Annotated in this window: 52 protein-coding genes (1 of these 52 only partly in view); 31 read left to right on the top strand and 21 right to left on the bottom strand. The window is 69.2% G+C overall.

Annotation, left to right across the window (positions count from 1 at the left end; all coding sequences use genetic code 11):
* Both AC1D2O_RS22250 and AC1D2O_RS22245 read left to right on the top strand, forming a co-directional pair.
* Positions 1-419, top strand: the 3' portion of a protein-coding gene (locus AC1D2O_RS22250) for a hypothetical protein (RefSeq protein ID WP_478086479.1). Its footprint begins 61 nt before the window's first position; 419 of the gene's 480 nt are visible here — the last part of the coding sequence; its start codon lies beyond the left edge, outside the window; its stop codon occupies positions 417-419.
* A gap of 36 nt (positions 420-455) precedes the next feature.
* On the top strand, positions 456-920 hold the full coding sequence (locus AC1D2O_RS22245) for a CopD family protein (protein WP_478086478.1): 465 nt from the start codon (positions 456-458) through the stop codon (positions 918-920).
* A gap of 23 nt (positions 921-943) precedes the next feature.
* On the opposite strand, the gene AC1D2O_RS22240 is transcribed toward AC1D2O_RS22245, so the two are convergent.
* From AC1D2O_RS22240 to AC1D2O_RS22225, 4 genes are all read right to left on the bottom strand, one after another.
* The gene (locus AC1D2O_RS22240) at positions 944-1,834 is read right to left on the bottom strand and encodes a LysR family transcriptional regulator (protein WP_478086476.1); all 891 of its coding nucleotides are present in this window, start codon (positions 1,832-1,834) and stop codon (positions 944-946) included.
* A gap of 240 nt (positions 1,835-2,074) precedes the next feature.
* Positions 2,075-3,745 carry an alpha,alpha-trehalase TreF gene (gene treF, locus AC1D2O_RS22235; protein WP_478086474.1) on the bottom strand — a complete coding sequence of 557 codons (1,671 nt, stop codon included), beginning with the start codon at positions 3,743-3,745 and terminating at the stop codon, positions 2,075-2,077.
* A complete protein-coding gene (locus AC1D2O_RS22230) occupies positions 3,742-4,989 on the bottom strand; it encodes a CaiB/BaiF CoA transferase family protein (protein WP_478086473.1) in 1,248 nt (415 codons plus the stop codon). Before AC1D2O_RS22230 ends, treF begins: the two co-directional genes overlap by 4 nt.
* The gene (locus AC1D2O_RS22225; protein WP_478086471.1) at positions 4,989-6,185 is read right to left on the bottom strand and encodes an acyl-CoA dehydrogenase; all 1,197 of its coding nucleotides are present in this window, start codon (positions 6,183-6,185) and stop codon (positions 4,989-4,991) included. Before AC1D2O_RS22225 ends, AC1D2O_RS22230 begins: the two co-directional genes overlap by 1 nt.
* A gap of 173 nt (positions 6,186-6,358) precedes the next feature.
* Here AC1D2O_RS22225 and AC1D2O_RS22220 point away from each other — a divergent pair, with 173 nt between their 5' ends.
* Complete coding sequence (locus AC1D2O_RS22220; RefSeq protein ID WP_478086469.1) at positions 6,359-7,300, top strand: LysR family transcriptional regulator; 942 nt, start codon at positions 6,359-6,361, stop codon at positions 7,298-7,300.
* Positions 7,301-7,328: 28 nt separating this feature from the next.
* On the top strand, positions 7,329-7,697 hold the full coding sequence (locus tag AC1D2O_RS22215; protein ID WP_478086467.1) for a hypothetical protein: 369 nt from the start codon (positions 7,329-7,331) through the stop codon (positions 7,695-7,697).
* A 15-nt stretch (positions 7,698-7,712) separates the two neighbouring features.
* On the opposite strand, the gene AC1D2O_RS22210 is transcribed toward AC1D2O_RS22215, so the two are convergent.
* Positions 7,713-8,942 (bottom strand): CynX/NimT family MFS transporter, encoded by a 1,230-nt coding sequence (locus tag AC1D2O_RS22210; RefSeq protein ID WP_478086466.1) that lies wholly within the window; start codon positions 8,940-8,942, stop codon positions 7,713-7,715.
* Between the two features lie 130 nt (positions 8,943-9,072).
* Between AC1D2O_RS22210 and AC1D2O_RS22205 the strand changes: the two genes are divergently transcribed.
* The gene (locus tag AC1D2O_RS22205) at positions 9,073-9,651 is read left to right on the top strand and encodes a hypothetical protein (protein ID WP_478086464.1); all 579 of its coding nucleotides are present in this window, start codon (positions 9,073-9,075) and stop codon (positions 9,649-9,651) included.
* Here the strand turns inward: AC1D2O_RS22205 and AC1D2O_RS22200 are convergent.
* Positions 9,648-10,295, bottom strand: a complete 648-nt coding sequence (locus AC1D2O_RS22200; protein ID WP_478086462.1) for a hypothetical protein — start codon at positions 10,293-10,295, stop codon at positions 9,648-9,650. The genes AC1D2O_RS22205 and AC1D2O_RS22200 overlap by 4 nt on opposite strands.
* Before the next feature lie 86 nt (positions 10,296-10,381).
* On the opposite strand from AC1D2O_RS22200, the gene AC1D2O_RS22195 reads away from it, so the two are divergent.
* The 6 genes from AC1D2O_RS22195 (at position 10,382) to AC1D2O_RS22170 (ending at position 15,455) form a co-directional block, all read left to right on the top strand.
* Entirely contained in the window at positions 10,382-11,284 is a 903-nt protein-coding gene (locus tag AC1D2O_RS22195; RefSeq protein ID WP_478086461.1) for a LysR family transcriptional regulator, read from the top strand.
* 124 nt (positions 11,285-11,408) lie between these two features.
* Positions 11,409-12,824 (top strand): nucleobase:cation symporter-2 family protein, encoded by a 1,416-nt coding sequence (locus tag AC1D2O_RS22190; RefSeq protein WP_478086460.1) that lies wholly within the window; start codon positions 11,409-11,411, stop codon positions 12,822-12,824.
* Between the two features lies 1 nt (position 12,825).
* Entirely contained in the window at positions 12,826-14,244 is a 1,419-nt protein-coding gene (locus AC1D2O_RS22185; protein WP_478086458.1) for an 8-oxoguanine deaminase, read from the top strand.
* 66 nt (positions 14,245-14,310) lie between these two features.
* Entirely contained in the window at positions 14,311-14,580 is a 270-nt protein-coding gene (locus AC1D2O_RS22180; RefSeq protein WP_478086457.1) for a hypothetical protein, read from the top strand.
* A 130-nt stretch (positions 14,581-14,710) separates the two neighbouring features.
* Positions 14,711-14,992: a hypothetical protein gene (locus AC1D2O_RS22175; RefSeq protein WP_478086456.1), complete on the top strand. Its 282-nt coding sequence runs from the start codon at positions 14,711-14,713 to the stop codon at positions 14,990-14,992.
* A gap of 64 nt (positions 14,993-15,056) precedes the next feature.
* A complete protein-coding gene (locus tag AC1D2O_RS22170) occupies positions 15,057-15,455 on the top strand; it encodes a phage holin family protein (protein WP_478086454.1) in 399 nt (132 codons plus the stop codon).
* Between the two features lie 249 nt (positions 15,456-15,704).
* On the opposite strand, the gene AC1D2O_RS22165 is transcribed toward AC1D2O_RS22170, so the two are convergent.
* The gene (locus AC1D2O_RS22165) at positions 15,705-17,729 is read right to left on the bottom strand and encodes an acetoacetate--CoA ligase (protein WP_478087935.1); all 2,025 of its coding nucleotides are present in this window, start codon (positions 17,727-17,729) and stop codon (positions 15,705-15,707) included.
* A gap of 111 nt (positions 17,730-17,840) precedes the next feature.
* On the opposite strand from AC1D2O_RS22165, the gene AC1D2O_RS22160 reads away from it, so the two are divergent.
* Both AC1D2O_RS22160 and AC1D2O_RS22155 read left to right on the top strand, forming a co-directional pair.
* Positions 17,841-17,999, top strand: coding sequence for a hypothetical protein (locus AC1D2O_RS22160; RefSeq protein WP_478157920.1), 159 nt, complete (start codon positions 17,841-17,843; stop codon positions 17,997-17,999).
* Between the two features lie 19 nt (positions 18,000-18,018).
* On the top strand, positions 18,019-19,644 hold the full coding sequence (locus tag AC1D2O_RS22155; protein ID WP_478157919.1) for a mechanosensitive ion channel family protein: 1,626 nt from the start codon (positions 18,019-18,021) through the stop codon (positions 19,642-19,644).
* A 21-nt stretch (positions 19,645-19,665) separates the two neighbouring features.
* Here AC1D2O_RS22155 and AC1D2O_RS22150 read toward each other — a convergent pair whose 3' ends face one another.
* Together AC1D2O_RS22150 and AC1D2O_RS22145 are read right to left on the bottom strand one after the other, a co-directional pair.
* Positions 19,666-21,963: a DUF6351 family protein gene (locus AC1D2O_RS22150; protein ID WP_478087931.1), complete on the bottom strand. Its 2,298-nt coding sequence runs from the start codon at positions 21,961-21,963 to the stop codon at positions 19,666-19,668.
* Positions 21,964-21,992: 29 nt separating this feature from the next.
* On the bottom strand, positions 21,993-24,221 hold the full coding sequence (locus AC1D2O_RS22145) for a DUF6351 family protein (RefSeq protein ID WP_478157918.1): 2,229 nt from the start codon (positions 24,219-24,221) through the stop codon (positions 21,993-21,995).
* A gap of 265 nt (positions 24,222-24,486) precedes the next feature.
* Between AC1D2O_RS22145 and AC1D2O_RS22140 the strand changes: the two genes are divergently transcribed.
* Positions 24,487-25,572, top strand: coding sequence for a PAS domain-containing sensor histidine kinase (locus AC1D2O_RS22140; protein ID WP_478087927.1), 1,086 nt, complete (start codon positions 24,487-24,489; stop codon positions 25,570-25,572).
* On the top strand, positions 25,569-26,204 hold the full coding sequence (locus AC1D2O_RS22135; protein WP_478087925.1) for a response regulator: 636 nt from the start codon (positions 25,569-25,571) through the stop codon (positions 26,202-26,204). The genes AC1D2O_RS22140 and AC1D2O_RS22135 overlap by 4 nt, the downstream gene beginning before the upstream one ends.
* 34 nt (positions 26,205-26,238) lie before the next feature.
* Here AC1D2O_RS22135 and AC1D2O_RS22130 read toward each other — a convergent pair whose 3' ends face one another.
* The 5 genes from AC1D2O_RS22130 to AC1D2O_RS22110 all read right to left on the bottom strand — a co-directional run bounded on the left by AC1D2O_RS22130 (position 26,239) and on the right by AC1D2O_RS22110 (position 32,426).
* Positions 26,239-26,676, bottom strand: coding sequence for a MaoC family dehydratase (locus AC1D2O_RS22130; RefSeq protein WP_478087923.1), 438 nt, complete (start codon positions 26,674-26,676; stop codon positions 26,239-26,241).
* Between the two features lie 75 nt (positions 26,677-26,751).
* Positions 26,752-28,032 carry a benzoyl-CoA 2,3-epoxidase subunit BoxA gene (gene boxA, locus AC1D2O_RS22125; RefSeq protein WP_478157917.1) on the bottom strand — a complete coding sequence of 427 codons (1,281 nt, stop codon included), beginning with the start codon at positions 28,030-28,032 and terminating at the stop codon, positions 26,752-26,754.
* Between the two features lie 187 nt (positions 28,033-28,219).
* A complete protein-coding gene (gene boxB / locus AC1D2O_RS22120; RefSeq protein WP_478087919.1) occupies positions 28,220-29,647 on the bottom strand; it encodes a benzoyl-CoA 2,3-epoxidase subunit BoxB in 1,428 nt (475 codons plus the stop codon).
* Between the two features lie 38 nt (positions 29,648-29,685).
* Positions 29,686-31,356: a 2,3-epoxybenzoyl-CoA dihydrolase gene (gene boxC / locus AC1D2O_RS22115; protein ID WP_478087918.1), complete on the bottom strand. Its 1,671-nt coding sequence runs from the start codon at positions 31,354-31,356 to the stop codon at positions 29,686-29,688.
* A gap of 137 nt (positions 31,357-31,493) precedes the next feature.
* On the bottom strand, positions 31,494-32,426 hold the full coding sequence (locus AC1D2O_RS22110) for a helix-turn-helix transcriptional regulator (protein WP_478157916.1): 933 nt from the start codon (positions 32,424-32,426) through the stop codon (positions 31,494-31,496).
* 165 nt (positions 32,427-32,591) lie between these two features.
* On the opposite strand from AC1D2O_RS22110, the gene AC1D2O_RS22105 reads away from it, so the two are divergent.
* The 9 genes from AC1D2O_RS22105 to AC1D2O_RS22065 all read left to right on the top strand — a co-directional run bounded on the left by AC1D2O_RS22105 (position 32,592) and on the right by AC1D2O_RS22065 (position 42,075).
* Positions 32,592-33,056 carry a 4-hydroxylaminobenzoate lyase gene (locus tag AC1D2O_RS22105; RefSeq protein ID WP_478087915.1) on the top strand — a complete coding sequence of 155 codons (465 nt, stop codon included), beginning with the start codon at positions 32,592-32,594 and terminating at the stop codon, positions 33,054-33,056.
* 121 nt (positions 33,057-33,177) lie between these two features.
* Positions 33,178-34,758 carry a 3,4-dehydroadipyl-CoA semialdehyde dehydrogenase gene (locus AC1D2O_RS22100; protein ID WP_478087913.1) on the top strand — a complete coding sequence of 527 codons (1,581 nt, stop codon included), beginning with the start codon at positions 33,178-33,180 and terminating at the stop codon, positions 34,756-34,758.
* Positions 34,755-36,302: a benzoate-CoA ligase family protein gene (locus AC1D2O_RS22095; RefSeq protein ID WP_478087912.1), complete on the top strand. Its 1,548-nt coding sequence runs from the start codon at positions 34,755-34,757 to the stop codon at positions 36,300-36,302. The genes AC1D2O_RS22100 and AC1D2O_RS22095 overlap by 4 nt, the downstream gene beginning before the upstream one ends.
* A 79-nt stretch (positions 36,303-36,381) precedes the next feature.
* Positions 36,382-37,182 (top strand): alpha/beta fold hydrolase, encoded by an 801-nt coding sequence (locus tag AC1D2O_RS22090; protein ID WP_478157915.1) that lies wholly within the window; start codon positions 36,382-36,384, stop codon positions 37,180-37,182.
* A gap of 101 nt (positions 37,183-37,283) precedes the next feature.
* Positions 37,284-38,450, top strand: coding sequence for an ABC transporter substrate-binding protein (locus AC1D2O_RS22085; protein ID WP_478157914.1), 1,167 nt, complete (start codon positions 37,284-37,286; stop codon positions 38,448-38,450).
* Between the two features lie 143 nt (positions 38,451-38,593).
* Positions 38,594-39,466 (top strand): branched-chain amino acid ABC transporter permease, encoded by an 873-nt coding sequence (locus AC1D2O_RS22080; RefSeq protein ID WP_478088220.1) that lies wholly within the window; start codon positions 38,594-38,596, stop codon positions 39,464-39,466.
* The gene (locus AC1D2O_RS22075; RefSeq protein WP_478157913.1) at positions 39,466-40,422 is read left to right on the top strand and encodes a branched-chain amino acid ABC transporter permease; all 957 of its coding nucleotides are present in this window, start codon (positions 39,466-39,468) and stop codon (positions 40,420-40,422) included. The genes AC1D2O_RS22080 and AC1D2O_RS22075 overlap by 1 nt, the downstream gene beginning before the upstream one ends.
* Before the next feature lie 55 nt (positions 40,423-40,477).
* Complete coding sequence (locus AC1D2O_RS22070) at positions 40,478-41,224, top strand: ABC transporter ATP-binding protein (RefSeq protein ID WP_478088224.1); 747 nt, start codon at positions 40,478-40,480, stop codon at positions 41,222-41,224.
* A 149-nt stretch (positions 41,225-41,373) separates the two neighbouring features.
* The gene (locus tag AC1D2O_RS22065; RefSeq protein WP_478088226.1) at positions 41,374-42,075 is read left to right on the top strand and encodes an ABC transporter ATP-binding protein; all 702 of its coding nucleotides are present in this window, start codon (positions 41,374-41,376) and stop codon (positions 42,073-42,075) included.
* Positions 42,076-42,112: 37 nt separating this feature from the next.
* Here the strand turns inward: AC1D2O_RS22065 and AC1D2O_RS22060 are convergent, their stop codons facing one another.
* Both AC1D2O_RS22060 and AC1D2O_RS22055 read right to left on the bottom strand, forming a co-directional pair.
* Positions 42,113-42,469 carry a DUF2845 domain-containing protein gene (locus AC1D2O_RS22060; protein ID WP_478157912.1) on the bottom strand — a complete coding sequence of 119 codons (357 nt, stop codon included), beginning with the start codon at positions 42,467-42,469 and terminating at the stop codon, positions 42,113-42,115.
* A gap of 69 nt (positions 42,470-42,538) precedes the next feature.
* On the bottom strand, positions 42,539-43,861 hold the full coding sequence (locus tag AC1D2O_RS22055) for a helix-turn-helix transcriptional regulator (protein ID WP_478157911.1): 1,323 nt from the start codon (positions 43,859-43,861) through the stop codon (positions 42,539-42,541).
* 46 nt (positions 43,862-43,907) lie between these two features.
* Between AC1D2O_RS22055 and AC1D2O_RS22050 the strand changes: the two genes are divergently transcribed.
* Positions 43,908-44,873, top strand: coding sequence for a SphA family protein (locus AC1D2O_RS22050; protein WP_478088232.1), 966 nt, complete (start codon positions 43,908-43,910; stop codon positions 44,871-44,873).
* Positions 44,874-44,892: 19 nt separating this feature from the next.
* Here AC1D2O_RS22050 and AC1D2O_RS22045 read toward each other — a convergent pair whose 3' ends face one another.
* Entirely contained in the window at positions 44,893-45,612 is a 720-nt protein-coding gene (locus AC1D2O_RS22045) for a Crp/Fnr family transcriptional regulator (RefSeq protein WP_478088234.1), read from the bottom strand.
* A gap of 103 nt (positions 45,613-45,715) precedes the next feature.
* Here AC1D2O_RS22045 and AC1D2O_RS22040 point away from each other — a divergent pair, with 103 nt between their 5' ends.
* Genes AC1D2O_RS22040 through AC1D2O_RS22030 form a run of 3 tightly spaced genes read left to right on the top strand, consistent with a single transcriptional unit; the run spans position 45,716 to position 49,427 of the window.
* The gene (locus AC1D2O_RS22040; protein WP_478088236.1) at positions 45,716-46,636 is read left to right on the top strand and encodes a beta-keto acid cleavage family enzyme; all 921 of its coding nucleotides are present in this window, start codon (positions 45,716-45,718) and stop codon (positions 46,634-46,636) included.
* Between the two features lie 17 nt (positions 46,637-46,653).
* Entirely contained in the window at positions 46,654-47,604 is a 951-nt protein-coding gene (locus AC1D2O_RS22035; RefSeq protein ID WP_478157910.1) for a 3-hydroxyacyl-CoA dehydrogenase NAD-binding domain-containing protein, read from the top strand.
* The gene (locus AC1D2O_RS22030; RefSeq protein ID WP_478088241.1) at positions 47,601-49,427 is read left to right on the top strand and encodes a feruloyl-CoA synthase; all 1,827 of its coding nucleotides are present in this window, start codon (positions 47,601-47,603) and stop codon (positions 49,425-49,427) included. Before AC1D2O_RS22035 ends, AC1D2O_RS22030 begins: the two co-directional genes overlap by 4 nt.
* Positions 49,428-49,470: 43 nt before the next feature.
* Here AC1D2O_RS22030 and AC1D2O_RS22025 read toward each other — a convergent pair whose 3' ends face one another.
* On the bottom strand, positions 49,471-50,310 hold the full coding sequence (locus AC1D2O_RS22025; protein WP_478088243.1) for a class III extradiol dioxygenase family protein: 840 nt from the start codon (positions 50,308-50,310) through the stop codon (positions 49,471-49,473).
* Positions 50,311-50,313: 3 nt separating this feature from the next.
* Complete coding sequence (locus tag AC1D2O_RS22020) at positions 50,314-50,667, bottom strand: protocatechuate 4,5-dioxygenase subunit alpha (protein ID WP_478088245.1); 354 nt, start codon at positions 50,665-50,667, stop codon at positions 50,314-50,316.
* A 133-nt stretch (positions 50,668-50,800) separates the two neighbouring features.
* Between AC1D2O_RS22020 and AC1D2O_RS22015 the strand changes: the two genes are divergently transcribed.
* The gene (locus AC1D2O_RS22015) at positions 50,801-51,727 is read left to right on the top strand and encodes a LysR family transcriptional regulator (protein ID WP_478088247.1); all 927 of its coding nucleotides are present in this window, start codon (positions 50,801-50,803) and stop codon (positions 51,725-51,727) included.
* A gap of 33 nt (positions 51,728-51,760) precedes the next feature.
* Here the strand turns inward: AC1D2O_RS22015 and AC1D2O_RS22010 are convergent, their stop codons facing one another.
* On the bottom strand, positions 51,761-52,294 hold the full coding sequence (locus AC1D2O_RS22010; protein WP_478088249.1) for a DUF4136 domain-containing protein: 534 nt from the start codon (positions 52,292-52,294) through the stop codon (positions 51,761-51,763).
* A gap of 84 nt (positions 52,295-52,378) precedes the next feature.
* Positions 52,379-53,020: a response regulator transcription factor gene (locus AC1D2O_RS22005; protein ID WP_478088251.1), complete on the bottom strand. Its 642-nt coding sequence runs from the start codon at positions 53,018-53,020 to the stop codon at positions 52,379-52,381.
* Positions 53,021-53,233: 213 nt separating this feature from the next.
* Between AC1D2O_RS22005 and AC1D2O_RS22000 the strand changes: the two genes are divergently transcribed.
* Both AC1D2O_RS22000 and AC1D2O_RS21995 read left to right on the top strand, forming a co-directional pair.
* Positions 53,234-53,689, top strand: coding sequence for an FHA domain-containing protein (locus AC1D2O_RS22000; RefSeq protein WP_478088253.1), 456 nt, complete (start codon positions 53,234-53,236; stop codon positions 53,687-53,689).
* A gap of 139 nt (positions 53,690-53,828) precedes the next feature.
* The coding region (locus AC1D2O_RS21995; protein ID WP_478157909.1) for a methyl-accepting chemotaxis protein at positions 53,829-55,041 on the top strand (1,213 nt) is incomplete at its 3' end.

The following is a 55,041-nucleotide window of genomic DNA, read 5'->3' as shown; positions in this document are numbered from 1 at the left end:
GGACCGCGCGCGTGATCAAGAACGAAGACGACGACGGCTGGGCCGTGGCGATGACGCGCCACGGCGATCCGGAGCCCGCGCTGGTCGGTCCCTGGACCATGGGCCGCGACAAGAAGAATCCCAAGCCGCTCGATGCGCCGGCCTTTCACACGCTGGTGAAGACCGCCAACGAAGTGCTGCGCCGCCATGAGCAGCAGCTGCATGCGCGACTCAACAAGAGCGTCAGCGTCGGTGCGGGATCGGAACGCATCCGCGTGTCGCTGCAGATCGTGCCCGACGAGGACAATCCGCACGCGATGCTGCGGGCGCACGACGAATCCGGCAGCGAGCTCGCCGAGCTGCGCGTGAAACCGGACTTCAAGCTCAACGCCGCCAGCGCCGAGGCCTGGATCGACAGCGGCTTCCAGAAGCCGCGCTGAAGACAAGGGCATCGGCGTTCTCGTCTACGCTTGGCCATGCACTTCCTTCCTGCCCTCCTGCTGTTCCTCCACCTGCTCGCCGCCGCCTTCTGGGTCGGCGGCATGGCCGTGATGCATTTCGCGGTACGGCCTTCGGCGGTGGCGACGCTCGAACCGCCGCTGCGCCTGCCGTTCATGGCAGCCACGCTGACACGCTTCTTCGTCGGCGTGTCGTCCGCCATCGGCGTGCTGCTCGCGAGCGGCCTGCTGCTGGTCTGGCAGGCGGGCGGTTTTGCGCGCGTGCACTGGAGCGTGCACGCGATGTTCGCGGTCGGACTGGCGATGATGGCCTTGTTCCTGCACCTGCGCTTCGCGCCCTTTCCGCGGCTCGTGCGCGCGGTGGCGGCGCGCGAATGGCCGGTGGCGGCCGCGAACCTCAATCTGATCCGCAAGCTGGTCGGCGTGAACCTGATGCTGGGCGTGGCGGTGTTCGCGCTGGCGGTGGTCGGCCGGGCGCTGTGAAACGCGCCCTGCGGGGGGCACGCCTAGCGCTGGCTGAACGTCGCGAGAATCTGCAGCACGCTCTCGGTGGCGCCGTCGAGTGCCGCGCGCGGCCGATGGGCGATGCCCAGCCGGCGTGTCAGCGCCGGCCGCAGCGGCAGCATCCGCATGCGTTCGTCGAGCGGGTTGTCGCTGGCCGGCAGCACCGGAAGCACGGCGGCGCCGTAACCGGCGGCCACCAGGCTGCGCATCGCAGCGTCGTAGTTGAGTTCGATGCGGGGCCGCGGCGCCTCGCCCGCCGCCGCGAACCACTCGGTCGTGAGCCGATACATGTGGGTGCTGGTGTCGTTGGCGATCAGCGGCTGCTGGGCCAGCCATTTCGGCGTCGCGCGCTGCGGCGACTTCCACTTGCGCGGCACGAAGGCCATCATCGGCTGGTCGCGCCAGCGCGTCACCACCAGGTCGCGCAACGGCGGCTGCGGCATCGCCACCAGGCCGATGTCGATCGTGCCCATGGCGAGCCGGGCCATCGCCTCGTTCGAGCCCAGGATGCTGACCTCGACATCGATGCCCGCATGACGCTCCTCGAGCGCTTCGAGCACCTGCGGCAGCAGGTCGACCACCACGCCGGTGGACGTGCCCAGGCGCACCCGTCCGGTCCGCCCCTCGGCCTGGCGCCGCACCGCGGCCACCGCCTCGTCGGCATCGCGCAGCAGCTGGCGGGCGCGTTCGACCAGCACGGCGCCGGCGGCGGTCGGCGTGATCCGGCGGCTGCCCCGCACCACCAGCCGGGCGCCCAGGCGGGATTCGAGTTCGCTGATGTGCAGGCTGACCGTGGGTTGCGCGAGGTGCAGGGCCCGGGCCGCGGCCGAGAAGCTGCCGAGGTCGGCGATGGCCACCAGGGTGCGCAGTTGGTCGAGGTTGAGTTGCCGCATCAGGAAAGCTGATTGGAGGTGACAGGATTCTCAACTTCCACAATAGCACGCGGGCTTGCAAGATGGCTTCCTATTCAAGGAGCCACGCCATGCCGTCGATCCGGTCCGCCTTCGTCACCCGCCTGTTCGACGGGGTTCGCGCGCTGCGCCGCTGCTGGCTGGACCAGCGCCAGCTCCGCTCGATGAGCGAGCTCGAGCTGCGCGACCTGGGCGTGGGCCGCAGCGAGATCCCCTGGTTGCTCAGCGATGCTGCGGCACCGCCGCGTGCGCCACGCAGCCATGCGCGGTGTGCTGCGGATGCTCGGCCAGCAATGCGGCCGTGACGCCGTTGGTCCAGCCGAAGCCGTCCTGCAGCGGGTACTCGCCGCCGGCGCCGCCTGCGGTGTCGTCGCGCTCGACGCGCCGCAGGGCGTACTTCTCGACCAGCTTGCCTTCGCGCTCGTAGAGCGCGGCAACGGTCGCGAGCCAGCGCCTGGCGATGGTGCGCGACAGCGCCTCGTGGCCGTAGTCGGCCAGCCCCCGGACCGCCATCCACTGCAGCGCCGCCCAGCCATTGGGGCGGTCCCACTGCTGGTCGCTGCCGCACTCGGTGGTCGACAGCCCACCATGCGCCAGCAGCCGCTTTGACAAGGTCTCGGCCAGCGCCTCGGCCTGGGCAGCGGTCGCGACGCCGACGAACAGTGGCACCACGCTGGCGGCGGTCAGGCAGCTGCGGCGCACGCCCTGGCGCCAGTCGTGGTCGAAGAAGGCCCCCTGCCGCGGGTCCCAGAAGAGCTCGCCGATCGCGGCCCGGCGCGCCTCGGCTTGCTGCGAACAGGCCCGCGCGGCGGCGGCGTCGCCGGCCTGCGCGCTCACGGTGGCGAGCGTGCATTCGAGCTTGTGCAGAAAGGCGTTCAGGTCGACCGGCAGGATGTCGGTGATGCACAGCGTGGCCAGCGAGGCGGCCGTGGCGGCGCGCACGTGGGCGCAGGGCTGCCCGTCGCTCGGCGGCGATGGCTCGCGCATCCAGCGGGTGCTGAAGTCCCAGCCCGACTCGCAGGCCGCGCGGATCTCACGGTAGATCAGGGCCGGCTCGCGATCGCAGGCCTGTGCCGTGGCCGCGTCTTCGATCCACGACTCCTCGCGCGGCGTGTCGCGCTCGGCCCAATAGCGATTGAGCAGGGCGCCGCCGGGCAGCCGCACCACGTGCCGGCTCGCTTCGCCCGGCGCCAGGCCCTCGCTGCCGGCCATCCACCACGCATGCTCGCGCCGCAGCTGCGGCAGGAAGTCGCGCGCGTCGACCGCGCCCTGCTGCTGCGCGAGTTCGACCATCAGCGCAAACACGGGGGGCTGCGAGCGACCCAGGTAGTAGCTGCGCGTGCCGTTCGGCACATGGCCATAGGTGTCGATCAGATAGGCGAAATTCTCGACCATGTCGCGCACCAGCGGCCGATGCCGCTCGCCTGGCAGGCCCAGCAACGTGAAGTAGGAATCCCAGTAGTAGAGCTCGCGGAAGCGTCCGCCCGGCACCAGGTACGGATGGGGCAGCTGCAGCAGCGAGGAGTGCGGCGGATGCGCCTGGGGATGCCGCGTCAGCACCGGCCACAGGTCGTCGATGTGCGCCGCGATCGGCTGTCCCGGAACCGACACGTAGTCGCTAGGCGCCGGCTCGACCAGCTCGAAGCTCGCCTGCACGAAGGCCGCGAGATCGAAGCCGGGTTCGCCGCACTGCGCCCTGTAGGCCGCCAGGATGGCTTGCGGCTCGGCGCGTGGCGCGCAATCGACGAAGGTCTTGCTGTCGGTGAAGACGCGCCCCGACTGGACCGCGACGAAAAGCTCCTGGTAGCGGTCGGCCGGCGTCAGCGTGTCGGGCGCGGGCGCAGCCGCGGCGCGCGTCGAGCGCTCCGCGGTGGAAGCGCCCGGCGCGGTCACACCACGCCCGCCGCCCGCAGCGCTGTGCGCCTGGCTTCGTCGATGCCGAACTCGGCCAGCACCTCGTCGGTGTGCTGACCGAGCGCGGGTGGCGCCCGGCGCAGCACCGGGGGCGTGGCCTGCAGCCGCAGCGGGCTGGCCACGCCGACGATCTGCGCGATGCCGTCGCCGGCGTCGCGCGGCAGGCTCACGGCCAGGCCGCGCGCCTTGACCTGGTCGTCCTCGAAGGCCTGGGCGATGTCGTTGATCGGGCCGCAGGGCACGGCCTTGTCCTCGAGCAGCGCGATCCAATCGGCCGTGCTGCGCGTGCGGGTCACGGCCTCCATCTGCGGGATCAGCACCTCGCGGTGCTTGACGCGCAGCGTGTTGGTGGCGAAGCGCGGATCGGCGGCCCACTCCGGATGGCCGGCGGCTTCGCAGAAGCGCGCGAACTGGCCGTTGTTGCCGATCGCCAGCAGCATCGCGCCGTCGGCTGTGCGGAAGTCCTGGTAGGGCGCCAGGCTCGGATGGCTGTTGCCCTGGCGCTGCGGCGCCACGCCGGTATTGAGGAAGGCGCTGGCCTGATTGGCCAGGATCGCCATGCCGACGTCGAGCAGCGCCATGTCGATGTGCTGGCCCTCTCCGGTGCGGTGCCGGACCTCGATCGCGGCCAGGATCGCGGTGCTCGCATAGACGCCGGTGAAGAGGTCGGTCAGCGCGACGCCGACCCGCAGCGGCCCGCCGCCGGGCGCCTCGTCGGGCCGGCCGGTGATGCTCATCATGCCGGTGGTGGCCTGGATCATCAGGTCGTAGCCGGCCCGCATGGCATGCGGGCCGTCGTGGCCGAAGCCGGTGACGCTGCAGTAGATGAGGCGCGGATTGGCGGCGCGCAGGCTCTCATGGTCGAGGCCGTACTGCTTGAGGCCGCCGGTCTTGAAGTTCTCGACCAGGATGTCGCTCTCGGCCGCCATGCGCTTGAGCAGCGCCTGGCCGTCGGGCGAGGCCATGTCGATCGTGACCGAGCGCTTGTTGCGGTTGCAGGCCGTGAAGTAGGTGGCCTGGTGGGTGTCCTGGCCGTCCGCATCCTTGAGGAAGGGCGGACCCCAGCTGCGCGTGTCGTCGCCGACGCCCGGCCGCTCGATCTTGATCACGTCGGCCCCCAGGTCCGCGAGGATCTGGGTGCACCACGGGCCCGCGAGCACGCGCGAAAGGTCCAGGACCTTGAGGCCCGCGAGGGCGCCCTGCGTGGCGGCGGCGGTGGTCATCAGTTTGCGAAGGCGGCGATGCCGGTCTGGGCGCGGCCGAGGATCAGCGCATGGATGTCGTGCGTGCCTTCGTAGGTGTTGACCACCTCGAGGTTGACCAGGTGGCGGGCCACGCCGAACTCGTCGCTGATGCCGTTGCCGCCCATCATGTCGCGGGCCAGCCGCGCGATGTCGAGCGCCTTGCCGCAGGAGTTGCGCTTCAGCAGCGAGGTGACTTCGACCGAGGCGGTGCCCTCGTCCTTCATGCGGCCCAGGCGCAGGCAGCCCTGCAGGCCCAGCGTGATCTCGGTCTGCATGTCGGCCAGCTTCTTCTGGATCAGCTGGTTGGCCGCGAGCGGGCGGCCGAACTGCTTGCGGTCGAGCGTGTACTGGCGGGCGCGGTGCCAGCAGTCCTCGGCGGCACCGAGCGCGCCCCACGAGATGCCGTAGCGGGCGCTGTTGAGGCAGGTGAACGGACCCTTCAGGCCCTGCACGTCGGGGAAGGCGTTTTCTTCGGGGCAGAACACGTTGTCCATCACGATCTCGCCGGTGATCGAGGCGCGCAGGCCGACCTTGCCGTGGATCGCCGGTGCGCTCAGGCCCTTCGCGCCCTTCTCGAGCACGAAGCCGCGGATCGGGCCGACCGTGCCGCTTTCGCTGACTTCCTTGGCCCAGACCACGAACACGTCGGCGATCGGGCTGTTGCTGATCCACATCTTGGCGCCGCTGAGCGAATAGCCGCCCGGCACCTTCTTGGCGCGCGTGACCATGCTGCCGGGGTCGGAGCCGTGGTCGGGCTCGGTCAGGCCGAAGCAGCCGATCCATTCGCCGGTGGCGAGCTTGGGCAGGTACTTCTGCTTCTGCGCCTCGGTGCCGAATTCGTTGATCGGCACCATCACGAGCGAGCTCTGCACGCTGGCCATCGAACGGTAGCCGGAATCGACGCGCTCGACTTCACGGGCGATCAGGCCGTAGCAGACGTAGTTGAGGCCGGGGCCGCCGTACTGCTCGGGAATGGTCGGGCCCAGCAGGCCCAGGGCGCCCATCTCGCGGAAGATCGCCGGGTCGGTCTCGCCGGTGCGGAAGCCCTCGATCACGCGCGGGGCGAGCCGTTCCTGGCAGTAGGCATTGGCGGCATCGCGCACCATGCGCTCGTCGTCGGTGAGTTGCTGGTCGAGCAGCAGGGGGTCGTCCCATTGAAAGGCGGCGTGGGCCATGTGAAGTCTCCGTTGAGGGGTGCTGAGGTTGGCCCCGATCGTAAGCTCGGCGCATAGCGAGCGCAAACGACGATTCCACACCCAGTTATGCGTTCTGGGAACTTCAAAGCACAATAGCTCGCAGGCTCGCCATAGAGGCAAATCCTCATCCAACTATGTAACACCCGCATACCATGCGCCGAAAGATCCCCTCCACCCAGGCCCTGATCTGCTTCGAGGCCGCCGCCCGCCATGAAAGCTACACGCGCGCCGCGCAGGAACTCGCCCTGACGCAGAGCGCGGTCTCGCGCCAGATCACCGCGCTCGAAGCCTTCCTGGGCATGGCGCTGTTCCGCCGCACCCGCCATGGGGTGGCGTTGACGCCGGCCGGCGCCGACTATGCGCGCCAGATCGCGCGCCAGCTCGACACCATGGAGCGCGACACGCTCGACGCCATGGCCCGCCAGGGCCTGGGCGGCTCGCTGCAACTGGCGGCGGTGCCGACCTTCGCGACCCGCTGGCTGATCCCGCGCCTGCCCGACTTCGCGGCGCGGCATCCCGACATCACGGTCCACATCGAGACCCGCACCCGCCCTTTCCTGTTCAACGAGACCGCCTTCGATGCCGCGCTCTACACCGGCACGCCCGCGCAGACCGCCAACTGGGCCGGCACGCGGTCGACCGCGCTGCTCAACGAGGACGTGCTGCCGGTCTGCAGCCCGGCCCTGATCGCGCCGCGCGGGCAGCTCTCGCCGGCCGCCGTCGCGCGGCTGCCACTGCTGCAGCAGAGCACCCGGCCCGAGGGCTGGCGCCAATGGTTCGACGCCCAGCGCGTCGAGGCGCCGGGCGCCCACAGCGGCCCGCGCTACGAGCTGTTCTCGATGCTCGCCACCGCCGCCGCCCACGGGCTGGGCGTGGCGCTGATGCCGCGCATGCTGATCGAGGCCGAACTGGCGCGGGGCGAACTGGTCGTGGCCTGCGACCGGCCGCTGCGCGGCGAGCGCAGCTACTTCCTGGTGACGCCGGCGGCGCAGGACGAGCGGCCCGCGCTCACGCTGTTTCGCGAGTGGCTGCTCGCGCAGGCGTCGAAGCCGGGGGCGACTGCGCCCGATGGGCCTTCGCCGGATCGCGGATGATCGCCGGTTGGAACCTTGCCGGAGGCACATGACGCTGGACTACCTGGAATTCGACTACAGCGAGGACACCGAGGGCGTCGGCGTCTTCGACGCGATGGCGAGCACCGGTGCGCAGCAGGTTCCGGCCGTGCACGCCGAGATCGTCCGAGTGCTGGAGTGGGCCCACGCCGGCTTCGGCGGACCCGGCGCTCCGGTGGGCGACGGGGGCGACTGGGACTACGACCTGCAGGGCATGCAGGAGATCAACCTGCCGGAGACGATCGAGTTCGACCCGGCGGCAGGACTGCTGCGGGTGCAGGCCGGGCCGGCGGGCGCGGCCCGCCATACGCTCAGCCTGTCGATCAGCGGCACGCCTGAATTCTGCGCCGCGTTCCGCCAGGCGTTCGACCTGGGCTAGGCGCCAGTCGACGCCTCAGGATCGAGCCGGCCCGGGGCGCACGAACATCCTTCGGCCTGCGCCCCATCCGCTCCACGCCATCCCGGCGGCGATGAGGACCATCAAGGCGGCCGACGATTCGAAGCTGCCGGTCCAGCCGCGCAGCAGGCCGGCGATGAGCGGGCCGGCGGCCGCGAGCACGTAGCCCCAGCCCTGCGCCATCGCCGAGAGCTGCGCGACCACGGTGTCGTCGGGTGAACGCATCACGATCAGGCTCAGCGCCAGCGCGAAGCAGCCACCCTGGCCGCAGCCCAGCAGCACGGCCCAGAACCAGCGCCCGCCCAGCGGCGCGAACAGGAAGGCCAGCATCGACACCAGGATGATCGCCGTGAGGCCTAGCGCCAGCCCGCGCTGGTCGCGGCAGCGCGCGGCGATCGATGGCGTGACCAGGCAGGTGGCGAGCTGTACGAGGATCGAGACGGCCAGCACATAGCCGGCGGTGGTGCTGTCGAGGCCGCGTTCGCGCAGCATCGGCGGCAGCCATCCCATCACGATGTACGCAAGCGACGATTGCAGGCCCATGAAGCAGGTCACCTGCCAGGCCAGCGCATTGCGCAGCAGGCCGCCCGGATGGATGCTGGCATGGGCCGGCCGCAGCCGTGCCGAAAGCGCCCGGGGCGCCCACAACAGCAGCACCAGCCCGGCCGGCACGGCCCACGAGGCCAGAGCCAGGGTCCACGAGCCGCCGAACAGACGCTCGAGCGGCACCGAGAAGGCGGCCGCGCTGGCGGCCCCGGCGCAGATGCCCAGCGTGTAGAGGCCGGTCATCATCGCGGCACGGCTGGCGAAGTCGCGCTTGACCAGTCCCGGCAGCAGCACATTGCCGACCGCAATGCCGGCGCCTGCCAGCGCCGACGAGAAGAACAGCATCGGCAGGCTGCCGGTTCCGCGCAGCACCGTGCCGATGCAGATCAGGAGCAGGGCGCCGAGCAGGGTGCGCTCCGGACCGAAGCGGCGCGCCAGCGCCGGTGCCGGTGCCGCGAACAGGCCCAGGCACAGCAGCGGCAGCGTCGTCAGCAGGCTGGCGCCCGAGGGCGTGAGGCCGGTGTCCCGCATGACCTCGGGCAGCAGCACCGACAGGCTGCCGAACACCGGCCGCAGGTTGAACGCGATGAGGATCAGGCTGAGACCCAGCAGCAGCTGGCGCGAAGCGGTGGGAGACGAGACGCCGGCGGGCGCTTCGGACGCCCGGACGGGAGAAAGCATGGGTGGTTGTTGTTGTGAGCGGCGAAAACGCCAGCGACTGTAGCCCGCACCGAGTAGCCGCGCGATCTGATGGGGCAAACACCGCGCTGTTCGACCGATTCGAATGGCGCCCCCGGCTCAACAATCAAGCATGAGCACCCACAGCCTGCGCGTTACAGGACCCGCCCTGGAAACCTGCGTCCTCGGCGGCCCGATGCTCGTGCATTACGGCGATCAACACCTCGGCACCCTGGATCCGGTGCCGGTGAGCCGTGGCGGCACCGAGATCCGCATCGAGCATTTCACGCCCTCCCGCACCGAAGAGGCCCAGCGCCTCCACGGCCTGAAGATCGGCCGGATGGTCCTGCTCGAGCTGATGGCGTTCATCGCCGAGCGCTTCTCGACCGTGACGCTGGTGCGGCTCTGCCTGAACCGGGACATCGAGAGCTACAGCGAAGGCATCACGCTCGCGGCCGAGCGCTCCGAATTGCTGCAGGCGATGGGCGCCAGCCACATCGTGATCACGCCCAAGCCGGACGCCGGGCGGATCGGGCATTTCGTGGTCGCCGCCGCCTGGGAATACAACCAGGCCAATCTGGCCGCGCTGGGGGCGACGCTCGAATCCGAGCGGACCGCCTACGGCGAACGTGAACGCCTGGCCGCGGCAAGAATCCGGCGCAAGCGCTGCTGGCTGTTGCCGCTGCGCCCACCGACGGCCCGCCGGCCCTAAGCGAGCTCGAGCTCGCGAAAGCAGGCCAGCATCGCGGTCACGCCGGGGGCCTTGAACGGACCCTCTCGCCAGTCCGGCGCCTCGTGGTCCATCTGGGTGCAGAGGTCCTCCCACGCCTGCGCGAGCGCGGCCCACTCCGCCACGCCGGGCTCGGCGACGCGCTGCGCCAGCAGCGGCAACGCGTGGCGCAGCGCCGGCACCTGCTCGATCAGGAGCCGGCAACGCCGGAATGCGCCCGCGTCGCGCGGCAGCGCCGGCGCCGCCTGCCGATAGTGGCGCGGCCGTACGCCGGTCAGCAGCACGAACAGCCCGAGGCTCGCGGGCCCCTGCTCGCCGGCCGCGAGCCAGCGCAACGAGTGCGGGTCCAGGCGCAGCGCAGCCCGGCCCAACTGGGCGCGCATGCGTTCGATGGCGGCGGGCGTCTCGCGCAGGCGCAGCCGCGCCAGCGCCGCGGGGCTGCCGATGACGGCGGTCGCGTCCAGCATGCGCGCCAGGCCGGCGTGCAGCAGCTCGGTGTCGTGGGCCTGCTTCATCAGCGCCAGGAATTCCGGCAGCGGCATGTGGCCATAGACCAACCTGCACCCTTCGCGCATCAGGATGCGGTAGCCCGGCTCGCCGGAATGAGGGTTGCTCGGTGTGTCCACCCCAAGCTATCGGCAGCGGCGCAGCACCTGAACAGGGGGCGTGCGAAAAAATACGGCACGCCGGCTCGTGCAGAATCCGCGCCACCATGCACGCCAAGGTCGTCCGCTATTTCGTCGAGGTGGTTCGCGCCGGCTCGATCCGCAAGGCCGCCGAGCAGCTGCACGTTGTGCCGACGGCGGTCAACCGGCAGATCCTCAATCTCGAGGAGGCGCTGGGGGCGCCGCTGTTCGATCGCATTCACAACTCGCTCAAGCTGACGCCGGTCGGGGAAATCGTGCTCGCGCATGCGCGCAGCACGCTGCGGGACTTCGACGCCGTGCGCCAGCGCATCGAGGAAGTGCGCGGCCTGCGCGACGGCGAGACGTCGCTGGCGACGATGGCGGGCCTGGCAGGCGCCTTCCTGCCGATGGTGGCGCAGCGCTTCCGTGCCGCCCATCCGGGCATCCGGCTGCGGCTGCTCGACCTGCCGATCGAAGCGGTCCTGCGAAGCGTGCGCGACGGCGACGCCGACCTCGGACTGGCCTATGACGTTCCCGAAAGCGCCGGTTTCCGAACCCTGTTCACGAGCGAATGGCCGATCGGCGCCGTCGTTCCGCCCGGCCATCCGCTGACCGCGCAAGCCACCACGGTGCTCTCGGAGTGCGTCGGCCACCCGCTGATCCTGCCCTCGCCCACGCTCTCGCTGCGCCCGATCCTGGACGGTGCATTCCGGCGCTCGGCGATCAGCGTCTCGCCGATCATCGAGACCACGTCGACCGCGCTGATGCGGCGACTAGTGGTTCAGGGCGCCGGCATCGCGCTGCTCAACCGGCTCGACATCGACGAGGAACGCCGTGCCGGCTCCCTGGTCTTCGTGCCGTTGCGCGACACCGGCCTGTCGCCTCAGACGCTCAAGCTCGTGACGCGCGCCGGCGGCGAGCCCGAGCCGGCCTCGGGCCTGCTGGCCGGGCAGATCATCCGCTGCCTCGACGGTCTGCTGGCACCCTGAGCGCAGCGCGGCCTGTCCACTTTTTGTGGACAACATGATCGAAACAATGACTTTGCGTGTGCACGTCCTCGCTGCCTAGACTGCGGCCGCATCCAGCCTCTCGACGCACCCAGAAAGGTCCCCTATGCCTGCCACGCCATCGACGACCCAAGCCCCCGACAGCGACGCGGTCGACCAGAAGATTCCCCTTCCCCGCTGCGCAGCGCTGAGCCTGCAGCACGTGCTCGTGATGTACGCCGGCACCATCGCCGTGCCGCTGATCGTCGGCAGCGCGCTGGGGCTGTCGAAGTCGGACATCGCCTTCCTGGTCAACGCCGACCTGCTCGCCGCCGGCATCGCCACCCTGGTGCAGGCACTGGGCGTCTGGTGCTTCGGCATCCGCCTGCCGGTCATGATGGGCGTGACCTTCGCGGCGGTCGGGCCGATGATCGCGATCGGCATCGATCCCTCGCTCGGCCTGCCGGCGATCTACGGCGCGACGATCGCGGCCGGCCTCTTCGGCATCGCGGTGGCCCCGCTGATGGGCCGGCTGCTCGGAGTCTTCCCACCGCTGGTGACCGGCACCGTGATCACGCTGATCGGGGTCTCGCTGATGGGCGTGGCGATCCACTGGGCCGCCGGCGGCCAGCCGACGCAGTCCACGGTCATCGACGGTGTTCCCCATGCGGCGGCCAACCCGGCCTACGGCGATCCGGCCGGCCTGGCGATCGCCGCCGTCGTGCTGGCCGTGGTGATCGTGCTCTCGCGCTTCGGCCGCGGCCTGGTGGCCAACATCTCGGTGCTGCTCGGGATCCTGGCCGGCGTCGTGCTGTCGCTGGCACTCGGCCGCATGCACTTCGACGGCCTCGAGGAGGCCGGCTGGCTGGCGATCACGACGCCTTTCCATTTCGGCCTGCCGCGCTTCGAGTTCGGCGCCATCGTCTCGATGTGCATCGTGATGCTGATCACGCTGGTCGAATCGACCGGCATGCTCCTGGCACTCGGCGCCATCACCGGGCGGCGGATCACGTCCGATGCGCTCACGCGCGGCCTGCGCGCCGACGGCCTGGGCACCGTGATCGGCGGCGTCTTCAATACCTTTCCCTACACCTCCTTTTCGCAGAATGTCGGGCTGGTGACCGTGACCGGCGTGCGCTCGCGCTACGTCGCCGCGCTGGCGGGCCTGTTCCTGATCACGCTCGCGCTGCTCCCGAAGGTGGCGCACATCGTGGCCTCGGTGCCCACCTTCGTGCTCGGGGGCGCGGGCATCGTGATGTTCGGCATGGTGGCGGCGACCGGGGTGCGCATCCTCGGATCGATCGACTACAGCCAGAATCGGCATGCGCTGCACGTGATCGCGATCTCGATCGGCCTCGGGCTGGTGCCGACGCTCTCGCCCAACTTCTTCCAGCACTTCCCGGCCTGGACCCATCCCTTCACGCACAGCGGTATCGTGCTCGGAACTTGCGTGGCGGTGCTGCTGAACCTCTTCTACAACGGCGTGCTGTCGAAGGAGCGCGCGCTGGCGCTCGCCGCCGGAACTTCACACGGAACCGAATGACATGAACACTTCCGCGACAGCCTCGCGCCCGCTGATCCTGCGCCACGCCGACGTGCTGGTCACCATGGACGCCGCCCGGCGCGAGATCCCCGACGGCGCGGTCGTGACCGAGGGCCCGGCGGTGGCCTGGGTGGGCGCCACGGCCGAACTGCCGGCGGTCTACGCCCAGGCGCTGGCCAGCGGCCGGGCCGAGGCGATCGACCTGCGCGGCCACGTCGTGATGCCCGGGCTGGTCAACACGCACCACCACATGTACCAAAGCCTCACGCGCGCGGTGCCCGAAGCGCAGGATGCCGAATTGTTCGGGTGGCTCACCAGCCTGTATCTGCTGTGGGCCCGCATCACGCCCGAAATGATCCGGGTCTCGACGCAGACCGCGATGGCCGAGTTGATGCTCTCCGGCTGCACCACGACCAGCGACCATCTCTACCTGTTTCCGAACGGCGCCCGGCTCGACGACTCGATCGAGGCCGCCGACGCGATGGGCATGCGCTTCCACGCCGCACGCGGCAGCATGAGCGTGGGCCGAAGCCTCGGCGGCCTGCCGCCCGACGAGGTGGTCGAGACCGAAGCCGCGATCCTGCGCGACAGCGAGCGCCTGATCGGCCGCTGGCACGACCCCTCGCGCCACGCGATGCGCCGCATCGTGCTGGCGCCCTGCTCCCCGTTCTCGGTCTCGCGCGACCTGATGCGGCTGTCGGCCGAGCTGGCGCGCGAGCGCGGCGTCTCGCTGCACACCCACCTGGCCGAGAACGACAACGACATCGCCTATTCGCGCGAGAAGTTCGGCATGACACCGGCGGAGTACGCCGAGGACCTGGGCTGGGTCGGCCGCGACGTCTGGCACGCCCACTGCGTCAAGCTCGACGAGGCCGGCATCGCCCTCTTCGGCCGCACCGGTACCGGCGTCGCCCATTGCCCGTGCTCGAACATGCGGCTGGCCTCGGGCATCGCGCCGATCGGCGCCATGCGGCGCGCCGGCGTGGCGGTGGGCCTGGGCGTCGACGGCAGCGCCTCGAACGACGGCGCCCACATGCTGGGCGAAGCGCGCCAGGCCATGCTGCTGCAGCGCGTGGGTTTCGGCCCGGCCGCGATGACCGCCCGGGAGGCGCTGGAGATCGCCACCCTCGGCGGCGCCCGCGTGCTCGGCCGCGACGACATCGGCTCGCTCGCGCCGGGCATGTCGGCCGACATCGTCGCGTTCGACCTGCGCGGGGTCGCGCACGCGGGCGCCGGCCACGACCCGGTGGCCGCACTGGTGTTCTGCCAGCCGGGCGCCGCGGCACTGAACGTGATCAACGGCCGCGTGCGGATCCGCGATGGGCGCTTTGCCGATCTGGAACTCGCCCCCCTGCTCGAGCGCCACCGCGAACTGGCCCGCACGCTGTACGACAGGGCACGCCACCCGCATGTGATCTGACGCCGGAACGCGGTGCCCGCGCAGGGGTATGCTGTCCTGGCCCCAAGCCCGGGGCCAGGAACCCCGATGGACGAACCAGACTGCCGCCTCGAACTCTCGCTGGCCCTGCCCGAAGGCTGGACCTTCAACCTCCAGTTCAAGCGCGGCGAAGACCAGTCCCACGGCGGCCTCGCGGAGCTCCACGAGAACGGCGTGCTGCGCTGCCGCATGCTGCTGTCCAACCTGGACAGCGACCGCAAGGTGGCGCTGGACCGCGTGGCGACGCGCGTGGAACTCTGGCTCGCCGAGTGGCAGTCCCGGGACCACAGCGGCAACTCGGACTTCGCCGACCTCTAAGGCGCCGCCGCCGATCGGACCTCGCTCACTCACCGTTTTCCGTGATAGCGCAACCGCGCGTCTCTTTGTATGGTCGAGGGTTCCGCTCCGGCGGACGGACCGACGAATGAAGTTATGGGAAAAGTGAGTCATGCAACCTGAGGTCGAGATCACGACACGCAAGGACGGCAATTTCAACGCGTACGTCGGCATCGGCGATGGCACCCGCCGCTACACGCGCGAAGGCCTGCCTTCGGTCGCCGAATGCCTGCAGGACGCGGCGGCGGCCCTGGGCGCCGAGTTCAGCTATGCGACCGTGATCTACGACCGCCTGCGCCTCGGCAGCTACCCGGTGGCCGTCATGGAACATCGTGCGTTCGAGGTCGCCGACGAATTGCTGACCAAGCTCTCGAACCGTCGCCATCGGGCCTGACGGCGCCGCCCGCAGCGGCCGCCGATATGATCGCGGCTCCATTCCCGAAACCGCGAGCCGCTACATGCTGAACTCCCTGGCGCCCTTCCTGCTGCACTGGGCCATCACCGCCCTTTCGCTCTGGGTGGCGAGCTACATCTTTCGCGGCATCACGTTCGAAAGCACCGGATCGCTGGTGATCTCCGCGCTGCTGCTGGGCTTCGCCAACGCCGTCGTCAAGCCGCTGCTGATCGTGCTGACCCTGCCGCTGACGCTGCTGACCTTCGGCCTGTTCCTGCTGGTGATCAACGCGCTGATGATCCTGCTGGTGTCGGCGCTGGTGCGCGGCTTCAAGGTCTCGGGTTTCTGGACCGCGATGTTCGCGAGCATCTTCATTGCGCTGCTGAGCGTCTTCCTCGGTGCATTGGTCGATACGAGCGGCCCGGACGCGATCCAGATGCCCTCGAGCGGCAACTGGCTCTGATTGTTGCTCGCCCCCAGGTTGCCCGGCACTTCGTGTCCGGGCGCCCACCCCCTACCGGGGGCGCAGTCAGCGGCCCGGCGAAGCCGGTTCCGCGACTGCCCACGAACAGGCGCGCTGCGCGCAGCCGAAGAACAAACACAGCGATGGCGACGGTGTTCCCCCGGCCGGCGCAGCCAGGCCCGTTGGTGAAACACCGCGGAACCGGCTTCGCCGGGCCGCTGGTGTTGCCCCCGGTAGGGGGTGGGAGGGCTACACGCAGTGAGCCCGACCTGGGGGCGAGCGTTGTTCCGCGAACGCGACGTACCAATCGAGGCTGGCCGGGTTGGCCATTGCCTCGCGGTTCACGACCCTCTCGATCGGCTGGCCCAGCAGCAGCTTCTTGATCGGCAGCTCCTGCTTCTTGCCCGACAGCGTGCGCGGGATCTCGGCCACCTGGAAGGTGTCGTCGGGCACGAAGCGCGGCGACAGCGAGGTGCGGATCGCGTGGTGGATCCGGCCGCGCAGGGCGTCGTCGAGCACCGCGCCCTCGCGCAGCACCACGAACAGCGGCATGTAGCTCTCGCGCCCCAGGTATTCGAGGTCGACCACCATCGAGTCGAGCACCTCGGGCAGGCCTTCGACCGCGTTGTAGATCTCGCTGGTGCCCATGCGCAGGCCCTGGCGGTTGATGGTGGCGTCGCTGCGGCCGTAGATGATGCAGCCGCCGTCCTCGCCGATCCGGATCCAGTCGCCGTGGCGCCAGACGCCGGGGTAGGTGTCGAAGTAGCTCGACAGATAGCGCGCGTTGCCTTCGTCGCCCCAGAAGCGCAGCGGCATCGACGGGATGGGCTGCGTGCAGACGAGCTCGCCGACCTCGCCGATCACGGGCTGGCCGGCCTCGTTCCAGGCGTCGACCGCGGCGCCTAGGAAGCGGCACTGCATCTGGCCCGGAACTTCGGGCAACTCGCGGTTGCCACCGACGAAGGCGCCGCAGAAATCCGTGCCGCCGGAAATGTTGTACCACCAGACCGTGGGCGCGCCGGCCGCCAGCAGCTGCGCTGTGCCCCAGCGCTGCACCTCCTCGGCCAAGGGGGAGCCGGTGCTGCCCAGCGCCCGGACGCCCGCGAGATCGCCGCAGTCCTTCGCCTCGAGGCCGGCCTTCATGCAGCTGGCGAAATAGGCCGCGCCGGCGCCGAAGAAGCTGACCCGGTGCCTGGCGACGAAGCGCCACAGCACGCCCCAGTCGGGCTTCTCGCGGCTGCCGGCCGGGTGGCCGTCGTAGATGCAGATGGTCGAACCGAAAGCCAGGCCCGAGAGCTGCGAATTCCACATCACCCAGCCGGTCGAGCTGTACCAGTGGTAGCGCTCGCCGAAGTTGTTGGCGCTGTAGCTCGGGCCCAAGTCGTGATGCAGGCCGCCGGCGTACATGTTGACGATGATGCCGCCCTGCCCGTGCACGATCGGCTTGGGCAGGCCGGTGGTGCCGCTCGAGTAGACGATCCAGACCGGGTGGTCGAAGGGCAGCCATTCGGGCTCGAAGGCCGCGACCTCGGCATCGTCGCGCGCCACGGCGGCGGTCCAGTCGGCATCGGCCGCGACCTGCTGCGCGGCGTAAGGCGTCTTCAGCAGCACCAGCCGGCCCACGCTGGGCAGCGAGGCGCGCAGTTCCTGCACCACGGCGCTGCGATCCAGCGGCTTGCCGCCGTAATGCACGCCGTCGGCGGCGATCAGCAGCTTGGGCTCGATCTGGCGGAATCGGTCGACCACCGCGGCGGTGCCCATGTCCGGCGCGCAGACGCTCCAGATCGCACCGACGCTGGAACAGCCCAGGAAGGCGATCAAGGTCTCCGGTACGTTCGGCAGGTAGGCCGCGACGCGGTCGCCGCGCCCGACGCCGAGCGCGCGCAACGTCAGCGCGAAGGCATGGACCTGGCGCCGAAGCTCGGGCCAGGACATCTCGCGCACCTCGCCCCGCTCGTTCTCGCTGATGACGGCCGGCATGCCCGCCGCATGCGCCGCGTCCACATGGCGCAGCACCTCGCGTGCGTAGTTCACCTGGGCGCCCGGGAACCAGCGCGCGCCGGGCATGCGCGCCTCGGCCAGCACGGCGCTGGCCGGCGTCGGCGACTGCATGCCGCTGAAATCCCAGATGCTCTGCCAGAAGGCCGGCAGGTCGGTGACCGACCAGCGCCACAGCGCGTCATAGGTGTCGAAGCTCAGGCCGCGCGTGTCGCGCAGCCACTCCTGGTACAGGCGGATCCGGGGAACGAAGGGGGCGGGGGTTGTTGGGTTCACCCCCGCAGCCTAACGCGGCGGGCGCCGGCGCATCAATGCGGGAAAGCACCGCGCGCCTTGTCCGGGCCGGCCGATCGTGGTGTACTTTCTGCCGGTTCACAAGGAGCAACCATGACGCATCGAAGCCTTGCACTTCCAATTGCCATCTGCCTGGCGACGGCGGCGCTCGCTGGCTGCGAGCCGAAACCGAAGGAACCCAAGGCGGCGGCGACCACAGCGGCGCCGGCCCTCCTGGCACAGTTCGGGACTGCAACGCTGCAGGCCCGTTGAGGCTCGCTTGGCACCCGGGATGGCTCTTATTCGTTTCTTCTGTTTCGTCGCCCATCTCGGGGCGCCCCTGCGCCGGGCCGTCTTGCTGCTGGCCTGGCTCCTGACCGCGGCGGCGGGCGCCGGCGCGGCCCAGGAAGCCGCGCCCACGAGCGCTTCGCTGAAGGTGTGGAATCGCCAGGTCTTCGTCTTCCGCGTGCCGATGTTCGGCCTCTCGCCGCAGCAGCGCGCCCATCGCGCCACCGAGCGCATCCGCGAGCTCCGGTTGGAAAGCCTGGGCGCGCCCGTCGAGGTCGCGAGCTTCACCCATGAAGGCGTGCCGGGCTATGCGGTGATGCTCGAAGGCGGGACCTTGTTCGCGATCTTTGCCAGCGATCTGGAGCCGGGCGATCCGGGGGTGGCGCAGGTCGCTGCGCAGGCCGCCGCGCGACTGCACGAGGCCCTGCTCGCACGGCAGGCGCAGAGCAGCACGCGCCAGTTCGCGATCTCGCTCGGCTGGGTCGCCCTCGCCACGGCGGCCCTCGCGGCGGTGGTGTTCGCGCTGCGGCGGCTGGCCGCCGGCATCGAGGCCCGGATGCAGGCCCTGCACGCACGCGCGGCCGCGCGGCCCCTGTTCCACGCTCGCCGGGTCATCGTGTCGGCCCTGGGCTACGCGATCCAGTGGCTCAAGTTCGCATTGATGCTGATGGCGGTGTACGTCTGGCTCGCCTACGCGCTGACCCGCTTCCCCTACACCCATCCATGGGGCGAGACGCTCGACAGCTCGCTGTTCGCGGTGGCCTCGGGGATCGCGGTCGCGGTGCTGCACGCGCTCCCCGACCTGGCGCTGGTCGCTGCGATCTTCCTGATGGCGCACCTGGTGGTGCGCGGCCTGCATGCGCTGTTCAATGCCGCGCACGCCAGCGGCGTGAAGGTCGCGGCGCTGCAGGCCGACACCATCGGCGCCACGCGGCGGCTGACGGTGGTGCTGGTGTGGCTGTTCGCGGCGGTGGTCGCCTATCCCTTCATCCCGGGGTCCGACTCCGATGCGTTCAAGGGCCTGAGCGTGTTCTTCGGCGTGCTGGTGACGCTCGGCTCGTCCGGCGTGGTGTCGCAGATCATGTCCGGCTTCGTGCTGATCTATTCGCGGGCGCTGCAGCCCGGCGACTACGTGCAGATCGGCGAGGCCGAGGGCTACGTGATCGAGCTCGGCACGCTCTCGACCAAGCTGCGCAACCGCCTCGACCAGGAGGTCACGCTGCCCAACTCGCTGGTGGTCGCGACCCGGATCCTGAATTCGAGCGACACCAGCAGGACCAGCGGCCGCGGCATCGCGCTGTCCACCTCGGTCACGATCGGCTACGACAGCCCCTGGCGCCAGGTGCATGCCATGCTCGTGATGGCCGCCGGCCGGACCCCTGACCTGCTGGCCGATCCGCCGCCCGCGGTGCGGCAGGTGCGGCTGCAGGATTTCTACGTCGAGTACGAGCTCAACGTCTTCATGCGCGCGGGGGCGCCCAAGTACGACGTGCTCAACACGCTGCACGGCCACGTCCAGGACGTCTTCAACGAGTACGGCGTGCAGATCATGTCGCCGAACTTCGTGCTCCAGCCCGCCACCCCGGTGCTGGTGGCCAAGGAGGACTGGCGGCCGCCGCCTGCGCAGTGAGCAGTGCGGAGCGTGGGGGCATCAGTAGCGCAGCCAGGTCCCCTTCAGCTTGGCCTGCCCCACGCCCGGCTTGCTGAAGTCGCACACGCCCTGCGCAAAGATCGCCTTCAGCCGCGCCTCCTCGGGCCCGGTGAACACCGCCGGCGCATAGTCCGCGACGTCCACGGGCTTGAGCTGGCACTTGAGCACGTCGTCGCTCACCGGGCCGCCCGCCACCATGCGCGGCGCCGGGGTCTTCGGATAGAGCGTGTTGCACTTGCCGCTGCCGCTCATGGTGGCCGCCTCCATGTAGCGGGCGCTGTCGTTCACGTCCCAGCACGAGTCGACCGCGTCGCCCGGCTTGTGCCGCACCACCTTGTCGGCCGTGAGCGTGGCCGGGTCGGCGGTGATGCCGTCCAGCCAGGACGTCATGAGCGTGAGGCGGGTGAGGATCAGGTCCTTCAACAGCAGCGACAGCGGAAGGACCTGCTCCGGCTTGCCGACCAGCTTGGCCAGGTCCGGGTGCGGGAACAGCCAGATCACCTGGTTGTCGGCGCGGCCGTTGGCCTTCTGGAGTTGCTCTCGGATCTTGATGTCGTTGTAGATCGTGTGGATGTCGCCGCCGGGCTCGGCGTAGGGATGCACGCTCAGGATCGGCACCGTCGCCAGGCCGCCGCCGCCCGAGCCGATCCGGCCCAGTTCATAGCTTCGCGCCAGCGCCTGCGCGTCGGCCACCGTGCGCTGCGGCTTCACGATGTTGCCGTCGACGTCGTAGCCGCCGATGGTCTCGTTCAGGTCCAGGAACTCGGTCGTGGTGACGAGGCCCTTGCGAAGCGCGTCGAGGCCGTACTGCACGCCGACGTTGTCCAGCGGACGGCGCGCGAAGCCGGTCGCGGGGTCGCGCCCGAGGCTGTTGGCGTTGATGTCGTACACCGTGCAGCGCGCGCCCGCCGGGTTGGTCAGCGGGCTGTAGACCTTGGTGCCGTCGTTCAGGCCGCAGGCCGGCGTGACCGATCCGCTGGTGGCCAGCACGGCGTCGCCGTTGCCCTTGTCCCAGCTGGCGCAGGTGATGCCGAAGGGCGTGTTCAGGTGGCCTTCGAAGGCCCTGCGCACCGTGGAACTGGCCGGTGGGTTGGCGATGAAGTAGCGGTTCAGCAGCCGGCAGTCCGAGACCGCCATCGCGGTGCCGAAGACATCCGGAAAGGCCGAGTCCGGCATGATCCCGTCGAGGATGCCCGGATAGTTCTGCGCGATCAGCATCTGCTGGATCGCACCGCCCGAGCCCCCCATGCCGACCACCCAGCGCGGCACGCCGTAGGCCTTCGCGATGTGCTCGCGCAGCATGGTGGCGGTCTCGGCGGCGACCACGTCGTTGACGTTCACCTTGTTGACGTTCAGCGTCGAGACCACGTAGGCGAAGCCGCGCTCCAGCGCCTTCACGCTCTGCTGGTCGACGGGATCGGCCTTGAAGGCCTCGTTCACCGAACTGGCGCCCTGGTTGTACTGGGCGGCGGTCGACTCGCCGAAGCGGAACACGACGCGCTGGTTCCAGCCGGCGCTGTTCCATTGGCCGGCGACGGCGGGGTCGTCGAGCACCGCGATGCGGTAGATCGAGCGGTTGATGGTGCCGGACTCGACCCGCACGATGAAGGGCACCGTCTTGCCGTCGATCGTCGTCGCCGTCGCCAGATCGGCCGGCCGCGCGCCCAAGGGGTCGCCCAGCGGCTTGCGCACGCCGGCCGCCGTGAAATAGAACCAGTCGTAGCGCGTGGCGACCGAGCAGCTCGCGTCCAGCGGCGCGCCCAGGCCGGACTCGGAGGTGCGGCACTCGAAGGGCGAAAGCTGCGGGCCCGAGAACATCGGGCCGGTGATCGGATGGTTGGTGAGCGTGAGCTCGCCTTGGGCCTTGCCCGGGCCGGCCTGCGCGACCAGCTGGTTGCTCCCGAGCGCCAGGCCCGACACCAGTCCGCGCAGCGTGCGGCCATCGGCCGAGGCCTTCAGCATCGCGCTCACGTCGGTGCCATCGCGCAGCACACGCACCTCGGCGGCATCCAGCCCCTTCGGCACGTCGACCTCGACCAACGCATCGCCGCCGCTGACCAGGTCGGGGCGGCTCGACAGGACCGCGATCTTGAGCGCCCCCGGCGTGGTCTTCACCGGGTCGGAAACGCCACCGGCGGCCGCCGGCGGCGGGGCGACGGTGCTGGCCGGAGGCAGGCCGACGGCGGAGCTCCCGCTGCTGCCCCCGCCGCAGGAGGCCAGCGCGCCCAGCAGCAGGCTGCCGGCGAGCACTGCCAGGAGAGGGGGCCGCAGCCGGGCGTCGCGTTTCACGGGGTTCATCGAGGTCTCCTTGTCGTTCTCGTTCGGGCTCACAGGCCCGCGGGCCGGCCCAGGTCGGGCTTGGCGTAGTCGCAGACGCCGGCGGCGAAGATCCGGTTCAGCCAGGCCTTCTCGGCCGTGCTGAACGGATCGGCCGCGCCGCCCGCGCTCGGCGCGTAGGTGCCGTCGGCCAGCGCCGTGGCGACCGGCTTGGGCGTGCACTTGAACAGGTCGCCACGGTACGAGTCGCCAGCCACCATGCGCGGGCTGGTGTTGACCTTGAAGGCCTGGGTGCAGGCACCCGCGCTGTTCTTGTCCAGGATGCCGCCCCACACCCCGGGGCCGGCCGCGATGGACTGGCCCGCCGCGTCGAAGCACTGGTCGGCGAAGCGTGCCGGCCTGGCGCCGCTCGTGAGGTAGGCGTCGAGCACCGCGAGCGCATCCGTCGCCCGCGTGGCCACGTCGGCCTTGCTGGTCTCGTGCGTGAACCAGATCACCTGGTTGGCGGCATTGCCGCCGCCGGCCACCAGTCGGGCGCGGGCCGAGAAGGACTGGCGGGAGTTGTGCATGTCGAGCACGTCTTCCTTCCACGGCCGCAGGTCGATCAGCGGGATGTCCAGCGTCTTGCCGGTGAACACCTGGCCCGAGGTGTAGGCCAGGTTCATCGCCTTGAGGCTGCCGCTGCGGCGCGGCGCTGGCGTGCCCGCGTCGGTGCGGCAGTCCGCGCTGCGCCGCATGTTGCGGCTGTCGAAGGGGTCGGTGCCAGACAGCCAGTCGACGAATTCGTTCTGTTCCTTCCAGCTGCCGGCACAGGCGTTGATGCGCAGGAACTCCTCGGTCGTGATCGCGCCGTCCTTCAGCGCCTGCAGCCCGTACTGCACGCCGACGTTGTCGATCGGGATCGGCGCGAAGCCCTGGGCGTCGGTGCCGTAGATGTTGGCCAGGTCGTTCCAGTGGGTCCACTTGACGTTGGCGAAGGCGTTGGGCCAGCCCAGGGTGGTCGCGGCAGCGAAATAGTCAGGAACGATGAAGGTCGGATTGAAGACCAGCGGCCCGGCGCCCAGCCAGCTCTTGACGCACTCGGAAGATTTCAGCGTGTCGCTGGTCGCAAGCCCCTCGATCAGCGTGCGACTGCTCCAGGTGGCCCACATCGATCCCGGGGCCAGCGCCGTCTCGTCCTTGAAGTACTGCTCGAGCAGCGAGCAGTCGGACACGTAGGTCACCTGCGTCACCATGTCGGGATAGGACTGGATCGGCACGCCCCCATCGAACAGGCCCTTGGGCCGGTTCTGGCCATAGACGTACTGCTGCACCGCGCCGCCCGAGATCCCCATCGCGACCGTGTACTTGGGCGCCCCATAGGTCTGGACGAAGTGCTCCTTGACCATCACGGCCGTTTCCTCGCCGAGCTGGAGGTTGTAGTGCACGCCGGTCTCGTTGCCCGAGGAAGAAACGACCGCATAGCCCTGCTCGAGCAGGCGCGGCATGACCGGCTTCTCCTCGCTCCAGAGGCCGCCGAACCACATCGCCTTGCCCTGCTGGTGGCCGATGCCGACGCCGCCGCGCATCCAGTAGACAAGCTTCTTGTTCCAGGCCGTGTTGTCCAGGTCCTTCGGCTGCGCGGTGGTCTCCGCGAACGGCGCCAGCATCGCCACGCTGTAGGCGAAGCGGTTGATGGTGCCTGCCTCCACGCGCACGACGAACGGCACGTCGACGCCGTTGACCTGCACGCGCCGCATGTCGGCCGGCGGCGTGGTGAACTGGGTCGCCGGATCGAAGGCCGCGAAGTCGCTGCCGTTGTAGTAGACGTAGCGCAACTGGGTCTTCACGCCGCAGTACCGGCTGTGGCCAAGCAAGGGGCTGCTGGCGTCGCCTGGCTTCTGGTAGATCGGCTGGCCGATGCCTTCGTGGTTGTCGACCTCGGGCGCGCCGAGGCTCGACAGCTGGGTCAGGCACAGGAAGGGCTGCTGCTGCGGCCCGCTGAAGGCCGTTTCGCCGGACGGCCCCATTTCGCCGAGCCAGAACTTGAGGCCCGCCAGCGAGACTTCGGGCCGCGGCGTACCGGATTCCGGGACAACCGGCGTGCCCGGACCCGGCCTGACCGGGGCGGCGGTCGGCACCCCGCCGGCGCCGGAGGCCGCCGGTGTCTGCGTTGCGGGCGGGCTGAACAGGCCCGCGCCGCCACTGCTGCCCCCACCGCACGCGACCAGCGCCACCGCGGTCAAGGCGACCCCCATCCAGGCAGCCGCGAGCCGCGCCTGCTTCCAGCACTCGTTCATTCGCTTGTCTCCGTCGTTCTCGTTGTGGGCGCGCGCCAGAGGCGGCACGCCGTCCGATGCTAGTGAGAGCGCGCTCCAACGACCAGTCAGATCAACGGGAAGTTCGTGTCAGATAAACGGGCCCCGGCCCCAGGGGAACTACCGACGCGTCTACGGCTTAACGCGGATGCGAGCCGCAGTCCGAGGCGGCACAATGGATTAACTAGATAGAAAACAATCGGAGACAAGGCTGCGTGCGCCGGGAGACCGGTGGGCGCAAAACACCATGACGCACGAACCCCTTGATACAAGCGGGATCGAACCCGTTCCGTTTCGCGGGATCGTGGAGCAGTCCGTGGCCGGGATCTACATCCTGCAGGACGAGCACTTCCAGTATTCCAACGCGACCTTCGGCGCAATGGCCGGCTACTCGGTCGACGAGATGACCGGACGCCCGCTGCGCGAGTGCGTGCCGCCCGACTACGAGGCGGAGGTGATGGACCGCTACAACCGGCGCATCTCGGGCGAGGTGAAGAGCATGCGCTTCATCACGCAGGGCCTGCACCGCGACGGCCGCGTGGTCTACATCGAAGTGCACGGCGAGGCCATGCAGTACCGCGGGCAGCCGGCGATCGTGGGGGTCGGCGTCAACGTCAGCGCCCAGGTGCAGCGCGATGCCGAGCTGCAGCAGTCGCGGCAGGAGTACCGCCAGCTCGCCTCGCACCTCAACAGCATCCGCGAACAGCAGCGCGCCGACTACGCGCGCGAGGTGCACGACGTGCTGGGCGGCCTGCTGACCTCGATGAAGCTCGACGTCGGGCGCATCTCGCGCCGCTCGCGCTCGCGCACCATCCGCGGCATTGCGACGGACCTGAACGCGCTGCTGCTCGAAGCCATCGACAACGTGCGCGAGCTGTCGGAATCGATGCGCCCGCAGCTGCTCGACCACCTGGGCCTGCACGCCGCGATCGCGGGCCACCTGGCCCGCTTCCGCGAGCGCTCGGGCCTCAAGGTGAGCATGCAGCCGGACGAGTTCGATCTCGACCTGTGCCGCTGGCGCTCGATCGCGGTCTACCGGATCTTCCAGGAGGCGCTGACCAACGTGGCGCGCCATGCCAGGGCGACCGCCGTGGCGGTGCGCCTGCGCCGCAGCGACGACGCCTTCTGGCTCGAGATCGAGGACAACGGCTGCGGCATGCCCGGCGCCGGCAGCATCCGGCACGACGCCACCCGCCATTCGCTCGGACTGATCTCCATGCGCGAGCGCGCGCACGAGATCGGCGGCACCCTGCTGATCGACTCCGCCCCGGGCGCCGGCACCCGGATCACGCTGCACGCACCGATCATCGACAACCCGCTGCTGCGCGCATGATCAACGTGCTGATCATCGACGACCATGCGATGTTCCGCTCGGGCCTGCGCAAGGTGCTTCAGGATGCGCCGGACATCGCGCGGGTCGAAGAGACCGGCGAGTGGCGCGACGGGCTCGCGCTGCTCGAGCGCGGCGACACCCACGTGCTGCTGCTCGACATCAACCTGCCCGACACCAGCGGGCTGGACGTGCTCGACACGGTCCATGCGCGCTTCCCGGCGGTGCACGTCGTCATGCTGAGCATGTACGCGGCGCCGCAGTACGCCATCCGGGCGCTGCGCAACGGCGCCAAGGGCTATGTGGCCAAGGACATGGAGGCGAGCGACCTGATCGCGGCGATCCGCAACGTCAACCGGGGCAAGAAGTTCATCACCCCCGCGGTGACCGACGCGCTGCTCGACTCGGTGAACGGCCTGGCGCCTCATCCGCGACCGCACGAGCACCTGTCGGCGCGCGAGTCGCAGATCATGCGGATGATCGTCGCGGGCGAGGCCTTGACCGCGATCGCCGAACGGCTGCTGATCAACGTGAAGACGGTGAGCACCTACCGGCGGCGGATCCTCGAGAAGCTGGGGGTCGCCTCCAACGCGCAGCTGGTGCAGTACGCGGTGCACAACGGCCTGCTCGACTGAAGCGCCCGGGCGGGATCGGCCTGCGTGGCGGGGATCAGGCCGGCAGCCTGAACAGGCTGGTCGCCTCGAGGTCGAGCACCGGCAACTGGCGCTGGTTGAAGAGCCGCCAGCGCCAGCGCAGGATGCCCAGCGTCGGCCGCTTCTCGGAGCGCCGCACCTCGATCACGTCGGCCAGCAGGCGCAGGCTGTCGCCCGGGCGCACCGGATTCGGCCACTTGAGGAAGGCCAGGCCCGGCGAGGCGAAGGATTCGGAGCCGGCCAGCGCCGCCTCGGTGACCAGCCGCATCGCGATCGCGCTGGTGTGCCAGCCGCTCGCGATCAGGCCGCCGAAGGGCCCCTCGGACGCCGCCTCGGCGTCGGTGTGGAACCACTGCGGGTCGTAGGCCCGAGCGAACTGCAGGACTTCCGCCTCGGTCACGAGGTACGGGCCGGCCTCGATGACGCGGCCCGCATGGAAGTCGGCGAACTTCATCGTGGCAGTTCTTTCTGGTCAGTTGAGGACAGAGCAAAAACTGCTGCGCAGTTTCTTGGTCTGTCCCGCAAGGTCTCAGTATGTCTCCAGATGCAGGCGGCCTTCGCGCTTGAGGCCCGAGCCGACCGTGTCCCAGTCCAGACCGGCCTCCGTCGCGACGTCGCGCAGCGCCAGCACCACGCCCTCTTCCATGCTCTTGAGGCCGCAGACGTAGAAGTGGGTCTGGCCGTCCTTGAGCAATTCGGCCAGGTCGGCGGCGCGCTCGCGCATCAGGTCCTGCACGTAGCGCTTGGGGCTTCCCGGCGTGCGCGAGAAGGCGAAATTGATGTCGATGAAGTCCTTGGGCAGCGTCTGCAGCGGACCGAAGTACGGCAGCTCCTGCTGCGTGCGGGCGCCGAAGAACAGCATCAGCTTGCCGCTCTCGAACTTGCCGCTCTTGCGCAGCCGCCGGCGCCATTCGGTCATGGCGCGCATCGGTGCGCTGCCGGTGCCGGTGCAGATCATCACGATGTGCGACTTGGGGTGGTTCGGCATCAGGAACGAGGCGCCGAAAGGCCCGATCACCTGCACCTTGTCGCCGACCTTGAGGTCGCACACGTAGTTGCTGGCCACGCCGCGCACCGGCTTGCCCTGGTGGTCCTCCAGCACGCGCTTCACGGTCAGCGAGATGTTGTTGTAGCCCGGCCGCTCGCCGTTGCGCGGACTCGCGATGGAGTACTGGCGCGCGAAGTGCGCCTTGCCGTTGGCATCGGTGCCGGGCGGGATGATGCCGATCGACTGGCCCTCGAGCACCGGGAACGGCATGGCGCCGAAGTCGAGCACGATGTGGTGGGTCTGGTTCTCGAAGCCGGCCTCGGTGCAGTTGAAGTTGCCCACCACGGTGGCGGTGGTCGGATTCTTCGGCGGATGCAGGTTGGTGTAGGCGTGCGCGGCCGACCAGGGCGGCACGGTGGAACCGTACTGCGCCGAATCGAAAACCACTTCGCCGGGCGCCGCTGGCGGCTGCGGCGGCGCGGCCGGCACTTGCTGCAGCAGCGCCTCCTGTGGCGCACCGACGCCTTCGGCCTCGAGCTGCTCGGGCGTGAGTTCGGCCGGCAGCTCGTCCCAGGTCAGCTGCTCCTCGATCGAGTAGGCGCGCACCAGGGGCATGGTGCGCCAGTTGTCGATCGAGCCGGTCGGGCACGGCGAGATGCAGGCCATGCAGCCGTTGCAGACATCGGCACGAACGACGTAGTTGCGGTCGTCGTGCGTGATCGCATCGACCGGGCAGGTGGCTTCGCAGGTGTTGCAGCGAATGCAGATCTCGGGGTCGATCAGGTGCTGCCTGATCACAGAAACATCGACTGCCATGTCCATCGTGGGTCTCCTCTATCGTCCAGACGGTCCATACCGTTCAGGGTACTTGTACCGCCCCGGCCGCGCATAGCGCCGGCCCCTTCGTGAAACACCGCGGAGCTGGCGTGGCCAGGCCGCTGGTGTTGCCCCCGGTAGGGGGTGGGCGCCCGGACACGAAGTGCCGGGCAACCTGGGGGCGAGCAACAGTTCAGCCGAAGCGAACGTACTCAAAATCCACAGGTTGACGGTTAATGCCCATCACCGGCGGCGCGATCCAGCCGGCGAACTTGCCCGGGTCGACCACCCGGCCCATCAACGATGCCACGAAAGCAAAGTCATCGGGCGTCGGCAGCCATTCGCCCTTCTTCGCGGCCCATTCGGCCTCGCTCACCACCCGGCCGTCCGGCGACATCTTGATGCCGGCCAGCGCGCCGATCTGGCGGTTGAATGCCTTGTGCGGCACGGTCAGGCGGGTCGGGATGCCGGCCTTCTCGAGCACCTTGTTCCAGCGCTGCACGCCGGCCACCGAGTCCTTGATGAAGTCGTCGCGCAGCACTTCGTTGAGCGCGTTGAGCATCGGCACGTCCTTCTCGACGAGCTGGCCGTTCACCACCTCGAGCACCTTGTAGGTCTGGCCCTTGAGCACGTGGTCGTCGGTGCGCTTGCCTTCTTCGTAGCGGCCCTTCAGGCCCGAGCTGTAGAAGATCGCGGCGTTGCTCGACTGGTCGGCGCCGAACAGGTCGATGGTCACGCTGTAGTGGAAGTTCAGGTAGCGCTGGATGGTGCCGAGGTCGATGGCGCCGGCCGCACGCACCTTCTGCGGATCGTCGGTCTTGAGTTCGTTCATGACCTGCGCGGTGCGCTGCAGCACGCGCGACACGCCGCTCTCGCCCACGAACATGTGGTGCGCTTCCTCGGTCAGCATGAACTTGGTGGTGCGCGCCAGCGGATCGAAGGCGCTCTCGGCCAGCGCCGACAGCTGGAACTTGCCGTCGCGGTCGGTGAAGTAGGTGAACATGAAGAACGCCAGCCAGTCGGGCGTCTTCTCGTTGAAGGCGCCCAGGATGCGCGGGTTGTTGGCATCGCCCGACTGGCGCTGCAGCAGCGCCTCGGCCTCTTCGCGGCCGTCGCGGCCGAAGTGCTTGTGCAGCAGGTAGACCATTGCCCACAGGTGGCGGCCCTCTTCCACGTTGATCTGGTAGAGGTTGCGCAGGTCGTACATGCTGGGCGCAGTCAGGCCCAGGTGGCGCTGCTGCTCGACCGAGGCCGGCTCGGTGTCGCCCTGCGTGACGATGATGCGGCGCAGGTTGGCGCGGTGCTCACCAGGCACGTCCTGCCAGGCCTTCTCGCCCTTGTGGTCGCCGAAGTGGATCTCGCGGTTGGCGTCGCCCGGGTTCAGGAAGATGCCCCAGCGGTAGTCGCGCATCTTCACGTGGCCGAACTGGGCCCAGCCCTGCGGGTCGACGCTGACCGCCGTGCGCAGGTAGACCTCGTAGGCGGTCGAGCCATCCGGGCCGACGTCGTCCCACCAGTTGACGAAGTTGGGCTGCCAGCCTTCGAGCGCGCGCTGCAGCGTGCGGTCTTCGCCGAGGTTGACGTTGTTGGGGATCTTTTCGCTGTAGTTGACCGTGCTCATGGCGTGCTTCCTTTGGGAGTTCGTTGTGGGCGGATGGATCAGACGCGGTTCAAGTCGAAGCCGGCCTTCTCGCCGGTGCCGTAGACCTTCAGGGCACCCTTGGCACCGACCGCGTTGGGGCGGTTGAAGATCCAGTTCTGCCAGGCGGTGAGCCGGCCGAAGATGCGGGTGTTCATGTTCTCCTTGCTGGCGAAGCGCAGGTTGGCTTCGAGGCCGGTCAGCGCGTCGGGCGACATCGCGGCGCGTTCCTCGATCGCCATGCGGATCTCGTCGTTCCAGTCGATGTCGTCGGGCGCGGCCGTGACCAGGCCGAGCTTCAGCGCTTCGTCGGCATCCAGCGCCTTGCCGGCGGCGCCGCGCGCGCCTTCCAGCGGAGCGCTCTCTTCATAGAAGCGGCGCTGCAGGCGGCTCTGGTCGTTGACCATCGGGAAGAAGCCGAAGTTGAGCTCGTTCAGCGTCAGCTTGGGCGCCTTCTCGGGCGCGTCGGGCAGCGCCAGCATGTAGGCGCGGTCGGCCGCGAAGGCCAGCTCGGCCAAGGTGCCGGCAAAGCAGGAGCCCTCTTCGACCAGGGCGAACAGGCTGCGCGACGAGACGTCGAGCCGGGCCAGCGTGCGGCGCAGCGCGCCGATGGTCTCGCGCACCAGCCAGTGGTCCTTGTTCGCCAGCATGGTGGCGTCGCTGGCCAGCACGGCCTGGGCATCGCCCTCGGTCTTGAGCAGCCAGGTGCCGATGTCGAGCTCGTTGGTGCGCAGGTTCAGGATCGCGTCGTCGAGCTGGCGCGCCATCGCGAGCGGCCACCAGCCGGCGCCGGCGGCTTCGATCGCGCCGATGTCGGCCGGTTGCGCACCCTTCGGCGCCTTGACCGTCAGGGTCGCGGTGCGGCGGGCGCGGTCGATCTCGACCGTGACGTGCTCGTAGCGCAGGCTGTCGGCGCCGTCCTCGCGCTCGAGGCGTGCCAGGCTGACGCCCTTGCCTTCGGCCGGGCGAAGGCTGCCTTCGGCCAGCTTGGCGGCGCGCTCCTGCACCGCGGCGCCGAACTGGGCCGGCTTGGCGATCGCATCGACCAGGCGCCACTCGACGGCGCGCTGGCCGCGAACGCCTTCGACGCTGGTGCAGAAGATGTCGGCCAGGTCATGGCGCACGCGGCGCTTGTCGGTCACGCGGGTCAGGCCGCCGGTGCCGGGCAGCACGCCGAGCAGCGGCACTTCGGGCAACGAGACCGAGGAGGAACGGTCGTCGACCAGAAGGATCTCGTCGCACGCCAGGGCCAGCTCGTAGCCGCCGCCGGCACAGGCGCCGTTGACCGCCGCGAGGAACTTCAGGCCCGAATGCTTCGACGAGTCCTCGATGCCGTTGCGGGTCTCGTTGGTGAACTTGCAGAAGTTCACCTTCCAGGCATGGCTCGAGACGCCGAGCATGAAGATGTTGGCGCCCGAGCAGAAGATGCGGTCCTTGCCGCTGGTGACGATCACCGAGCGCACCTGGGGATGCTCGAAACGCACGCGGTTCAGCGCGTCGTTGAGCTCGATGTCGACGCCCAGGTCGTAGCTGTTGAGCTTGAGCTTGTAGCCCGGGCGGATGCCACCGTCTTCCGCGATGTCGAGCGACAGGCGGGCCACCGGGCCCTCGACACTCAATGTCCAGTGGCGGTACTGCGTGGGATCGGTGCGGTAATCCACGCGGGCGGGGTGAGCGGCAGTGTCGGTCATGTCGAGGTCTCCTGTGGGGTTCGGGGGCGTCGAGGAACAATAATGCAGTTTTCGAGCGCCAGGACATGCATCATGCTGCATGTTTGCGGACGCGTCAACACTGGAATGACTTTTTTACAGGTCCTGCAACGCCGGCCTCAGACTTCCTGCGCCATGGCCTCGCGCACGGCCGTGCGCAGCAGCTGGAAGCTGTCGGCCAGGCCGCGCCCGCTGGTGTCCACGCTGAGGTCGGCCTTCGAATAGAAGGCCGCGCGGCCGCTCAGGATGCGGCGCAGATCGTCCATCGCCTCCTTGCTGGCGGCCATCGGGCGGGTGTCGCCCTGGGCGGCCACCCGGCCCATGTGTTCCTCGGGTGCGGCTTGCAGCCAGACCGTGGTGCAGTGCGCCAGCAGCTGGTTGAAGGTGGCCGGATCGGAGACGATGCCGCCGGGCGTGGCGATCACCACCTCGCTGTAGATCTGCACCGTTTCCTCGAGTGCGCGCCGCTCGTAGCGGCGGTAGGCGTTGGTGCCGTAGAGGTCGTGGATCTCGCGCACGCTGCAGCCGGCGAACTTCTCGATCTCGCGGCTCAGTTCGACGAAAGGCACTTCGAGGTCGTCCGCGAGCATCTGGCCCAGGGTGGACTTGCCTGCCCCGCGCAACCCGACCAGCGCGATGCGCCGGTGCCGCGCCGGGTCGCCGGCCGCGGTGCCGAGCAATTCGCCCAGCGCGATGCGGGCGCGGCGCAGGTCGGCCTCGCCGCGGCCCTCGAGCAGCTCGCGGATCAGCAGCCATTCGGGCGAGGTGGTGGTCACGTCGCCGACCAGCTCGGCCAGCGAGCACTGAAGCGCGGTCGCCACCTGCTGCAGCACCAGGATCGAGGCGTTGCCGATGCCGTATTCAAGATTGGCCAGATGGCGCTCCGAGACCTCGGCCGCCTGCGCCACGGCCTTGCGCGTCAGTCCGCGGCGGGCGCGCAGGTTGCGCACGCGCTCGCCCAGCGCCGCCAGCAGCGGGTTCTTGGCCTCCTCGGCCGGCGGGGTCGCCTCATGGGGCACGGTCAATACCGCGTCGACAGCTCGCTCGTTCATGGCTCTTTCTCGTTGTCCTCGATGGCCCGCAACTCAGGGTTAACGCGCACTCATGCACTATATTGCTTGACACTCACTGTGTCGGTGCTTATGGTTCGTGTACAGGCAAGATACTGCACGAAAGCATTTGCCGCAAGTTGTTCCCCACGCACGAAGAAATATCCCATGTCCAAGCAAGCCTTCCACCAGCGCGTCGCCGACCTGGCGTCGCAGATCGCCGGCCGGCCGCTCGACGACGAGCTCGACCGCTGGCTCAACAGCCAGCATGGCGCCGGCAGCCCCACCTTCGAAGGCCTCAAGCAGGCCTGCGTCGAGGGCGTGGCCGAAGGCTGGCTGTGCGAGCGCGAGGGCGGCGGCATCCGCTATGGACGGGTGTTCAAGGCCGAGGACGCGCTGGGCCGCTTTTCGGTCGACGTGGTCGACATGCGGGACATCGCCGGGCCGCACCACACGCATCCGAATGGCGAGATCGATTTGATCATGCCGCTGGAGGGCGACGCGACCTTCGACGGCCGGCCGGCCGGTTGGTGCGTCTATCCGCCCGGGAGCGCCCATCACCCCACGGTCGAACAAGGGCGCGCGCTGGTTCTTTATCTCCTGCCCGAAGGGCAAATCCAGTTCACCAAATGACCCACACCCCCAGGTTGGCTCACTGCGTGTAGCCGCCCACCCCCTTGCAGGGGGCAACACCTGCGGCCCGGCGAAGCCGGTTCCGCGGTGTTTCACGAACAGACGATTGGAACCATCCGCAATGACCGAATTTCTCCCCAACTACGTCGCCGGACGCTGGCAGGCCGGCAGCGGCGCCGGCACGGCGCTCGTCGATCCGGTGCTCGGCACCGAGCTGGCGCGGGTCGACGCGACCGGGCTCGACCTCCCCGGCGCCTTCCGCTTCGCCCGTGAAACGGGCGGCGCGGCGCTGCGCGCCCTGACCTACCGCGAGCGCGCCGGCTTGCTGGCCGCGATCGTGAAGGTCCTGCAAACCCACCGCGACGCCTATTACGAGATCGCCACCGCCAATTCGGGCACGGTGAAGAACGACTCGGCGGTCGACATCGACGGCGCGATCTTCACCGTGGGGCAGTACGCCAAGTGGGGCGACGCGCTCGGCGACGTCCGCGCGCTGCGCGACGGCGAACCGGTCAAGCTCGGCAAGGAACCGCTGTTCCAGTCGCAGCACCTGCAGGTGCCCACGCGCGGCGTGGCGCTGTTCATCAACGCCTTCAACTTCCCGTCCTGGGGCCTGTGGGAGAAGGCCGCGCCGGCGCTGCTCTCGGGCGTTCCGGTGATCGTGAAGCCCGCGACCTCCACCGCCTGGCTCACGCAGCGGATGGTGCGCGACGTGGTCGAGGCCGGGGTACTGCCGGCCGGCGCGCTGTCGGTGGTCTGCGGCAGCTCGGCAGGGCTGATGGACCAGTTGGAACCCTTCGACGTGGTTTCGTTCACCGGCTCGGCCGAAACCGGCGCCGTGATCCGCTCGCACCCCGCGGTGGCGCAGCGCTCGGCGCGCGTCAACATCGAGGCCGACAGCCTGAATTCCGCCCTGCTGCTGCCGGATGCGGCGCCGGGCTCCGACGCCTTCAATCTGCTGGTGCGCGAAGTGGTGCGCGAGATGACCGTGAAGTCGGGCCAGAAATGCACCGCCATCCGCCGCATCCTGGTGCCCGCCGCGGTCTACGACGCCGCGGCGCAAGCCATCGGCGCCAAGCTGGCCGGCATCACCGTCGGCAATCCGCGCAACGAGGGCGTGCGCATGGGGTCGCTCGTGAGCCGCGCCCAGCTGGCCGCGGTGCGCGAAGGGCTGGAGGCGCTCAAGGCGCAGGCCGGCGTGTTGCACGATGGCAGCGCCGCGCCGCTGGTCGACGCCGACCCGGCCGTCGCCGCCTGCATCGGCCCGGTGCTGCTGGGCGCGCGCGATGCCGACGCGGCCGACCGCGTGCACGAGGTCGAGGTCTTCGGCCCGGTCGCCACGCTGCTGCCCTACCGCGACCTCGACCATGCGGTCGCGCTCGCGCATCGCGGCCAGGGCTCGCTGGTGACCTCGCTCTACGGCGCCGACGATGCCGAGCTCGGCCGGGTTGCCGTGCAGGTCGCCGCCAGCCACGGCCGCGTGCACGTGATCACGCCCGAGGTGGCGCAGGCCCAGACCGGCCACGGCAACGTGATGCCGATGTCGCTGCACGGCGGCCCCGGCCGCGCCGGCGGTGGCGCCGAGCTGGGCGGCCTGCGGGCGCTGGGCTTCTATCACCGCAAGAGCGCCGTGCAGGCCAGCCCCGGCGTGCTGGCGCAGCTCGGGCTTCAGCAGACAAGGACCGAAGGAGACACACGATGAACCTGCCCGACACATTCAACTTCGCCGAACACCTGTTCGTGCTGAACCGCGGCCGCGCCCAGAAGATCGCCTATGTCGACGACCGCGGCGCGCTCGGCTACGGCCAGCTCGAGGACCGCGCGCGCCGGCTCGCCGCGGCCCTGCTGGCGAGCGGCGCGCGACGCGAGGAGCGCGCGCTGCTGCTGATGCTCGACGGCAGCGACTGGCCCGTGAGCTTCCTCGGCTGCCTCTATGCCGGCGTGGTGCCGGTGGCGGTGAACACGCTGCTCACGGCCGACGACTACGCCTACATGCTCGACCACAGCGGCGCCACCACCGCGCTGGTGTCGGGCGCGCTGCTGCCGGTGCTGCAGGAGGCGATGGCGAAGGGACCGAACGCGCTGCGCACGCTGTTCGTCTCGCAGCCCGACGGCCCGCTGCCCGAGGGCGCGCGGAATTTCGACTCCGCCATCGCCGCCAGCGAACCGCTCGCGGCACCGGCGGCCACCGGTCCGCAGGACCACGCCTTCTGGCTCTATTCCTCCGGCTCCACCGGCAAGCCCAAGGGCACGGTGCACACGCACGCCAACCCCTGGTGGACCGCCGAGCTCTACGGCAAGCCGGTGCTCGGCCTGACCGAGAACGACATCTGCTTCTCGGCCGCGAAGATGTATTTCGCCTACGGACTCGGCAACGCGCTGACCTTCCCGCTGTCGGTCGGCGCCACCGTGCTGCTGATGGCCGAGCGCCCCACGCCCGATGCCACCTTCAAGCGCTGGACCGGCGCCCACAAGCCGACCGTGTTCTTCGGCGCGCCGACCGGCTTCGCGGGCATGCTCGCCTCGCCCCGCCTGCCGGCGCGCGAGGCGGTCGCGCTGCGCATGTGCTCCTCGGCCGGCGAGGCGCTGCCGGGCGAGATCGCGCAGCGCTTCCAGCAGCACTTCGGCTGCGAGATCGTCGACGGCATCGGCTCGACCGAGATGCTGCACATCTTCCTCTCCAACCGGCCGGGCGACATCCGCTACGGCACCACCGGCCGCCCGGTCGAGGGCTACGAGATCGAGCTGCGCGGCGAGGACGGCCGCCCGGTCGCGGTCGGCGAGGTCGGCGACCTCTACATCAAGGGCCCGAGCACCGCGCTGATGTACTGGGGCAACCCCGAGAAGAGCAGCGAGACCTTCCGCGACGGCTGGACCAAGAGCGGCGACAAGTACTCGCGCGATGCCGACGGCTACTACACCTATGCGGGCCGCAGCGACGACATGCTCAAGGTCAGCGGCATCTATGTCTCGCCCTTCGAGGTCGAGGCCACGCTGATGCAGCACCCGGCGGTGCTCGAGGCCGCGGTGATCGGCAAGGAGGACGCCGACGGGCTCACGAAGACCAAGGCCTTCGTGGTGCGCAAGGACGGCCAGTCGGTCAGCGACGACGAGCTCAAGGCCTTCGTGAAGGAACGCCTGGCGCCCTACAAGTACCCGCGCTTCATCGAGTTCGTGGAGGAACTTCCAAAAACCGCCACCGGAAAGATCCAGCGATTCCGTCTTCGCGAGCGGGAGCAGAAATGACCCCCACGTTCGGCACTTCGTGTCCTCTCTGCCCCCCGAGGGGGCGCGTTTCGCCTTGGGGCGGCCCGGCGGCGAAACCATGACCACCGACTCCGAATTCGCCGCCATCCGCTGGCGGGGAAAGGAAGTGCGCATCGAGTACGCGCGGATCGCCCCCGAACGCACCGACGCGCCGCTGGTGGTCTTCCTGCACGAAGGCCTCGGGTCGATCGCGATGTGGAAGGATTTCCCCGAGCGCCTGTGCGAAGCCGGCGGCTTCCGCGGGCTGGTGTTCTCGCGCCCCGGCTACGGCCGCTCGACGCCGCGCGGGGCCGACGAAACCTGGGATGTCGACTTCATGCACCGGCAGGCGCACGAGGTGCTGCCGGCGTTCTTCGAGGCGCTGGGCATCGCCGAGACGCCGTGGCTCTTCGGGCACAGCGACGGCGGCTCGATCGCGCTGCTCTACGCCGCGCGCTTCCCGGAACGGGTCGCGGGCCTGGTGGTGCTGGCGCCGCACATCCTCGTGGAGGACGTGACGGTGGCCAATATCCAGTCGGCGCGGCAGGCCTACCTGGAGACCGACCTGCCGAAGCAGCTGGGCCGCTACCACGACGACGTTGACTCGGCCTTCTGGGGCTGGAACCGGATCTGGCTGCATCCGCCCTTCCGGCAATGGAACATCGAGAACGAACTCGGCGGCATCCGCTGCCCGGTGCTCGCCATCCAGGGCATCGACGACGTGTACGGCACACTCCGGCAGATTCGAGGCATCGCCGAACGGGTGCCGCAGACCCGGCTGCTGGAGATCCCGGACTGCGGGCATTCCCCGCATCGCGATCAGCCCGAAACGGCGATAGTGGCGACCGTTTCATTCATCAAGACAGGAAGCCCCTCCTAGCATCCGCCCCGCGCGGGTGCCGGCGGTCATGGGGAAACTCTTACTTGAATCGTGAATAGTTTAGCTGTAAAGTAATTTCAATCAAACCGAAGGAGACCTCCATGAGCCACCGCATCGCACGCACCACCCTGACAGCCTTGGCACTCGCGTGCATCGCCACGCTGGGCCACGCCCAGCAGGGCAAGCTGAAGGTGGGCCTGATGCTGCCGTTCAGCGGCACCTACGCCGCGCTCGGCGTCGCCATCGAGAACGGCTTCAAGCTGCGCCTCGAGGAACAGGGCGGCAAGCTCGGCGGCCGCGAGATCGAGTTCGTCAAGGTTGACGACGAGTCGGACCCGGCCAAGGCCACCGACAACGTCAACAAGCTGATCAAGCGCGACAACGTCGACGTGATCATCGGCACGGTGCACTCGGGCGTGGCAATGGCGATGGCCAAGGCGGCCAAGGAAAGCGGCACCGTGCTGATCGTGCCGAACGCCGGCGCCGACGCCGTGACCGGCCCGATGTGCGGACCGAACATCTTCCGCAGTTCGTTCTCGAACTGGCAGCCGGCCTACGCCATGGGCGAGGTGGCGGGCAAGCAGGGCAAGAAGAAGGCCATGACCATCACCTGGAAGTACGCGGCCGGCGACGAGTCGGTGGCCGGCTTCAAGGAAGGCTTCGAGAAGGCCGGCGGCAAGGTGGACAAGCAGCTGACGGTGCCGTTCCCGAACGTCGAGTTCCAGGCGCTCCTGACCGAGATCGCGGCGGCCAAGCCCGACGTGGTGTATTCCTTCTTCGCCGGCGGCGGCGCGGTCAAGTTCGTCAAGGACTACGCGGCGGCCGGCCTCAACAAGACCATCCCGCTCGTCGGCCCGGGCTTCCTGACCGACGGCACGCTCGAAGCGCAGGGCGACGCCGCCCAGGGCATGCTGACCACGCTGCACTATGCCGACGGCCTCAACACGCCGCGCGACACCGCTTTCCGCACCGCCTACGCCAAGTCCTTCAAGCTGCAGCCCGACGTGTACGCGGTGCAGGGCTACGACGCGGCGCAGATGCTGGCCATCGGCCTCGCCGCGGTCAAGGGCGACATCAGCAAGAAGGCCGAGTTCGCTGTAGCCATCGAGAAGGCCAAGATCGACAGCCCGCGCGGCGCCTTCACGATCAGCAAGGCGCACAACCCGGTGCAGGACGTCTACCTGCGCAAGGTCGAGGGCAACGAGAACAAGATGGTCGGCGTCGCGGTCAAGAACCTGGCCGACCCGGCCCGTGGCTGCAAGATGTAGCTCGCCCCCAGGTTGCCCGGCACTTCGTGTCCGGGCGCCCACCCCCTGCCGGGGGCAACACCAGCGGCCCGGCGGAGCCGGTTCCGCGGTGTTCCCCGAAAGGGGAACTCACCTTTCAACGATCTCAAACTAGAAAACTGCTTGTGGACTTCGGTACCTTTCTTGTTCAGTGCCTGAACTCCGTGCAGTACGGATTGCTGCTGTTCCTGGTCGCCTCCGGACTGACGCTGATCTTCGGCATCATGGGCGTGATCAACCTGGCCCACGGCAGCTTCTACATGCTGGGCGCGTACATGGCGTTCGCGCTGTCGCCGCTGTTCGGCGACCAGTTCATCGTGATGCTGGTGGCGGGCGTGGTGCTCGCCGCGCTGTTCGGCTACCTGCTGGAGTGGGCGTTCTTCAGCTACCTCTACCAGCGCGACCACCTGCAGCAGGTGCTGATGACCTACGGCCTGATCCTGGTGTTCGAGGAACTGCGCTCGCTGCTGGTGGGCAACGACGTGCACGGCGTCAAGGCGCCGCCCTGGCTCGAAGGCAGCTTCGCGCTCGGGAGTCTCATGAGCTATCCCTGGTACCGCCTGTTCGCCTCGGCAGCCTGCGTGCTGCTGGCGGTCGGCCTGTACTACGTGGTCAACCGCACGCGGCTCGGCATGATGATCCGCGCCGGCGCCAGCAACCGCGACATGGTGCGCGGACTCGGCATCGACATCCGGCGGCTCTACCGCATCGTCTTTGCGGCGGGCGTTGCGCTGGCCGCGCTGGCCGGCATGATCGCGGCGCCGATGTCCTCGGTCTATCCGGGCATGGGCGCGAGCGTGCTGATCATCTGCTTCGTGGTGGTGGTGATCGGCGGCATCGGCTCCATCACCGGCGCATTGGTCGCGTCCCTGCTGGTCGGCTTCGTCGACACCTTCGGCAAGGTGTTCTTCGCCGAGCTGAGCGGCATGGGCGTGTACGTGCTGATGGCGATCGTGCTGATCTGGCGGCCCGAGGGATTGATGGGACGCAAGACCTGATGATGACCAAACTGAACCACTGGCTCCCCGTGCTCTGCGCGATCGCGCTGGGCCTGCTCGGCCCGATGCTGAGCCCCTACATGTCGGACCTGATCGTCAAGGTGATGATCCTGTCGATCTTCGCGCTGAGCCTCGAACTGCTGGTCGGCATGACCGGCCTCGTGAGCCTCGGCCATGCGGCCTTCTACGGCATCGGCGCCTACGCCACCGTGCTCGGCTCGGGCAAGGACGGCGGCTCGATCGCCTGGCTGCTGCCGCTGGCCATGGGCTCGGCCGCGGCGTATGCGCTGGCCGTGGGCGCCTTGAGCCTGCGCACCCGCGGCGTCTACTTCATCATGGTCACGCTGGCCTTCGCGCAGATGGCCTTCTTCGTCTTCCACGACACCGCGCTCGGCGGCGGCAGCGACGGCATCTACATGTACATCCGACCGGCCCTCGGCGCGCTCGACCTGGAGAACCGGACCGTGCAGTTCTTCTTCGTGCTGGCCGCGCTGGCGGCCACCTACGGCCTGCTGGCGCTGATCCGGCGCTCGCGCTTCGGCGCCGCGCTGGCCGGCATCCGCGTCAACGAGCAGCGCATGCGCGCGGCCGGCTTCCCGGTCTACGGCTACAAGCTGGCGGCCTTCGTGATCGCCGGCGCGCTGGCCGGGCTGGCGGGCTTCCTCGTGGCTTCGCGCGACGGCGTGGTCAACCCTGAACTGATGGCCTGGCACAACTCGGGCGAGGTGCTGCTGATGATCATCCTCGGCGGCCTCGGCCACCTGCGCGGCGCCGTGATCGGCGCGGTGGCGTTCACCTTGCTGAAGGAACTGCTCTCGACGCATGCCCTGGTCGGCCCGATGGCGGATCACTGGCAGCTCACGCTCGGGCTGGCCATCATCGCCTTCGTGGCGCTGCTGCCCAAGGGCATCATCGGGATTGCGGCGCGGCTGTCGCCGAAGGGGGCTGCATCATGAGCCGCCGGGCCGCTCCCAAGGCGAATACCGCAGCGCATGGCGCGGAGGTTTCTGAATGAGCACGCTTCTCGCAGTCGAAACGCTCACGCGCCGCTTCGGCGGCCTGGTCGCGGTCAATGCCGTGACGCTGGACTTGCGCCGCGGCGAGGTGCATGCGGTGATCGGCACCAACGGCGCCGGCAAGTCGACCCTGATCAACATGCTCTCGGGCGAAATCAGCGCCTCCGATGGCCGCATCACGCTCGACGGCGAGGACATCACGACGCGGGCGCAGTTCCGGCGCGCGCTGGCCGGCGTCGGCCGCAGCTACCAGCGCACCACGATCTTCCCGGAGTTCACGGTGCTGGAGAACTGCCGCCTCGCGGCGCAGGCCGCGACGCCCCGGCCGTGGGCGATCTGGCAGGCCTCGCGCGACTGCGCCGAGAGCAACGCCGCGGCCCGCGAGGCGCTGGCTGCGGCCGGCCTCGATACGGTGGCCGAGCGCATCGCGGGCACGCTGAGCCACGGCGCCAAGCGGCAACTCGAGGTCGCGATGTGCCTGGCGACCAGGCCGCGCGTGCTGCTGCTCGACGAGCCGCTGGCCGGCATGGGCGCCGAGGAGACCGAGCGCATGCTGGGCCTGCTCGCGAACCTCAAGGCCTCGCACGCGATCCTGCTGGTGGAGCACGACATGGACGCGGTGTTCCGCATCGCCGACCGCATCACCGTGATGGTCAACGGCACCGTGATCGCGACCGGCGATCCGGCGTCGATCCGCACCAACCCTGAAGTTCGCACAGCCTACCTCGGCGAGGACCATTGAAATGAAACACCCCCGAAGCGCCTGCGGCGCCTCCCCCTCAAGGGGGCGATACCAGCGGCCCGGCAAAGCCGGTTCCGCGGTATCCCTGGCATTGGGCTGTGCCGGTTTCATGCGTCGCGGATCACGCGGTCGCGTCGTGGAAAACTGAGATGCTGTCGATAGAAGACCTGAACACCTACTACGGCGACAGCCACATCCTGCGCGGCGTCGACGTCGAGATCCCGGCCGCCACTTCGGTCGGCCTGCTCGGGCGCAACGGCATGGGCAAGACCACGCTGATCCGCTCGCTGATGGGCTACGTGCGGCCGGCCTCCGGCCACGTGAAGCTCGACGGCCAGGAGGTCACCGGCTGGGCGCCCGAGAAGATGGCGCGGCGCGGCATCGGCTACGTGCCCGAGGGGCGCGGCATCTTCCCGAACCTGTCGGTGCGCGAGAACCTCGTGATGAGCGCACGCGCCGGCATCGACGGCAAGCGCGACTGGACCTTCGAGCGCGTGATGGCCACCTTCCCGCGGCTGACCGAACGGCTCTCGCACGGCGGCCAGCAGCTCTCGGGCGGCGAGCAGCAGATGCTGTCGATCGGGCGCGCGCTGATGACCAACCCGCGGCTCATGATCCTCGACGAAGCCACCGAAGGCCTGGCGCCGCTGATCGTGGCCGAGATCTGGCGCGTGATCGCCGACATCCGCTCGACCGGCATCGCCACGCTGATCGTCGACCGCGACTGGCGCAAGGTCCTGGGCCACACCGACCGCGCGGTGGTGATGGAGAAGGGACGCATCGTGCGGCACGGCCCGTCCGCCGATCTGGTGGCCGAGCCGGCCGTGCTCGAGGAACTGCTCGGCGTGTGAGCATCCCGGCGGCGCGAGGAATCGCGCCGCCATGAAGCTATCGGGGCTGGCGACCGTACGCGATGGTCCGCACCACGCCCGAGCGCAGGAACACGGTGGCGACCATCTCGCCCGGCCCGCGCTCGTACAGCCACTCCTCGACCTGCTGGCACGGCACCACCGCCGATGCGAAAGGCTCTGGAACCACATTGAGGGTGCCGGCGTAATACACCGGCGCACAGTAGGTGTCCGTGAGCACCGGCTGACCGCACTTGTAGATGACGGACAGCCGAGAGTCGCCCTCCGAGACGATGCCGCCGGCGCACCGCAGCGACTCCGCGGTTGCCAGGCATGGCAAGCCGACCAAGACCGTGATGCACGCGAGCTTCAGGAGCTTCATGGCCGTTTCTTTCATTCCGCCTTGCCATTTTGCTCCCCCGGCCAGCAGTCCTTGCGCCATCGGAAGCGATGACCTTGTCCGGCATCAGCTTCGCGAACGGATGGGCGGCGTCGAGCTGTGCAGCAGGCGCAGGAGGTCGGCCTGCCTGGAGGTATCGGTTTTCGAGAAGATGCGCTGCAGGTGGGTACGAACCGTCGTCTCGCTGATGCCGAGCATGTCGGCGGCCTCCATGCCGCCCAGGCCCTGCGAAAGCGCAAGCAGCACGCGCAACTCGCCGCCGGTGAGCCCATGCAGCCTGGCGAAGGCTTCCCCCGGCATCAGGGGCACTTGAACAGGATCCTGCATGAACACGGCGACCGAAGCCGCAAACGGTGCAAGAACGCCGCGGCGCTGACCGCTCTGGACCGGAAGGAGGGTCGCCACGCAGCCGCCGCCGATGCCATTCGGGATCGCCACGGAGTGTTCGCGCGTTTCCATGTCGGCGTCGTCGCGTGACGCCTTCTCGATCGCCTTCGCCAGCGCAACGCCGGCCGCCGGGTCGACCGGAGAAAGCCGATGGTTCACGAGACGAATCGAACTGCCGGCCTCGACCTGGCGCTCGGCCGCACGGTTCATATGGACCACGTGACCATCGCGCGCCGTGAGGAAGACACCGGCTGCGACTGCGTCCAGGGTCTTTTCCAGCATCTCCGACTTCAGCGCCCGGATGTCGAGCGCATCGGAGATGGCGAGTGCACGGCATACATGCGGAGAAAGAAGCTCGAACAGGCGCAGGTCGTGCTCTTGGTAGTTCGGCGCCCTCTGGCTGCGTGAGGCGTGCAATGAAGCCATGCGACCTCCGGTTCGCAGCGCGGGAAACCAGATGATGTCCATCAGTCCGAACGGCTCCAGCACCTCTCGAAAGAACCGGCTGTCGACGAACTGGGGGCTCTCGGTCGAGAGGGCGCTGACGTCGCCGATGTTCGAGACGACATCCGCGACGGCCATCGGGCTTTGCGCGTACCGGCTGCCCAGCATTTCAAGGAACTCGGGCTGGTACCCGAAAACGAACAACTGGTCGTTCTGGACGTGCCGCAGATCATGGACGCAGATGCCGCCTGCCGTGCTTTCAGAGAGATCTGCAATGCTTCGGCAGGTGGCCGGCCATTGCTGCGGGTCCAGTGCGCAGTCGTAGATCGCTCCGATCACGTCGGACAGCTGCTGGGCGGAAATTCCCTCCAAGCCGATCACGTTAGAGCCTTCCTGGGCGAGCACCCGGATCGACGATACCAGCGCAGGCCGATGTGCACCAGCGAACTTGCACCACCGCCCCCCGGTATCGACCGCCGCTCTTTGCCCTCCCCCTTGGGCATTCCGTCGTGCCCCTTGGTGCAAAAACGAGCCTCGCTGCAGGACACCGCCTCCCAATTCAGGTCATCCACGGCAAACTCCGCCCTCCTAAGAGGAGGACTGCATGGGATTTCGGAAGTTGGGATGGGCTGCGAGTTGGGTTTCGGGTCTCGCACTCGGGTTGTGCGCCGCGGGCGCCTCGGCGACAGAGGGAGGACTGGGCCGCCCGGTTTCCGGAACGACCGTGCAGGCCAACGGCGGCATCGTCCTGCCGGAGCCGGCCTGGATCGTCAATTTCAGCCAGATCTATCTCGACGGCTCGATCGGCGGCAGCCGCCTGGTTCCCCTGGTCGGCCAGACCTCGATCGGCATCGACGCGAAGATCTCCTTCACGATGGCCACGGCGATGAAGGTGTGGGACACCGGACCCGGGGCATGGAACTTCGCCTCGAGCATCACCGTGCCCTACGTCTGGACCGAGGTCAACGCCAACCTCACGGCCGGCGCCCGCCAGGGCGCTACCAAGGACACGGCGTCGAACCTGTTCGACCTCTATTTTTCGCCCATCATCGCCGGCTACCATTTCTCGAAGACCGAGCACATCGCGCTCAGCTTCAACATCTGGGCCCCGACCGGGACGTACGACCCGGCGAACCTGGCCAACCCCAGCTTGAACAACTGGACCTTCGTGCCGCAGGCCGCGTACACGCGGATCTTTCCGGAGGGCGGATGGCAGCTGGACGCCGTGGCCAACTTCCAGTTCTACACGCGCAACAAGGACACCGACTACCAGAACGCGCCGCAGTTCGTGCTCGACGTCATGGGCACGAAGAAGTTCGGCAACGGCGTCAGCGCGGGCCTGGTCCTGGGCACGGTCCAGCAGCTGGGCAGTGACAGCGGGCCGACCGCCGACAAGCTCAATGGTTTTCGCGGCTATGACTGGGCATTCGGGCCGATCGTGAGCTATGACACCAAGCTGTCGGGCGGCAGCCCGCTGTCGCTGAGCTTGCGCTGGGTTCCCACCATCAGCAGCAAGAACCGTCTCGACAGCCGCAAGACGGTCATGGCGGCGGCGACGCTGGTGTTCTAGGGTCCCAGGGGCCCTGCGCTCAGATCTGATCCACGAAGCGGCGCAGCCCTTCCAGGTCGACGACGGTAATCCCCCCGTATTCGATCTGCAGCAACCCCGCCGCACGCAGCCGGCTCAGCGCCGCGTTGCAGCGCTGCCGCGACAGTCCCGACAGGTTGGCGATCTCCTCCTGCGAGGTTTCCAGGTGAGCCTGCCCCAGCGGATGCAGCCAGGGATGGAACAGCCCCGCGATCGCGCGCGCCACCTGGCTGTCGGCGTCGAGCAGCCGCTGCGCCGCGTAGTTGCCCATGAACCAGTGCAGCCGCTCGTTGATCTGCACCAGCAGGAAGTGGTTGAAGCTCATCTGGGTGCGGTGCAGCCACTCGAAGGTCTCGACCGGCAGCACCGCCACCCGGCTGTCGCGCAGCGCGATGATGTCGGCCGTGCGCGGCACGGCGCGCAGCAGCGTGCCCTCGCCGAACCAGCTGCCGACCGAGAGGCCGCCGAAGGTGACCGAGCGGCCGTCGTCGGAGGTGATCGACCACTTGAGCAGGCCCTCCAGCGTGCCGTACCAGTGCAGCGGCGCCTCGCCGCGCCGGCACAGCGCCGCCCCGGCGGCCACGTGCTCCTCGCGCATCTCGTCGAGCACGCGCGCCTGCGCCTCGGGCTCCAGGTGGACGAACCAGCCCGACAGCTCCAGCAGGCCGGGAATGGACAGCGAGAGCGATGCGTGTTGCCTGCGGGCCGGCTTGTTGTGCATGAAAGTGGTGCGCCTCGTAAACCCTGACCCCAAATGTCGTCGCGATGACTGCGCAGGTCGGGGCAGCCAAAAATAATACTCCGCTGTTCACAGGAGACACCCCATGTCGAAGCGCAAAGTGATCGTGACCATCGCCCCCACCGGCGGCATGGCCCACAAGTCGCAGAACCCCCACCTCCCGACCCAGCCCGCCGAGATCGCCGCCGACGTGGTGGCCTGCTGGAACGCCGGCGCCAGCGTCGTCGCGCTGCATGCGCGCCGGCCCGACGACGGCGCCACCTGCGATGCCAGCGTCTACCGCGACATCAACACCCGCATCCGCGCCGCCGGCTGCGACATCGTGATCAACAACTCCACCGGCGGCGGCGTGCACGGCGACATGGTCAAGCCGCTGCCGGGCGGGCGCTGGGAGATCGCCTTCGAGGAGCGCCTGAAGGGCATGGACGCAGGCGCCGAGATGTGCACGCTCGACGCCACCACGCTGAACCTGTCGTTCGAGGGCCGGGACATCCTGATGGACACGCCGCTGTCGAAGGGCCGCGAGCTCGCGGCCGGCATGAAGGCGCGCGGCATCAAGCCCGAGTGGGAGGTGTTCAGCCCGACCCACATCCTGCAGGACACGAGCACGCTGATCCAGGAGGGCCTGGACGACGAGCCCTACTTCATCAACCTCGTGATGAACGTGCACCGGAACTTCCAGAACGCGATGCCGTATTCGCCGCGCAACCTGCAGATGATGGTCGACACGCTGCCCAAGGGCGCGATCTTCGGCGTCAGCGGCATCGGCCCGTCGCAGCTCGAGGCCAACATCGCCGCGCTGCTGCTCGGCGGCCATGCGCGCGTGGGGCTGGAGGACAACCTCTACTACCGGCACGGCGAACTGGCGACCAACCTGCAGCTCACCGAGCGCATCGTGCGGGTGATCCGCGAGATGGACATGGAACCCGCGACGCCGGCCGAGGCGCGCGAGATGCTGGGCCTGCCGAGGGTCGGCGCGCCGCGGCCCGAGTTCGCGCCGCGTTGACGCGGGAGGCCATGCAAATGCTCACCGCAACACCCCATGCGCAGCGGGTCGCAGTCGTCGCGACCGGCGTCATCGGCGCGAGCTGGACCGCGTATTTCCTGGCCCGCGGGCTCGACGTCGATGCCACCGACCCCTCGCCGGGCGCCGAGGCGCGGCTGCGCGAGGCGGTGGCGCAGCACTGGCCGACGATGGAGCGCTTCGGTCTCGCCGACGGGGCAACGCCCGATCGGCTGCGCTTTCACGCGCGGCTCGAGGACGCCGTGGCCGGCGCCGACTTCGTGCAGGAGAACGGCCCCGAACGCATCGACATCAAGATCGACCTGTTTCGCCGCATGGACGCGGCGGCGCCGCCGGCCACGCTGCTCGCCTCGAGCTCCTCGGGGCTCGCGATCAGCGGCGTGCAGTCCGAATGCCGGCATCCGGAGCGCGTGGTGCTGGGCCATCCCTTCAACCCGCCGCACCTGATCCCGCTGGTCGAGGTGGTCGGCGGCGAGCACACCTCGGCCGATGCCATCGCGCGCGCGATGGCGTTCTACACCGCGATCGGCAAGCGGCCGATCCACGTCCGGCGCGAGATCAAGGGGCACATCGCGAACCGCCTGCAGGCGGCGCTGTGGCGCGAAGCCTTCCACCTGGTCGACCAGGGCGTGGCGTCGGTGGCCGACATCGACACCGCGATCGCCCAAGGGCCCGGCCTGCGCTGGGCGTTGATGGGCCCCTTCATGAACCTGCATCTGTCCGGCGGCGCCGGCGGCATCGCGCACCTGCTCGACCACCTGGGCGGACCGATCGAAGACTGGTGGCAGGACCTGGGCGCGCCGTCGATGACGGCGGCGCTCAAGCAGCGGGTGGCCGAGGGCGTCGCCGCCGAACTCGGCGGCAGGCGCAGCGCCGAACTCGAAGCGGCGCGCGACACCCTGCTGCTCGACCTGATCCGCGCCAAGGCGGCCTCGGGTTCACTGGAATGAAGAATCGCGTGATGGACGACAACGGCTTTCCCGACGACCCGGACCCGATCGCGCCGCCGCGCACCGTGCGCATCGATCTGGACGACGGTTCGTTCGTGCTGCGCTCGCCGGTGGCACTCCGGCCCTATGCGCGGTGCGTCGGCGAATGGCTCGAGCGCTGGGCGCGCGAGACGCCCGACGCGCTGGCGCTGGCCGAACGCGAGGACGCCGTCGCAGGCTGGCGCCAGCTCGACTACCGTGCGCTGCGCCGCGCGGTCGGCGCGGTCGCGCAAAGCCTGCTCGACCTCGGCGTGCCGAAGCACCGGCCGGTGGCGATCCTCTCCGACAACGCGATCGACCACGCGGTGCTGATGCTCGCGACGATGCACATCGGCCGCACCGCCTGCTCGCTCTCGAGCGCCTACTCGCGGATGGCGAAGGACCCGGCGCGGCTGCACGGCATGCTGCGTGCGCTCGATCCGGCGCTGATCTATGCCTCCGACGCCAGGCTCTATGGCCCGGCGCTCGAGGGCTGCGGGGTCGACGCGCTCACGGTGTTCAGCCGGCAGGCCGATGCGCATCCGGGCGCCCTGCCCTTCGAGCGCCTGATGCAGGCGCAGGAGACGCCGGCCGTGATGCAGGCCTTCGAGGCGATCCTGCCCGACGACCCTGCCAAGTACCTGCTGACCTCGGGCTCGACCGGCCGGCCCAAGGTGGTGATCAACACGCACCGCATGCTGTGCGCCAACCAGCAGATGATGGCCCAGACCTGGCGCTTCCTGAATGCCGAGAAGCCGGTGCTGGTCGACTGGCTGCCGTGGAGCCACACCTTCGGCGGCAACCACAACTTCAACATGGTGCTCTGCCATGGCGGCGCGCTCTACATCGACGAAGGCCGGCCGGCACCCGGGCTGATCGAGAAGACGGTGCGCAACCTGCGCGAGGTGCGCCCGACGCTGCTGTTCAACGTGCCGCGCGGCTACGACATGCTGCTGCCGTTTCTCGAAGCGGACGATGCGCTCGCGGCCGAGTTGATGTCCCGGCTGCGGCTCGCCTTCTATGCGGCCGCGGCGCTCGCGCCCTCGACCTGGCAGCGGCTCGACGCGGTGGCCCGGCGCGCGCGGCCGGCGCAGCCGTTGTGGCTCACCACCTCCTGGGGCGCGACCGAAACCTCCCCCGCCATCACCTCGGCGCACTGGCGGCTCGACGGCGCGGGCTGCATCGGCGCGCCGCTGCCGGGGCTGGAGCTGAAGTTCGTGCCCAACGGCGACAAGCTCGAGATGCGCGTCAAGGGCGTCACGGTGTTCCCGGGCTACCGCCATGCGCCGCGCGAAACCTCCGAGGCCTTCGACGACGAGGGCTACTACCGCATCGGCGATGCCGGCTTTCTCGTCGATGCTCAGCGGCCGGAGCGCGGCGTGATGTTCCACGGCCGCGTGGCCGAGGACTTCAAGCTCGCGAGCGGCACCTGGGTCTCGGTCGGCACGCTGCGCGTGGACCTGGTCTCGCGGCTCGCGCCGCTGGCGCAGGACATCGTCGTCACCGGGCACGACCGCAACGAGATCGGCATGCTGGTCTTTGCGAGCCCGCAGGCCGCGGCGTTGCCGCCGGCCGAGTGGAAGGCCGCGCTGCTGCGCGTGATGCGCGAGCTGCGCGACGCCGGCGCCGGCTCGTCCCAATGCCCGGTGCGTGCGCTGGTGCTCAACGCACCGCCCGACATCGACGCCGGAGAGATCACCGACAAGGGCTATATCAACCAGCGTGCGGTGCTCGCGCGGCGCGCCGCGGCGGTCGAGCGCCTGCACGCCGACGCGCACGACCCGGAGGTCGTCCGGCTGGCTTGACGGCGTCGCCGGGGGCGCGGCGGGCACGACCGCGCGCAGCAAGCTACCCCAGCGGCTCGAGCACCATGAGTCCTGCCGCCGTGTTCGAGATCGGGATGTGGTAGTTGGCGTGCACCGCGCGCACCTTCTCGGGCAGGGCGCCACGCGCGACCAGCCAGTTGAGGATCTCCACGCCCTGGGTGCCCGCGAGTCGCACCAGCTCGACGGTCGAGAACCGGGTGGCCCAAGCCGGGTCGGAGCGCATGCTCTCCATGAACTGCAGGTCGAAGTCCTTGTTGATGAAGCCGGCACGCTCGCCATCGAGCTGGTGCGACAACCCGCCCGTGCCCATCACGACCACGCGCTCGTCGCCCGGCCATGCCGCCACCGCGCGCGCGATCGCCTGGCCCAGCCGATAGCAGCGGGCTGCCGACGGCAACGGCGCCTGCACCGTGTTGACGCACACCGGCAGCACGCGCACCGGCCATTTCATGTCCGGCCAGCACAGCGCCATCGGCAGCATGGCGGCGTGGTCGAGCATCATCTCCTGGCAGGTGGTGAGGTCGAAGTCCTCGGCGACCAGCGACTCGATCAAGCGCCAGGACAGCACCGGATCGCCCTGCAGCGGCGGCAGGCTTGGAATGCCCCAGCCTTCGTCGCCGTTGTGGTATTCCGGCGCAGCGCCGATCGCGAAGGTCGGCATCTTGTCGAGGAAGAAGTTCAGCCCGTGGTCGTTCGAGACCAGCACGACGACGTCGGGCCGGACTTTCGCGAGCCAGTCGCGCACCGGCGGGAAGCCGTCGAAGAACGGCTTCCAGTACGGATCGTTCTGCAGGCCCTTCTCGATCGCCCGGCCGATCGCCGGCACGTGGGAGGTGGCGATGCCACCAACGATTCTTGCCATGGCTCAACCCCTTGCGGCCAGCAGCCTGGCCTTGAATTCGTCCTTGGTCATGCCGGTCTGCTGGGCCCCGATATCCTGCATGTCGAGACCGAAGATGCCGGCGAACTTGGCGAGGTAGTACGCGTTGCCGCCGGCCTCGATCAGTTGCAGCACGTTGCGATTTCGGATTGCTTCACGCTGCTGGGGATTCAGCCCGAAAGCCGCGCAGTAGGCATCTTCGTCCGCCACGAAGGCCGCCCGGCTCGCGGCCTGGTTGAACGAGTAGCACATCTTGTTGAGCGCATAGCCCTTGCGGGCCTGTTCGCCGTCGAAGATGGTGGTTCCAGGTACCGGCTGCCTCGGATTGGGTGTTGGCAAGAGAGTCTCCTTCGTCGTTGTTCCCGGCGCCTTGATCCGAATCAAGTTTCGAGCGACATGCAGTTGCCGGCGCCATGGGTTCAGTATCCACTCGGGGCCTACGCCGATCAACGCACAGACACTCATTCCAGCCATGAGCCGATTCGATCATTTGGACCTCGACGGCCACTTGCTGCAACTGCTGCTGGCGGTGCTCGAAGAAGGCTCGGTCACACGTGCGGCGCAGCGCCTTGGCGTCACCCAGTCGGCCGTCAGCCATCTCCTCGACAAGCTGCGCGCCATCGTCGGCGATCCCCTGTTCGTGAAGTCCGGGCGCGGCATCGTGGCCACCGCGCATGCGCATGCGCTGGCATCGCGCGCACGCGTCATGCTCGACGAGCTGCGCAGCTTCAGCAACGCCGCCGGCTTCGATCCGGCCACGCTCGTCGCCACGGTGACGATCGCCGCCAACGACCTGCAGCGCGACCTGCTGCTGCCCGCGCTGCTGCGGCATGTTCGACGACAGGCGCCGGGCTTCGCGCTGCGCGTGATTTCATCCGGCGCACCGTCGGCCGAGATGCTGCGCGACGAACATTGCCAGCTCGTGATCACGCCGCGCCCGCCGTGCGCCAGCGACGTGCTGCAGAAGCGCCTGTTCGAGGACCAGTACCGGGTCTTCTACGATGCCAGCCAGCGAGAGCCGCCGCACACCCGGGACGAGTATCTGGCCGCCGAACATGTGACGGTGCTGTACGAGCCTCGGCGCCGGCTCGACATCGATGACGAGCTGGCCGAACGCGGCGTGCAGCGGCGCTTCGTTGCCCAGCTGCCGAGCTTCGCGGGCATCGGTCCATTCCTGCTGGGCGGCGATTCGATCGCCACGCTGCCCAGCCTGCTGCGCGCCCATCTGCTGCGCGACCTCGACATGGCGCCGGTGCCCCTGGCTTGTCCGTCGATGCCGATGTACATGGTCTGGCACCTGCGCCACCAGGCCGATCCGATCCACCGCTGGCTGCGCGAGCAGCTCGAGCGGGTGGTGGAGCCGGCACTGGCCGCTGCAACCATCGCCACCCCTGCTTAGGACGATGGCGCCGAAATTCGCGCGAGGGCTTCCTCAGCGGCCGGACGGCGGGCCCGGCGGGAAGTCGGCGAACATCCGGTCGAGCGCGCCTTGCACCGAGGCGTTCAGGCGCGACGGATCGTCGGGCAGGATGCCGGCCGCGTTGCCGCGCCAGATCGCCCGCCGGCTCTTGGCGTCGAACATGTCGACCACCAGCGTGCCCGCCCGGTACGGGTCGGTGGACATCGTCACGCTGTCGGGCACGGGACCGAATCCGAGCCAGGTGAGGTCGTGGCCGATGCCGCTGTAGAAGGTGTTGTAGGTCTGGCCGTCACGCGTCGTCACGTGGGCCGCGACATGCACCTCGCCGTCGGCGACCCGCTTCCAGCCGCGCGCCTGCAGCCGGGCGTCGATGCCCTGGATGATGCTCTGCGGCACCAGCGGTGCGTCGCCCGCGGGGGCGATCCAGCTGTAGCTGCGATAGCCGTCGAACCTGGCCTTGGCATCGAAGTCGGTCTTGACGGTCACCGGGCTCGCGCAAGCGGCCAGCAGCATCGCCAGGGCCAAGGCAAGGATTCGTCCGATCATTTTTTCTCCTGTGGGGGCAGCGCGTCCGGCGGACGCCAATGCAGCGGGATGGTACAGCCCGTGCCTGCGCCCCCGGCGCCGGGCCTAGACCAGGCTCGCCGCCGCGCTCGACAGGTGGCCGTTGGTGCGCGCGTAGTGCAGCGCCTGGGTCCGGCTGTTGACGCCGATGCGCCGGTACAGGCGCCACATGTGGACCTTGACCGTGTCCTCGCTGATCGCGAGCCGCTCGGCCATCTCGCGGTTGCCGAGCCCCTCGGCGATCAATTGCACCAACTGCCCCTGGCGCTTCGTCAGGCTGGCGCCGCTCTCGAGCGCCGGCGCAGCGGGCGCGTCTTCCGGGTCGGAGTCGGTCTCCAGCAGGCCCTTCAGCGCCTTGATCAGTCCCGCGGCGTCCAATGCCTTCTCGATGTAGATGTCGGCGCCAGCCGCGAGGCACAGCGCCTCCATGTCGGCGGCGGGCAGTGCGGAATAGACCGCGATCGGCACCTCGGGATGGTCACGCCGAACCGCCTGCACGCCCGAGCAACCCTGGGTGTCCGGCAGGTTCAGGTCCAGGCAGATCAGGTCGGCGGCGCCATTGCGCTCGACCGCGCCGGCCAGCTTGTCGAGGCGGTCGATCTCCACGATGCCCGCGGCCGGACGCAACCGCCGCAGCATCAAGGCAATGGCGTCCCTCATCATCGGGTGGTCGTCGACCACATAGAAGACGTTGCGCGCTTTTCTCATTGCCAGTTTCTTTCCCGCTCGACATGTCACGGCGAACGATTGCGCCGAAGCCCGCGAGCGTAGTGGACGGCGACGGCGACGGCGAGCGACTCGCCGCATCTCGAACGCACCGACCGCGACGAATGTCTCAGTTCTCGCGATTTCTTCGACTTCAGAAATCGACCGCGATTGCCGAAATGCAAGCACTGCAACCAACCGCCCTACGAGATCGACATGTCCAGACTCATTGTCCTGACCCGCCACGGCAGCGTCCGGCAGGTCAACATCAGGGGGCCGATCACGACCATCGGCCGCGACCCGGCCTGCGGGGTTCACATCGACAGCCTGGGGGTCAGCCGCCATCACGCGGCGATCCACTGGACCGGCGACCGCTTCGTGCTGACCGACCTGGCAAGCCGCAACGGCACCTTCGTCAACAAGACGCGGATCCGCGAGCGCGCGCTGGCCAACGGCGATGCCATCAGTGCCGGCGACTGCGAGCTCCGCTTCCTCTATGCCAGCCAGGCGCTGCCGAGCGAAGACGCCCTGCGGCTGATCACGGTGTCCGACGACCCGATCGATATCGATGCCGCCCGCGAACGCAGCGACTGGGCCACCTTCTTCCGCCAGGGCCGCGCGGCGAGGCCTGCCGACGCACGCCGGCACGGCCGCAGCGAAAGACGGGCCTGAAACAAGGCGCCAGGTCGCCGCACCGACGGCGCTTTGCTCGACCTGCGTGATTCGGGCGGATGGAGCGCGCCCTCAAGGTTTCCGGCGGGCTGCCGATATACCCCTGCGTTCTCCCTCTGTCCCACCTGGAATCACGGCCATGTTTCTGAGCAATTTCTCGATCGGCAGGCGCCTGGCGCTTGTGCTGGGCGCCATCCTGGCGCTGTTCCTCGCCAGCAGCGTGTTCGCGGTGCTGAAGCTGCGCGACCTCGGCGTCGAGATCGACGGCATGGTCAACGACAACGTCAAGACCGAGCGCGCCGGCGCCGACTGGCTGCGCCACACGACCTCCGGCGTGCAGCGGGCGGCGGCGATCGCCAAGAGCAGCGATCCGAGCCTGATCGCCTACTTCGCGCCGGCCACCGCGGCCGCCATCAAGGACACCAACGCGCTGCAGAAATTCATCGAGGGCCAGATGACCGAACCCGAGGAGCGCGCGCTGTTCCAGAAGGTCGGCGAGCTGCGCCGCGAATACCTCGCGGCGCGCGAGGAGGTCAGCAAGCTCAAGCTGGCCGGCGACCTCGAGGGCGCCGACCGCGTCTTCAACGCACGCTTCGAGCCGACGTCGGTCAGCTACCTGGCCGGCGTCCAGCAGATGGTGGACCTGCAGCGCGCCGGCCTCGATGCCGCGGCGCAGCGCGGCCAGGCGCTGCGCGCGCAGACCAGCATGCTGCTGACCGTCTGCACCGCGGTGACGCTGGCGCTGGGCAGCCTGCTGGCCTGGGGCCTCGCGCGCAGCATCACGCTGCCGCTGCGCCGGGCCGAGACCACGGCGCAAGCCATCGGCCGGATGGACCTCAGCGGCACGCCCGAAACGAACTACGCCAAGGACGAGACCGGCCTGCTGCTGCGCGCGATCGACGGCATGCGCACGGCGCTCCAGGCGTCGTTGCAGCAGGTGCACGGCGTGGTCGCGAACGTGTCGACCGCCAGCACGCAGATCGCCACCGGCAACCAGGACCTGTCGTCGCGTACCGAAGAGCAGGCCAGTTCGCTGGAACAGACCGCGGCCTCGATGGAAGAGCTCACGAGCACGGTGAAGCAGAACGCCGACAACGCGCGGCAGGCGAACCAGCTGGCCGTCTCGGCCTCCGAGGTGGCGGTGCGCGGCGGCAGCGTGGTGGGCCAGGTGGTGGGCACCATGGGCTCGATCAACGCCTCCTCGCGCAAGATCGTGGACATCATCGGCGTCATCGACGGCATCGCCTTCCAGACCAACATCCTGGCGCTGAACGCGGCCGTGGAAGCCGCGCGCGCCGGCGAGCAGGGCCGGGGCTTCGCGGTGGTGGCGTCGGAAGTGCGCAGCCTGGCGC

Source organism: Variovorax sp. P1_G12 (assembly GCF_056405555.1).
This window is presented reverse-complemented; position numbering and strand designations above follow the sequence as displayed.

What these genes read in the sequence shown, in the direction of transcription:
- AC1D2O_RS22065 (WP_478088226.1), top strand. Translation starts at nt 41,374, where the DNA reads ATGCTGTCGATAGAAGACCTGAACACCTACTACGGCGACAGCCACATC.
- AC1D2O_RS22110 (WP_478157916.1), bottom strand. Translation starts at nt 32,426, where the DNA reads ATGAACGAGCGAGCTGTCGACGCGGTATTGACCGTGCCCCATGAGGCG.
- AC1D2O_RS22160 (WP_478157920.1), top strand. Translation starts at nt 17,841, where the DNA reads ATGACGCATCGAAGCCTTGCACTTCCAATTGCCATCTGCCTGGCGACG.
- AC1D2O_RS22035 (WP_478157910.1), top strand. Translation starts at nt 46,654, where the DNA reads ATGCTCACCGCAACACCCCATGCGCAGCGGGTCGCAGTCGTCGCGACC.
- AC1D2O_RS22185 (WP_478086458.1), top strand. Translation starts at nt 12,826, where the DNA reads ATGAACACTTCCGCGACAGCCTCGCGCCCGCTGATCCTGCGCCACGCC.
- AC1D2O_RS22025 (WP_478088243.1), bottom strand. Translation starts at nt 50,310, where the DNA reads ATGGCAAGAATCGTTGGTGGCATCGCCACCTCCCACGTGCCGGCGATC.
- AC1D2O_RS22135 (WP_478087925.1), top strand. Translation starts at nt 25,569, where the DNA reads ATGATCAACGTGCTGATCATCGACGACCATGCGATGTTCCGCTCGGGC.
- AC1D2O_RS22205 (WP_478086464.1), top strand. Translation starts at nt 9,073, where the DNA reads ATGAGCACCCACAGCCTGCGCGTTACAGGACCCGCCCTGGAAACCTGC.
- AC1D2O_RS22210 (WP_478086466.1), bottom strand. Translation starts at nt 8,942, where the DNA reads ATGCTTTCTCCCGTCCGGGCGTCCGAAGCGCCCGCCGGCGTCTCGTCT.
- AC1D2O_RS22030 (WP_478088241.1), top strand. Translation starts at nt 47,601, where the DNA reads ATGAAGAATCGCGTGATGGACGACAACGGCTTTCCCGACGACCCGGAC.
- AC1D2O_RS22050 (WP_478088232.1), top strand. Translation starts at nt 43,908, where the DNA reads ATGGGATTTCGGAAGTTGGGATGGGCTGCGAGTTGGGTTTCGGGTCTC.
- AC1D2O_RS22240 (WP_478086476.1), bottom strand. Translation starts at nt 1,834, where the DNA reads ATGCGGCAACTCAACCTCGACCAACTGCGCACCCTGGTGGCCATCGCC.
- AC1D2O_RS22070 (WP_478088224.1), top strand. Translation starts at nt 40,478, where the DNA reads ATGAGCACGCTTCTCGCAGTCGAAACGCTCACGCGCCGCTTCGGCGGC.
- AC1D2O_RS22195 (WP_478086461.1), top strand. Translation starts at nt 10,382, where the DNA reads ATGCACGCCAAGGTCGTCCGCTATTTCGTCGAGGTGGTTCGCGCCGGC.
- AC1D2O_RS22075 (WP_478157913.1), top strand. Translation starts at nt 39,466, where the DNA reads ATGATGACCAAACTGAACCACTGGCTCCCCGTGCTCTGCGCGATCGCG.
- AC1D2O_RS22155 (WP_478157919.1), top strand. Translation starts at nt 18,019, where the DNA reads ATGGCTCTTATTCGTTTCTTCTGTTTCGTCGCCCATCTCGGGGCGCCC.
- AC1D2O_RS22230 (WP_478086473.1), bottom strand. Translation starts at nt 4,989, where the DNA reads ATGACCACCGCCGCCGCCACGCAGGGCGCCCTCGCGGGCCTCAAGGTC.
- AC1D2O_RS22220 (WP_478086469.1), top strand. Translation starts at nt 6,359, where the DNA reads ATGCGCCGAAAGATCCCCTCCACCCAGGCCCTGATCTGCTTCGAGGCC.
- AC1D2O_RS22045 (WP_478088234.1), bottom strand. Translation starts at nt 45,612, where the DNA reads ATGCACAACAAGCCGGCCCGCAGGCAACACGCATCGCTCTCGCTGTCC.
- boxC (WP_478087918.1), bottom strand. Translation starts at nt 31,356, where the DNA reads ATGACCGACACTGCCGCTCACCCCGCCCGCGTGGATTACCGCACCGAT.
- AC1D2O_RS22140 (WP_478087927.1), top strand. Translation starts at nt 24,487, where the DNA reads ATGACGCACGAACCCCTTGATACAAGCGGGATCGAACCCGTTCCGTTT.
- AC1D2O_RS22010 (WP_478088249.1), bottom strand. Translation starts at nt 52,294, where the DNA reads ATGATCGGACGAATCCTTGCCTTGGCCCTGGCGATGCTGCTGGCCGCT.
- boxB (WP_478087919.1), bottom strand. Translation starts at nt 29,647, where the DNA reads ATGAGCACGGTCAACTACAGCGAAAAGATCCCCAACAACGTCAACCTC.
- AC1D2O_RS22150 (WP_478087931.1), bottom strand. Translation starts at nt 21,963, where the DNA reads ATGAACCCCGTGAAACGCGACGCCCGGCTGCGGCCCCCTCTCCTGGCA.
- AC1D2O_RS22090 (WP_478157915.1), top strand. Translation starts at nt 36,382, where the DNA reads ATGACCACCGACTCCGAATTCGCCGCCATCCGCTGGCGGGGAAAGGAA.
- AC1D2O_RS22015 (WP_478088247.1), top strand. Translation starts at nt 50,801, where the DNA reads ATGAGCCGATTCGATCATTTGGACCTCGACGGCCACTTGCTGCAACTG.
- AC1D2O_RS22085 (WP_478157914.1), top strand. Translation starts at nt 37,284, where the DNA reads ATGAGCCACCGCATCGCACGCACCACCCTGACAGCCTTGGCACTCGCG.
- AC1D2O_RS22170 (WP_478086454.1), top strand. Translation starts at nt 15,057, where the DNA reads ATGCTGAACTCCCTGGCGCCCTTCCTGCTGCACTGGGCCATCACCGCC.
- AC1D2O_RS22175 (WP_478086456.1), top strand. Translation starts at nt 14,711, where the DNA reads ATGCAACCTGAGGTCGAGATCACGACACGCAAGGACGGCAATTTCAAC.
- AC1D2O_RS22105 (WP_478087915.1), top strand. Translation starts at nt 32,592, where the DNA reads ATGTCCAAGCAAGCCTTCCACCAGCGCGTCGCCGACCTGGCGTCGCAG.
- AC1D2O_RS22190 (WP_478086460.1), top strand. Translation starts at nt 11,409, where the DNA reads ATGCCTGCCACGCCATCGACGACCCAAGCCCCCGACAGCGACGCGGTC.
- AC1D2O_RS22100 (WP_478087913.1), top strand. Translation starts at nt 33,178, where the DNA reads ATGACCGAATTTCTCCCCAACTACGTCGCCGGACGCTGGCAGGCCGGC.
- AC1D2O_RS22225 (WP_478086471.1), bottom strand. Translation starts at nt 6,185, where the DNA reads ATGGCCCACGCCGCCTTTCAATGGGACGACCCCCTGCTGCTCGACCAG.
- AC1D2O_RS22180 (WP_478086457.1), top strand. Translation starts at nt 14,311, where the DNA reads ATGGACGAACCAGACTGCCGCCTCGAACTCTCGCTGGCCCTGCCCGAA.
- AC1D2O_RS22145 (WP_478157918.1), bottom strand. Translation starts at nt 24,221, where the DNA reads ATGAACGAGTGCTGGAAGCAGGCGCGGCTCGCGGCTGCCTGGATGGGG.
- AC1D2O_RS22215 (WP_478086467.1), top strand. Translation starts at nt 7,329, where the DNA reads ATGACGCTGGACTACCTGGAATTCGACTACAGCGAGGACACCGAGGGC.
- AC1D2O_RS22130 (WP_478087923.1), bottom strand. Translation starts at nt 26,676, where the DNA reads ATGAAGTTCGCCGACTTCCATGCGGGCCGCGTCATCGAGGCCGGCCCG.
- AC1D2O_RS22000 (WP_478088253.1), top strand. Translation starts at nt 53,234, where the DNA reads ATGTCCAGACTCATTGTCCTGACCCGCCACGGCAGCGTCCGGCAGGTC.
- AC1D2O_RS22040 (WP_478088236.1), top strand. Translation starts at nt 45,716, where the DNA reads ATGTCGAAGCGCAAAGTGATCGTGACCATCGCCCCCACCGGCGGCATG.
- AC1D2O_RS22245 (WP_478086478.1), top strand. Translation starts at nt 456, where the DNA reads ATGCACTTCCTTCCTGCCCTCCTGCTGTTCCTCCACCTGCTCGCCGCC.
- AC1D2O_RS22060 (WP_478157912.1), bottom strand. Translation starts at nt 42,469, where the DNA reads ATGAAAGAAACGGCCATGAAGCTCCTGAAGCTCGCGTGCATCACGGTC.
- AC1D2O_RS22095 (WP_478087912.1), top strand. Translation starts at nt 34,755, where the DNA reads ATGAACCTGCCCGACACATTCAACTTCGCCGAACACCTGTTCGTGCTG.
- boxA (WP_478157917.1), bottom strand. Translation starts at nt 28,032, where the DNA reads ATGGACATGGCAGTCGATGTTTCTGTGATCAGGCAGCACCTGATCGAC.
- AC1D2O_RS22005 (WP_478088251.1), bottom strand. Translation starts at nt 53,020, where the DNA reads ATGAGAAAAGCGCGCAACGTCTTCTATGTGGTCGACGACCACCCGATG.